Origin of the sequence: Streptomyces sp. NBC_01296 (genome assembly GCF_035984415.1) — a bacterium.
In the GTDB taxonomy this organism is placed as follows: domain Bacteria; phylum Actinomycetota; class Actinomycetes; order Streptomycetales; family Streptomycetaceae; genus Streptomyces.
The window spans coordinates 5803772-5859428 of the sequence record NZ_CP130720.1 but is presented as its reverse complement, the minus strand read 5'-3'; the positions used below and the strand labels follow the sequence as shown (position 1 = coordinate 5859428).

Here is a 55657-nt window from a genome sequence, read left to right as displayed (position 1 = left end):
GGTGGAGTACAACGCCATGCGCCCCGGCATCGTGCAGACCTTCTCGGCGCTGCTGGGCGAGAGCGTCACCGACGGGCATCCGGCGCGGGAGTTCTTCACCGAGCGCTACGCCCAGGTGCGCGCCGAGATGACGCAGGTGCTGCGCGCCGAGTTCGGCGACCGGCTGCCCTCGGGCCTCACCCCGGAGCAGGCGGCCCCGCTGCTGACCGCGGTCATGGACGGCCTCCAGTACCAGTGGCTGCTCGCCCCGGAATCGGTGGACATGCCGGCCGCCTTCCGCGCGTTCCTGACCCTGCTGCGGGGGCCGGAAGCGGGCTGACCGCAGACGGGACGTTGACGACACTCGCTAGGGGCGGCCCAGGAGCGGGTCGTGGACTGCGCAGGGCGGGCGCCGGGCCGGGGCGGGGACCCGGTAGTAGACCCGGTCGCGCAGGCGTCCCGTCCAGGGGTCCAGCTCCGAGCGCCGCTTGACCAGGAGATGGCGGCTGCTGCCCGCCCGCAGGTGGGTGCGGTAGGCGTCGAGCAGCGGGTCCGCGGGGCCGAGGAAATCCCGGATCTGATCCTCCACCAGGCAGAACGGGCAGTGCGGTCCGGGCAGGAGGTGGAACTGGCGGCCCTCGGGGCGGGCGTCGTCGGCGAAGGCGGTGAGGGCGAGCGAGCCGCTGAACATCACGCACACGCCCATCACCTGGGGGCCGGGGGCGTTCGCCGCCTGCCGGACCAGACCGTGGAAGGCTTCGGCGTCGACCCGCTGGATCCGGGCCGCCAGGGTCCGCATCGCCGCGAACAGGCTGTGGACGGCGGCCACCACGGAAACGAGGGCGACCGCGACCGCGCCCCGGGGCGGGCCGGTGGCCGCGAGCAGCCACAGCACGCCCGCGTTCAGGACGGCCATGAGGAGCACCGCCACCCGCAGTCCCGCCCCGCTCGTGCGGACCACGCGGTACGACACGACCAGGAAGGCGCCGGCGAGGACCGGGCGGATCCAGTCGGGCATCAGCCGATCCTCCGTCAACTCCGGTGAGCAATCGGGCCGTTACAGCATCGCCCCGGCCCCGCTCCCACGTCGACCCCCGGGTGGACGTGGGAGGGCCGGCCGGGCTGGCATCCTGGACCCGTGAAGATCGCCGCAGCCCAGCTCACCTGCATCCCTGCCGACATACCCGCCAACACGGAGCGGAGCGTCAGCCTCGCGGTGGCGGCCCGGGAGCAGGGCGCCGAGCTCGTCGTGTTCCCCGAGTTCACCCTCACCGGCTACGAGCTGGAGGCCATGGCCGCCGACCCCGGCCTGTGGATGGCGGACGCCGACGACCCCCGCCTGGATCCGCTGCGCTCCGCCGGCATCGCCGTCGCCGTCAATGTCGCGCTGCGCACCGACGGGCCGCTGCCCGCCATCGCGACCCTGGTCTACGGCGCGGACGGCCGGCATGTGACGACGTACGCCAAGCAGCACCTGTACGGGCACGAGCAGGGCGGCTTCGCGGCCGGCGGGAGCCAGGGCCGCTTCGAGCTCGGCGGGATCCGCTTCTCCCTCGGCGTCTGCTACGACAACCACTTCGCGCAGCTCACCGGCCGCGCGGCGGCGGACGGCTGCCGGGTGCACCTGGCGAGCTCCCTGTACGGGAGCGGCGAGGGGATCCGGGAGCGGGCCACCGTGTACCCCAAGATCGCCGAGGAGCACGGCCTGTACGTCGTCCTCGGCAACCACGTGGGGCCGGCGGGCCCGTGGACCGGCTGCGGCCGCGCCGCGGTCTGGGCCCCGGGCGGCGCGCTGCTGGCCGAGGCGGACGACCGTACGCCCGGCGTGGTGACCGCCGAGGTCGGCGCCTGACGGCCCGACGGACGGCGCCGCCACCCCGGGTCGACCGGGGTCAGCCGATCGCGGGCACCTTCGAGTGCCGTCCCGAGCGCGTGCCGTCGTTCCGCTCCGCGGGATCCTGCGCCGGATCCGGCTCGCGGTCCCGCACCAGCGCCGGCAGCACCAGGGCGAACGCCGCCGCCGTGTACACGCCGGTCCACAGCATCCAGCCGCCGGGCGGGGCCCAGTGCGCCGAGAACGGCACCCAGGAGCCGCTGGTGCCGACCGCGAAGCGCCGCAGCGTCCAGAAGAACGCCGCAGCGTTCGCCAGCGCGAGCCCGGCCGCGCCGAAGCCGACCAGCCTGCGCCACGGGAACCCCTGCTCGGGCGCCCGGCTCGCGCAGATCAGCACCGCCATCAGCGGCAGGCCCACGGCGAACGGCAGCAGGTAGCGGCCCTGCCAGACCATGCCGAGCTGCTCCGCCTGCGAGGCCTGGGCGACCACGGGCACCACCACGATCGCCACCAGCATGCCGATCAGCGCCACCGCCTCGCGCAGCCGGCCGTACGCCAGCCCCAGCGCGGTGAGCACCGCGATCACGCCGAGCCAGACCAGCCAGGTGAAGGCGGGTGCCGGGGTGTCCAGCCAGCCGAAGTAGCCGAGCATCTGGTGGACGTACGTCTCGGCGTTGCCGAAGGTCTGCCGGGCGGCTTCCCTGGCGGTGAGCGTCTTGGGCGTGTTGATCACCGAGTTGTCGGGGTGCGCCCCGGCCCAGAGCAGCGCACCGGCCGTGGCCGCGCCGAGCAGCGCCGTCCAGACCCACAGGGCCTTGCGGCGCAGCACCGAGCGCAGGACGCCGCGGTGCGCGAGCAGCAGGCCGAAGAAGACCGCACCGGCGAACCAGATCAGCCCGAGCGGGCGGATGTTGATCAGCACCAGCCCGCCGATGCCGACCCGGGCCAGCCGCCGGTTCAGCAGCCGTGCATCGGGGGACATCAGGATGGACAGCAGGGCGGTCCACACGAGGATGCCGGCGGCGATCTCACCGCCGCTGGGGTTGACCATGCCGGCCATGTACAGGCTCATCGGCGTGGCCGCGGTGAACACGCCGAGCAGCGCCACCGAGCGCCGGCGCCGCCACTCCGCGGCGGTGACGACGGCACTGGCCAGCAGGGCCGAGCAGAGCGCGGCCGACATCAGCCGCATCAGGTACAGCCCGTGCGGGCCCTTGACCAGCAGGCTCGGCCAGCCGGTCGCCAGGTAGTACGCCGGGTGGTAGCGGCCGGCCGCGGTGGTGACCTGGACGGTCTTCTCCGAGTGCCCGAACTCCGGGGCGCAGGAGGCGGGCGTCTCCTCGTGCCAGGCGTAGCACTCGTGCTGCTTGGGGAGCTGCTTGTACCACTCCGGGAGCTGCACCCCGGTCTCGGCGAACTTGCCCTCGATGCCCGCCACCATGTGCGGAACCATCACCTCGGGGCCGCCGATCTGGCCCCGGGCGACGGCGGCCGCACGGATGAAGTGGGCGTGCTCGTCGGGCGAGCCGCCGAGCGGGGTGGCTGCGGACCAGGAGGCCGCGAGCGTGAAGAACAGCGCGAAGGCGATGGCCCAGAGCCGCTTGGGGGTCCGGGCCGACCAGTCGGCCAGGCGCGTCAGTGCGGAGATCATCGCTTCCTTCTGATCATCGGACGTAGCTCAGCCAGCTCTGGTCGCCGTCCTTGGAGCACTCGCCCTTGGGCGCGAACTTCGGGCACTTCCCGTCCTGCTGCCGGATGGTGTGCGACACCCAGGGCAGGATCCGGTAGGTGCCGTCCTGGGCCGGCATGTAGCGGTCGGACATCGAGGAGGAGACCGTGCCGAGCAGCAGCAGGAGGGCGCAGAGGGTTCCGATCACGGCTCCCTCGCGGCCGGGGAACCCGGTACGGCCCGTGGCGGGCGCGGATGCGTCGGACTCCGGAGCGGATGCCCCGGACGCGGTGCGCCGCTCGGCCAGCTTCAACGAGACCAGGTGCGCCACCAGCGCGCACAGGATCAGACCGCAGTAGAGCAGCTGGTTGTTGGTGCGCGTGTACAGCTGGACCGTCTGCGTCTCGTACATGTGCGAGGCGATGTACATGCGCATCACCCACGCGCTGATGAACATCGCGGCGATGGTCACGACCAGCGGCTTGCGCAGGCCCAGCCAGATCGCGGCGCCCAGGCAGAGGAAGGTCACGAGGGCGAACAGCCCGACCCCGCCGAACTCCCCCGGCGGCGGCCAGTCGCCCACCTTGCCGGGCATGTCCGTACGCCACATCAGGTAGTAGGCCGGGTCGGTGAAGTTGTCGAAGCGGAAGTTGTAGTCCTTGGTGGTCTGCCCTTCCTTCAGCATGACCATCAGGTAGCGCCCGGCCACCACGAGGAAGGCCGCCAGGGTCGTGCCCATGAAGGCCGCGCCCTTGAGGCGTCCCGTCTTCCACGGGAAGTACAGCAGGGCGGCGAACAGCACGCCGGCCGCACTCCACAGGAACCAGCCCGAGTACGTGAGGAACAGCACGCCCAGCAGCACGCCGAACCCGGCGCCCTTGAGCAGCAGCGGCCGCCAGCCCTCCGTGCCGCTGCGGCGCAGCGCCACCACCATCGCCACCAGCACCGGGACCAGCAGCACGAGCACGGTCTGGCTGTACGGCTTGTACGAGTCGATCAGCGCGAACGCGGGCACAACGCCGAAGGCGAGCGCCCGGACCGGGCTCAGCAGCATCCGCCAGGCGAGGTAGACCAGCGGACCGAAGGCGGCGGCGCCGAGGATCTGCAGGTCCTTGAAGGCGTACGCGGTGTTGCCGCCGTGGAACCACTCGGCGTAGTAGCCGAGGGTGTAGAGCGGCATCGGCGGGTAGACCGGCGAGCCCGAGGGCTGCCCGTTCGCGACGGCGTGGGCCCATTCGACGATCCGGCCGCTGTCGCCGTTGAGGCCGAACATCGGCCACGGCGTGCCCAGCAGCGCGACGACGGCGCCCGCCGCGACGAAACCGCTGGCCAGGCCGGCGAGGGCGGCGGCGGCCAGGCGCGTGGCGAGGTCGAAGTGGCGCCCGCCGCGCAGCCGCATCGCCAGCACCACGGCGCCGATGAAGAGGAGTCCGATCAGCGCGAACCGCAGCTGGATCGCGGCCAGGCCGCTGACCTGCGCGATCCGGTTGAGCGGGTTCAGCTTCAGGCCGCGTGCCAGCAGCGGGAGGACCAGTGCCGCGGCGAACGCCACGGCGGCTTCCAGCAGCAGGAGCCCGCCGCGGGAGCGCAGTGCGCGCCGCGGGGCCGGGTCCGAGGATCCGGAGCTGCCGGGGGCGTGTGGGGCCGGTCCGCTCGGGGGGCTCGGCCGCACGGCCGCCGACCCCTCGGTACTGACTGTCACTGACGGTGTCCCTACTGCTGGTCGGTACTCGGCGCGACGGCCGGTCGTCGTTCTCGGCAAGCCACTGCCCGAGCTCCGGGCCCACAGGTCCGCGGAGCGGACGAGGGCGGCGGACTCAAGGACGGTGTGGGACAGCCTCGGCTCTTGCCGCCACGCATACTATCGGGCCGCCTCTGGCGGGCGGGGGTCCCGGGACGGCGGCCGTGACCGCCCGGGAACCGCCCGAGACCGCCCGAGACCGCCCGGGAACCGCCCCGGGACCGCCCACGGCCCGGCGCAGGAAGGCGCAGGTCAGTCGAGGACCCCGAATCCGGCGAGCAGGAAGAGCAGCACCCAGCCGCCCAACGACAGCCAGCCGAGCACCAGGCCGATCGTCGCGGGCCCGGCGCCCTCGTCGCCGCGCGCGCGGATCTGCGCCTTGGCGATGTGGCCGGTGATCACGGCGCCCAGGCCCGCGGCGCCGAGCGTCGGCAGGCTGAGCACGCCCAGCGCGAGCGAGGTGATCGCCATCCCGTTGACCGGGCGGGGCGGCAGGGGCATGGGCAGCGGCCCCGGCACCGGCCCGTAGGCGGGCGGCAGCACCGGCACCGCGGCACCGAACGGGGCCACCATCGGCCCGGCCGGCAGGTCCGCGACCAGCTGCGCGAGCTGCCCGTACGTCTGCGCCTTGTACGCCTCGTCGAAGCGCTGCCCGTACTCCTCGCGGGAGAGCCGGCCCTCCGCGTAGGCGGCCTTGAGCACGTCCACCGTCCGGTCGCGGTCGGTGTGCGAGGCGCGCATCGCGGACTGCGGGGTGGGCGCGGGCTGCCACGGCTGCCCGTACGACTGCTGCTGCGGGCGGACCGGGTACGGCTGCCCCCACGGCTGTTCTGCCATCCGGCCACCTCCGAAGCCCCTGCGCGCGGTGCGCGTCCGTCCAGGATGGAGGACGAACGGGCACCGGCGATAGTTGCGGTGCCCGCGGCCCGATGGCTGTGACGAGACCGATGCCCGTGCCGCGGGCGGCGGATGCGACGGCGGATGTGATGAGGTGGCGGGCATGACCGACTTCGAGACGATCACGGTTCCGGCCCACCTGTGCGGATATCCCGGGGTGGCCTTCGGCGGCTATGTGGCCGGGGTGCTGGCCACCCGGGCCGCCGCGAAGACCGTACGGGTGGACTTCCGCCGGCCGGTGCCCACGGACGCCCCGGTCCGGCTCGCCCCGACCGCCGAAGGCGGCGTGCAGCTGGTGGACGGCGAGCTCCTGCTGGCGGCGGCCACCCCCGCCGATCCGGCCGTCGAGGCCCCCGAGCCGCCGTCCTGGGAGCAGGCGCAGACGGCGGCCGACGCCTACCGGGCGGCTCCCCCGGACGGGATGGTCGACTGCTTCGGCTGCGGTCTGCACCGCACGCCCGCCACGGGCCTGCGCCTGCACTGCGGCCGGGTGCCCGGCAGCGCCCTGGTGGCCGCCGCCTGGACCCCCGGCCCCGAACTCGGCGGCGCGGACGGACTGCTGCCGCCCGAGCTGGTGTGGGGCGCGCTGGACTGCCCGGGCAACGCGGCCGGCCGGCTGCTCGACGACCGGCGGGCCGGTGCGGTCACGGCCGCCCTGACCGCGCGGCTGCTGCGGCCGGTCCCGGTCGGCGCGGGCCTCGTCTCGTACGCCTGGCTGCTCGGCAGCGAGGGCCGTAAATACCGCGTGGGCACGGCCCTGGCCACCGCCGCAGGCGATCTCTGCGCCGTCGGCGAGGCCCTGTGGGTGGAACCCCGCGTCACGACCTAGGTGTCTTGTCGGTCAGACCGGGCTCGCGGCGTCCGGCACGCAGGCGAGGACACGGTCGGCGCGATCACCCTGCTGAAGCGGTGGCCCCGCGGGACCGGCGATCCACGGGCGAGCGGTCTACGAGTACGCGGGCGGCGGCGGTCCGAAACCTCCGGCCGCACCCCCGGCCGGAGCCTGCGCGCCCCCGGAGGCGGCCGCGGCGGTGTCGGTCTTCGGGTCGGCGGCCGGGGCCTCGTCCTCCCCGGTCAGGTCCCGGACCATCAGCGTCGCCCCGGCCACCGCGCCCGGCATCAGGAACACCGCCACCAGCGGCACCAGGAACGCCAGCACCAGCGGGACGCCGAAGCCGAGCACCAGCATCCGCCGCGACCGCAGCAGGACGAGCCGGTCGGCGAGTTCGACCTCGCGCCGCTGCAGCGCGACGGCGGTGAGCTCCTCGGCGAGGAAGAACCCGGACACGCAGAACCCGATCGCCGGGATCACGGTCTGCCCGATCACCGGGATGAACCCGAGCGCGAAGAGCAGGACCCCGTACAGCAGCACCCGGACCAGCACCTTCAGGCTGTCCCGGGCCGAGATCCACAGCTCCCGCCAGAGCGGGAGCCCGGACTCCGGGGCGTCGCCGCCCTCGCTGCGGTCGACCTGCTCCGAGAGGGACTCGTAGAACGGCTGGCCGATCAGCAGGGTCACGGCGGTGAAGGTGATGACCGCGACGAAGAGCCCGAGGCAGAAGACCAGGCCGGTGAGGAAGCCCCGGAACAGCCCGAGCCACGGCGAGGACCAGCCGTCGGCGAAGGGGGTGGCCCAGGCGGTCAGGTCGTCGGCGCCGTAGCCGAGCCCGACCAGTGCGCCGGCGTACAGCACCAGCGAGACCAGCCCCGGCAGCAGGCCGAAGCCCAGCCAGCGGCCGTGTCGCAGTACCCATCTCTGTCCGGCCAGCAGATAGCCGAATCCCCCCGCAAGATCACGCATGGGTCCAGTTTAGGACCGGCCGCACACGGCGAAGGCCGCACCCCGGGGTCGGGGTGCGGCCTTCGCGGAGCGCGAGCCGGATCAGACGGCGAGCTCGACCGTGATGTTGCCGCGGGTCGCCTTGGAGTACGGGCAGACCTGGTGGGCCTTCTCGATCAGGTCCTTGGCGGTGGCGGCGTCCACGTTCGGGATCACGGCGGAGATCTTGACGATGATGCCGAAGCCCTCGTCGTTCTTGCCGATGCCGACCTCGGCGGTGACGGTGGAACCGGAGATGTCCGCGTTCTCGTTGCGGGCGACGACGCCGAGGGCGCCCTGGAAGCAGGCGCTGTAGCCGGCGGCGAACAGCTGCTCCGGGTTGGTGCCGGCGCCGCTGCCGCCCATCTCCTTCGGCGGGTTCACGACGACGTCGAGCTGGCCGTCGTTGGTCGCGACGCGGCCGTCACGGCCGTTCTCGGCGGTGGCGACAGCGGTGTAGAGAACGTCGGTCTGCTGGATGGACATGTAAAGAGATCCTCCTGGTAATCGCCGTGACTCGCGCCCACGATCACGACGGTGTGCAGTGAGCCTAACCGGTGAAAGAAACGATCATCTTTCCGGTGTTGTCGCCGCGCAGCATGCCGAGGAAGGCCTCGGCCGCGTTCTCCACGCCCTCGACCACGGTCTCGTCGGCCACGAGCTCGCCGGAGCGCAGCCAGCCGGCGACGTCCTGGACGAACTGCGGCTGGAGCCCCGCGTGGTCGCTGACCAGGATGCCCTGCAGGCGCAGCCGCTTGCCGATGACCAGGGCCAGGTTGCGCGGGCCGGGGGTGGGCTCGGTGGCGTTGTACTGGGCGATCGCCCCGCACAGGGTGGCCCGGCCGTACACGTTCAGGGAGGAGATGGCGGCCTCGAGGTGGTCTCCGCCGACGTTGTCGAAGTAGACGTCGATGCCCTCGGGGGCGGCCTCCCTCAGCTGCTCGCCGACGGGGCCGTTCTTGTAGTTGAAGGCGGAGTCGAAGCCGTACTTCTCCGTGAGGAGCGTCACCTTCTCGTCCGAGCCGGCCGAGCCGATCACTCGAGCGGCGCCCTTGATCTTCGCGAACTGGCCGACGAGGCTGCCGACCGCGCCGGCCGCGCCGGAGACGAAGACGGAGTCGCCCTCCTTGAAGGAGGCCACCTCGAAGAGGCCGGCGTAGGCGGTCAGGCCCGGCATGCCGAGCACGCCGAGGTAGGCGGAGAGCGGCGCGAGCGAGGCGTCGACCTTGGTGGCGTGCTGGGCGGGCACGTCGGCGTACTCGCGCCAGCCCAGGCCGTGCAGCACGTGGTCGCCGACCTCGAAGCCCTCGGCGGCGGAGGCCACGACCTCGCCGACCGCGCCGCCGTCCATCGGCTTGTCCAGCTGGAAGGGCGGGACGTAGGACTTCACGTCGTTCATCCGGCCGCGCATGTAGGGGTCCACGGACATGTGCAGGTTGCGCACCAGGATCCGGCCGGGGGCCGGAGCCGCGACCTCGACCTCGCGCAGGGCGAAGTCCTCGGCTACGGGCCAGCCCTGCGGGCGGCGGACGAGGTGCCACTCGCGGCTGACGGCGGGGATCTGAGACATGGGACGCTCCCGAATCGAGGAATCGACGAATACTTCAGTACCTGAAACAACCATGCGCCTGGATATTTCATGTTGTCAAGTAAATGGGTACTCTGGATCCATGCCCAGTCGTCGCGCAGATCCCCTGACCCTTGAGGTTGTCGAGCTCATCGGTACCGTCGTGGCCCGCTACCACGAGGAGTACGAGCACGCGGCAGCCAGCCACCAGCTCACCGGCGCCCAGGCCCGGGTGCTGAACCTGCTGTCCCTGGAGCCGATGCCGATGCGGCGGATCGCGCAGCAGCTGAAGTGCGAGCCCTCGAACATCACGGGCATCGTGGACCGGCTGGAATCGCGCGGCCTGGTCGAGCGCAGGCCGGACCCGGCCGACCGCCGGGTCAAGCTGGCCGCGCCGACGCAGGAGGGCCTGCAGACCGCGGACCGGCTGCGCGAGTCGCTGGACTTCGCGCGCGAACCGCTGGCCGGGCTGTCCACGGCCGAGCGGGCGGTCCTGCGGGACCTGCTCAAGCGGATGCTGGGCTGAGCGTCCGGTCGCTCAGCAGAAGACCCAGAGGAAGCAGCCCTTGGTCGGAGTGGGGCTCGGGCTCGGCGTCGGGGACGGCGGCTGCGCCGTCCCGGAAGCGCTCGGCGAGGGCTTCCCCGACTGACCGGGCTTTACGGACGGCCCGTGCCCGGTGACACCCTTCGTCGGCCCCGTCTTGCCCGATGCGGAGGCCGACGCCGACGGACCCGGCTCCGGCGTCCCCTCGGCAGACGCCCCGGGTCCGGCCGACTGCGTTCCGCCCGCGGCCGCCTTCGCGGCCCCCGAGGCCTTCACCGGCTTCAGCGCCGCAGGCGCGCCGGGAGTCCCTTTGCCGCTCGGCAGCGGAGCCGGGTCCTGCGGGCCGTTCCCGTCGGTGAGCACCACCTCGGCGGCCCGGTCGGTCTTCTGCCCCTCGGTGATGATCCGGGCCAGCGAGACCGTGCCGCCGATCGCCAGCACCAGGCCCAGCCCGACCGTCAGCATGGTCCGGCGGCGCCGGCGGTGCGTGGCGCGGCGGCGCGCACCGGCCCGGCCGCTGTGCGCTCCGGACAGCACGACGATCGAGTCCGCGAACGGGTCGGCGGGCTCCTCCGACCGTGCGGAGCCGTACGGGGCCGCGGGCACGGGAGGCCCACCGGCGGCGGCGGGCGGCAGGTACTCGGCAGGGGTTCCGCACCCGGCGCACGCCAGGGCGCCGTTGAGGTGCCTCCGGCAGGCGTGGCAGTAGTCCATGACGTCCGCACGCTACGTGGTCCCACGCAACATCCGTATCGCGGGTTCGTGGAGGTCCTGTGTGGAATCGTGGCCTCCATGACTGCGTCAGCGCCCTCGGGGCCCTTCGGTCCGGCCGCCTTCCAGCTGGTGCTGCTGCGCCGGATGGCGGACTTCCGGCCGGACCTCGCGGAGGAGGCGCGGCGGCGGCTGGGCGCCTCGCTCGCCGAGCAGCGGGAGGCGAACAAGCGCTGGCAGGCGATGGTCCGCTCGCCCCGCGCACGGGGGGCGCTGGCCCGCTACCGCTCGGTGCTCGGCCCGCCGGAGTCCACCGCCGCCCGCACCATCGGCGATCTGGAGTGCGAGGCCCTGCTGTGGCCGGTGCCGCTCTGGCCGGACCTGCGCTTCGAGGTGCTGGCCGCGCCGGACGGGGCGGTGTGGAACGAGTGGCTGGTCCGGGCCCCGGGCGCGCAGGGGCCCGTACTGGAGACGCCCGAGGACCTGCGGCCCTGGTCGGCCACGGTGGACGAGGTGGCGCGGGCCTTCGCCCCGGTGCGCCCGCTGGAGGGCACCGCGCCGACCCGCTGGCGGCTCGCCTTCACCGCGCAGGGCCGGCCGTGCGTGGCGGAGTTCACGTACGGCCTGCTCCAGCGGGTCGCCGTCGACGGCGTCGAGGTCTGAGCGGCGGGGTCCGGGCCGCGAGCCCTACGAGGCGAGGAAGGACCGGACGCCCGCCGAGGTGGCGTCGTCCCCGAGCAGGTCGTTGTGCCGGAGGCAGCCGACCGGCGTGTTGGTCGCCCCGGCGAGCGGGACGCTGTCGTCCGGGTTGATGACCTCGTCGCAGTTCGACCAGAAGGTCGCGTACTTCACCGCGCCCGGGGTCTCGTCCCCCGCGTTCAGGTTCTTCACGACGTACGAACCGGGCGTCATGTCCCGGCACGCCTGGTCCCACAGGGCGCAGGCCCACGCGGTGGAGGTGCCGTGGTTGGGTCCGGCCAGCGAGACCCAGTGGTCCACGGTCTCGGCGCCCCCGCCGAACTTCACGTACCAGCGGCCGACGAGCGAGCCGAAGGAGTGCGCCACGATGTCGACCCCGGCGGCGCCGGTCTGCCGGCGGACCTGGTCGACGTACGCGCCGAGCTGCCCGGCCAGCACCTCGTTGACGGACCGGTGCGTGTCGTAACCCCAGGAGAAGAGCTCCGAGTCGGTGTACCCGGCGGCGCGCAGGTCCTCGCGCAGGCCGCCCCAGACGCCCGGGTCGGCGTTGTAGCCGTGGACGAAGACCACCGGGTTGTGCGGCGGCACAGCGGCGGCGGCCTGTGCCGGGAGGGGCGCGAGGAGCGCCAGGCAGAGCGTCAGGAGCGCCAACAGTCTCTGGCGGGGCGTCAGCATGGGGACCCCTTTACCTTGTTACGCGCGAGTAGCGCGGACGGTGCGGGCATCGTGGTGCCTGTCGGTACAGAAATCCACCCCCGTGCAGCACCCCTCACCCCGTGCGCCACACCCGGCCGGAGCAGCCCAACGGGCGATATGCCCCATTCGCCCGAGAAGATATGAAGTGCAGCCGGCAACCGCCGGTCTTCTTGCGTCAGCGCTCTCGGGAGGATCTGCCGTGACCGTCAGTCTTGAGCAGTTGCGCCGCTGCCACGTCGCCGTCGACCTGGGAGCAGCCAGGACCCGTGTGTACGTCAAGGGCGCCGGCCTGGTCGTCGACGAGCCCAGCGTGGCCGCCGTGAACACCCGCACCGGTGCGCTCATCGCGGTCGGGTCCTTCGCCGAACGGATGACGGGCCGCACGCCCGACTACATCCGGGTCGTACGCCCCGTCTCCGGCGGCACCGTCGTCGACATCGAGATGGCCCAGCGGATGCTGCGCCACCTGCTCGGCGAGAAGCTGCGGCGCGCCCTGCGCCGCAAGCCCCGGCTGCGGGCCGCCGCCTGCACCCCGCACGACGCCGACCCGCTCGCCCAGCGGGCCGCCGTGGAGACGATGGTCGGGCTCGGGGCCCGGCGCGTCGAACTCGTCGACACCCTGATCGCGGCGGCCGTCGGCTGCGGCCTGCCCGTGGAGCAGCCGACCGCGACGATGATCATGGTGTGCGGGGCCGCCGCCACCCAGATCGCCGTCCTCTCCCTCGGCTCGATCGTCACCGCCCAGCGGATCCCCGTCGGCGGCGAGGCCATCGACCACGCCGTCGTCCAGCACCTGCGCCACGCGCACGAGCTGATGCTGCCGAGCCAGGCCGTCCGCCCGCTCCAGGTCGCCCTGCACGGCAACGGCATCACCGGCGGGGGCCCCACCTCCACCCTCATCCACGGCCGTGACGTGGCCACCGGACTGGCCCGCTCCGTCCACGTCGACACCGCCGCCGTACGGGACGCCATCCACACCCCGCTGACCGCCGTGCTCGACGGCATCGGCAAGGTGCTGCGCGACTGCCCGCCGGACCTGGTCGCCGACCTGACGGACCGGGGGATCATGATGGTGGGAGGCAGCGCCCTGCTGCCGGGCCTGGACCAGATGCTGCGCGATGCCACCGGCATGCCCGTCGCCATCGCGGAACGGCCGGACGTGTGCGCCGTGCTCGGTCTCGGCATGATGCTCGAAGGGAAGATCGCCCCGATGGTCCTCAACCCGCTGGCCGAATGACGAACGCGGCGCCCGGGCCGTCCGGGCCGGACGGTTCGGCCGCTCCGGACGGTTCGGCCGGTCCGGACGCTGTCGGGCAACAGACCCGGCTGCCCGTACTCCTGGAGGCGGTGCTCAGCGTCGGCTCCGAACTGGAGCGGCAGACCACCCTCCAGCACATCGTGGACTCGGCGACCGAGCTGTGCACGGCCCGGTACGGAGCGCTCGGGGTCGTCGACCCCGAGCGCCTGCGGCTGACCGAGCTCTACACGGCCGGGCTGAGCGAGGCGGAACGCGCCGCGATCCCCCACCTGCCCGACGGGCGTTCGGGCCTGATCGGCGCGCTGGTCACCGATCCGCGCCCGCTGATGCTGGAGGACCTGTCGAAGGACCCGCGCTCGGCGGGGTTCCCGCCGGGCCATCCCCCCATGCACAGCTTCCTGGGCGTCCCGATCCGGGTCCACAACGAGGTCTTCGGCAACCTCTACCTCACCGAGAAGGCGGGCGGCGGCCCCTTCACCGAGGAGGACCTCGCCCTCGTACGCGTCCTGGCCTCGCAGGCGGGGATAGCGATCGGCAACGCCCGCCTGTACGAGACCGCGCGCCGCCGGGAACGCTGGATCGAGGGCGCCGCCGCCGTCACCACGACCCTGCTGGCGGGCCGGCCGGCCATGGACGCGCTGATGTGCGTGGCGGAACGGGCCCGGCTGCTCGCGGACGCGGCGGCCGGAGTGGTCCTCCAGCCGACTCCCGAGGGCGGTATGGAGATCGTGGCCGCCTCCACGCACGGGGACCCCGGGGACCTGGTCGGGACGGCGATCGCCCCCGGTTCGCCGGTGCTGGAACAACTCCTCGGCGGGGAACCGGTCTTCATAGAGGACTCGGCCACCGACCCCCGGATGACCACGCACGTCCGTGAGCGCTTCGGCCCGAGCATGATGCTCCCGCTCCAGAGCGGCGGCCAGCTGATCGGCACCCTCGCGCTGCCGCGCGCCCGGGGCGGGCGCCCGTACGACGCCGTCGACCGGCTGCTGGCCTCGCAGTTCGCCTCCCAGGCCGCGCTGGCCCTCGTACTGGCGGACGCACAGCACGACCGCGAGCAGCTGGCGGTCTACGAGGACCGCGACCGGATCGCACGGGACCTGCACGATCTGGTGGTCCAGCGGCTGTTCGCGACGGAGATGATGCTGGAGAGCACGAAGAAGCGGTCGGCGGCCGCGCCGTCCGGGGACACGGTGGGCGACGAACTCGGCCGGGCGGTGGACGAACTCGACTCCACCATCCAGGAGGTCCGCACCGCGATCTTCGCCCTCCAGCAGCCGCCGACGGATGCCCCGACGACGTTCCGCGGCCGGGTCCTGCGCGAAACGGGCGGGGCGGCGGTCCTGCTGGGCTTCCAGCCGTCGGTCCGCTTCGCGGGCGCGGTGGACGCCCTGCTCCGCGAGCCGGCGGCCGGCGACCTCCTCTCGGCCCTGCGCGGCGCCCTGGCCGCGGCCCACCGCCGCTCGGAGGTCACCTCGATCCAGGTCGAGGTGGACGCCACCCCGACCCGGGCCCGCCTGAAGGTCACGGACGACGGCCGCACGGAGTCGGGCGCACGGGGGACGACCCTGCGCTGGGAGTCGGCGCTGTAGCGATGCCGGGCGGACCAGGGTCGGGCCCCCTAGATCCCTGCCGGCCGGTGGGCTGCCGCTGCCCGCAGGGCGATCCGGGTGCTGGACTGGGCCACCCCGGCCTCCCGCTTGAGCCGGCGCAGCAGCGCGTCGAGCGCGGCGGGATCGGCGGCCCGGGCCCGTACGAGGTAGTCGTACTCCCCCGTCACGTGCACCACTTCCGTGATCCCGGGAAGCGTGACGACCCGCTCCTCGAACTCGTCGTTGGAGGTGTCCTGCCGCAGGCTCAGATCGATGAAGACCACGAGCCCGCCCCGGGTGTCGGCGGCCGGATCCACGATGACGGTGAACCCGCGGATCACCCCGTCCCGCCGCATCCGGCGCACCCGGTCGGCGGTGGCGTTGGCACTGAGTCCGACGCGGACGCCGAGATCGCGGTACGAGATCCGCGCATCCTGCTGCAGGATGCCGAGGATTTCCCTGTCGAGGCGGTCCATACCGCGATTCTCGCAGTCAGGGCCGATATGCGCCGCTGCGCGGATGCCCCACCCCTCACCCTCCCGTTCCATGAGCGAATTCCTCTCCCCGGCCTTGTCGGGCGCGGTCGCGGGCCTGGGCGTGGCGATGCCGATGGGTGCGATGAGCGTGCTGCTGCTCCAGGAGGCGATGCGGAACCGCCGCACGGCGATGGCCGCGGCGGCGGGCATCGCCACGGTCGACCTCGCCTACGCGGCCCTGGCCACCGCACTGGGCCCCTGGGTGGCCTCCCACGTCACCCCGGTCGAGGCCTGGATCCGCCTGGCCTCGGCGGCGATCCTCCTCGCGATCGCGGCCCACGGCCTCCACCGCTCCGCGGCGTCAACCCCACCACCACGCGCGCCACTGCACCCGGGCCCCACCTCAGCCCCACCACCACCCACGCCCCGATCCCCGGGACACGGCCCCACCCCTTCGCCCCCGTCACCGCTTCAGGCCCCGGGCCTGGGGCGAAGCCCCCACCCTTCAGACCCGTCACCGCTCCAGGCGCCGGGCCTGGGGCACAGCCCCGAGGTTTCAGCCTCGCCGGCGTTTGAGGCGCGGGGGCTGGGGCGGAGCCCCGGTTTCGGGAAGGGGCGGGGTGGGGAACTGCCGCCCGCAAGGCCCGAACCCACCGACCGGCCTGGCCCTCTGCCCGCACCGGAACCCCTGGCCGGAGCCGTGGCAGGCCCGGGGACCAGCCCCTGGGCCGGGGCAGGGCCAGGGTCGACGTTCGGGCGGTTCGTCGGGCTCACCGCCGTCAATCCCACCACCGCCCTCTACTTCGCCGCCCTCACCACCGCCCAGGCCTCCACCCTCACCACCCCCACCACCGCCGCCGCCTTCCTCGTCGGCGTCGCCGCCGCCTCGCTCCTCTGGCAGCAGACCCTCGTCGTCCTCGGCGCCTTCGCCGGCCGCAAGGTCTCCCCCGCCGCCCGCGCCTGGACCTTCCGCCTCGGCTACGGCCTCGTCGCGGCCTACGCCCTGAAGATCGCCCTCCCCCTCCCCCACCTGACATGACCGCCCCCACCGGAGGTGCCCGGCCCCGCCCGCACGGGACCGGCCCGACAGGACCCGCCCCGCCCAGCGTGACCGGCCCCGCCCGCACGGGACCGGCTCCGCCCAACGGCACCAACCCCGCCCAACGTCACCCTCCCCGCCCGACAACCACCCCCTAGGGTGATTCCGTGACGACGACCCGACTCTCGGCCCGCGCAGCCATCGCCTCCGTGACCGACCCCGGCAGCTTCACCGAACTCCCCGCCCCCCACCGGGAGTCGGCCCCCAACGGCCCCCTCACCTGGGCCGGATACGACGACTCCCGCGCCCGCGCCGCCGCGCGGACCGGCGAAGAGGAGTCCGTCGTCACCGGCACCGCCCTCATCGGCGGCCGCCAAGCCGCCCTGATCTCCTTCGAGTTCGGCTTCCTCGGCGGTTCCCTCGGCGAACGCACCGGAGATCGGCTCGAAGCCGCCTACACCTACGCTCGCGCACACCGCCTCCCCCTCGTGTCCCTGATCGCCACCGGCGGCTCCCGCATGCAGGAGGGCATGCTCGCGCTGACCCAACTCCAGCGCGTGGCCCGCCAGTCCGTGCTCACCCGCGCCGCCGGACTCCCGCAGATCGCCGTCCTCCGCGATCCCACCACCGGCGGCGGCTGGGCCACCCTCGGCGCCGGGGCGGACGTCGTGCTCGCGCTCCCGGGTGCGCAGGTCGGCTTCGCGGGCTCCCGGGTCCGGCCGGCGGACGCGGACCCGGCGGCGTACACCGCCGAGGGCCAGTACGCCGCCGGGCACGTCGACGCCGTCGTCCCCGCCCCCGAGCTGCCCGCGACCCTGGCCGGCTGGCTCCGCCTCCTGGCCGCGCCCCGCCCCGCCGAGCCCGCCCAGCCGGCCGAGCCGCCGGCGGCGCTGTCGGACGTACCGCCCCCGGCCGGCGGCTGGGACGCCGTACTGCAGGCCCGCCACCCGGACCGGCCGCGCGCCGAGGCGTACCTGGACGCGTACTTCGCCCTCCGCCTCCCCCTCTGGGGGGACCGGGCGGGCGGCACGGACCCCGGGATGCTGTGCGGATTCGGGCTGCGGGAGGGGCGGGCCGTCGCGTACGCCGCCCAGTGCGGCACGGCGACCCGCCCGGCGGGCTACCGTACGGCGGCCCGCGTGATCCGCCTCGCGGACCGCCTCGGCATTCCCGTGCTCACCCTGGTGGACACCCCCGGCGCGGCCAACGACGCCGCGGCGGAACACGCGGGCGCCGGCGCGGCCATCGCGGACACCTTCGCGGCGGTCGCGGCGGCCGGGGTCCCGGTGACCACCCTCCTGATCGGCGAGGGGGGCTCGGGCGGCGCCCTTGCGCTCGCCGCGCCGGGGAACACCTGGGTCACCCCGGACAGCTACTTCTCGGTGATCGCCCCCGAACTGGCGGCGGCCATCCTCAAGCGCCCCCCGTCCGAGGCGCCGTCCACGGCGGACCAGCTCCGCATCCGCCCCCAGGACCTGGTCGCCCTCGGCGTCGCACGCGGCGTGGTCGGGCCCGCGGTCGGACCCGCCTGAGCTTCGGCGGATACAGCGTGGTGACGGCCCGCGGACTCACCCCGGAGGAACGCGTCGGACGGGTGCACGGAGACCGCGCTCGGCCCCCAGCACACGGCCCTTACGGGACCGAGTGGGACTCCATCGGCCAGCCCGGCCGGTGCGACGACCGGTCGTACGCGGTCGCCTACGGGAGCCGGACGGGCGAATTCGGCGGGCCCACGCCCGTTCACGTCCGCCCGGATCGTGCGAACCGTGCCGGACTGGTCCCCACGTACCGCCCGAAGTGCCGCGTCAGATGCGCCTGGTCGTAGAACCCTGCAGCCACGGCCGCCGCGGCCGGAGGCATCCCGGCCAGCAGCAGCCGCCGCGCCCGGGCCACCCGCCGCCCGGTCAGGTACGCGTGCGGCGGCAGCCCGTACGCCTTCCGGAAGCTGCGGATCAGGTGCGTGGGATGTACGTGTCCCAGCACCGCCGACGCCTCCTCCAGGGCGATCCCCTCGACCACCCGCGCGTCGAGCAGTTCGCGCAGCCGTACGGCGAGCCCCGCGCGCCGCGCCCCGCCCCGCGCCCCGCCCCGCGCGCCGCCGGAGGCGGCCCCCCGGCCCGCCAGCCGGATCCACAGCCGCTCCCGCACGAAAGCCAGCCGCGATTGCGCCTCGAAGCCCTCGGCCGGTGACCGCTGCGAGCCCAGCGCGAGGTGCAGCCCGTGTACGCGCTCCAGCAACGCCCGGTCGAACAGGAGCGGCGTGTCGACGGCGGCGCCGGCCAGTCGCTCCGGGAGGACGGAGGTGTCGAGGTAGAGCACCCGCTTGCGGAATCCGGCCTCGGTGACGGTCCGTCCGTCGTGCGCGACCCCGGGCGGCAGCAGGACCACCGCGTCCGAGACGCCGACGCCGTGCCGCTCCCGGTCGAGCGCGAAGTCGACGCGGCCGCCGTCCAGGATCATCAGCGCCCAGGTGTCGTGGATGTGGGCCGGGTACGCGTGGTCGGTGAACCGGGCGTGGAAGACCTCGGCGATGCCTGCCACCCCCGGCCGCCAGGCGGAGACGGTGCTGCGCGGACGGATCGCGGCCATGCCAGGAACGTACAAGACGGCCCCCGCCCCCTCCGGCAGCCTCTCCCCATGACCACGCACCCGATGCACCCCGTGAACATCGCGCGGAAGCTGTCCGCGTTCGACGAGCAGTGGGCCCCGCGCCGCATCGCCCGGATCAACGACTACGAGGTCAAGGCCGCCAAGCTCCAGGGCGAGTTCGTGTGGCACACCCACGAGGACACCGACGAGCTGTTCCTCGTCGTCAGCGGGACCCTCACGATCCGCCTCCGCGACGGAGACGTGGTCGTCGGCCCCGGCGAGCTGTACGTCGTCCCGCGCGGGGTCGAGCACTGCCCGGCGGCGGACGAAGAGGTCTCGATCCTGCTGTTCGAGCCGGTCGGCACGGCCAACACGGGCGATGCGGGCGGCGAGCGCACCCGGGAGCCGGTCGACGCCTGAGCCGTCCCGGGGCCTGAGGCGTCAGGCCCCACGCGTCAGGCGGCACGCATCGCGCCTCACCCATCACCCATCACCCATCACGCATCACGCCTGCGGCGACCTCGCGTCGTACCGGGCGAACCCGCGCCAGCGCAGGGCCAGCAGGACCAGCACCAGGACGCAGCCGAGCCCGCCGCCCGTGATCGCCATGGTCGGGGAGGTCCGGTCGGCGACGGTCCCGGCGAGGAAGTCCCCGAGCCGGGGCCCGCCCGCGACGACCACGATGAACACGCCCTGGAGGCGGCCGCGCATCTCGTCCGGGGTCGCGGCCTGCATCATCGTGGACCGGAACACCATGGAGATGGTGTCGGCGCAGCCGGCCAGGGCCAGGAAGAACAGCCCGAGCCACAGGTTCCGGGTGAGTCCGAAGACGGCGATGGCCAGCCCCCATGCGGCCACGGAGATCAGGATGGCCAGCCCGTGCCGGCGGATGCGGCCCAGCCAGCCGGAGAACAGCCCGCCCAGCAGCGCCCCGACGGCCGGCGCGGCCACCAGCAGGCCGACGGTCTTGGCGTCGCCGCCGTACCAGAGCACGGCGATGGCCGGGAACAGCGCCTTGGGCTGGGCCAGCACCATGGCGGCCATGTCGGAGAAGAAGGTCATCCGGATGTTCGGCCGCGTCCCGAGGAAGCGCAGCCCGTCCAGTACCGAGGCCCGCCCCCGCTTGCCGCCCTCCCGCTCGGGCAGCATCGCGGGCAGCCGCCACACCGCGTAGAGGGCGGCGCAGAACGTGACGGCGTCGATCAGGTACGCGGACTGGTAGCCCCACCAGCCGACGATGAGCCCGCCGAGCACCGGGCCGATCATCGTCCCCGAGGTCATCGTCACCGAGTTCAGCGCGTTGGCGGCGGGCAGCTGCTCGGCCGGCAGCAGCCGCGGGATCATCGCGGAGCGGGCGGGCCCGTTGAGGGCGCCGCAGACCGCCTGGAGCGCGACGACCGTGTACAGCAGCCAGACCCGGTGGTAGTCGAGCAGCGCGGCGCCGGCGAGCGCGATCGACAGGGCCGTCAGGCCGAGGGAGCTGTACAGGCCGAGCTTGCGCCGGTCCACGGTGTCGGCGATGGCGCCGCCGTAGAGCCCGAAGACGACGAGCGGGACGAGGGAGAAGAGTCCGACGAGCCCGACCGAGAAGCTGGACCGGGTGATGTCGTAGACCTGGAGCGAGATCGCGAGGGCGGTCATCGCCTGGCCCATCCAGGAGATGGTGCTGCCGACCCACAGCCGCCGGTAGTCCGCGGACGTGCGCAGCGGGGTCAGGTCCGCGAAGATCCGCGTCGCGCGTCGGGCGGGGGTGGGGGCGGGCGTGGGGGTGCTCGTACCGGTCACAGCGGATGATAACCGGCGGCCGTTCGGCGGCCCCAGGCATTAATCGGACGGGAGCCGGGCCCGGCTCCCGGCTGGACGGTCGGCACGCCGTCCCCACACCCCGTCCCCGCACCCCGGCCGCACCCCGGCCGGTCCACGCACGCGCACCAGTCGCCCCACCCGGATCCGCGGTCTCAGGCCGGGGCGGTCCTTGCCGGTAACTCGCCACCGTCGCAGGACATTTGACTGAATCGACGTGCGCTCCTCGCCTCGTGTTCAGCTCATGATGAAAAGACTCGTATGTCCAGGGAGGCGTAGTGATCGAACCTGGCAACAGCACCACGAGCACCGGCAGCGCGGACAACGGCGTCCACGCGACCCCTCTCACGGCCCCGCTGACCGTCGGTGTCGAGGAGGAGTTCCTCCTCGTCGACGCCCGCACCTTCCGGGTGGTCCCGGCCGCCCCGCTCGTCCTGGCCACCGCCGCGGGCCTGCCCCACGAAGTGCACCCCGAGGGCACCCGCTACCAGGTGGAGATCTCCACCCCGGTCGCCGATTCGGCGCCCGCACTGCGCGAGGAGCTCGCCACCCTGCGGCGTACCCTCGCCCGGGCCGCCCGCGCCCACGGCTGCCGGCTGCTGGCCGCGCCCTCGCCGGTCGTGGCCGTGGAAGGCCCCCTGCACCTGACCGACGACGAGCCGCGCCAGCGCGAGCAGCACCGCCGCTTCGGCGCGCTCACCGACACCCTCGTCAGCTGCGGCCGCCACATCCACGTCGGCACCTTCGACGTGGACACGGCAGTGGCGGTCTCGAACCGGGTCAGACCATGGCTGCCCACGCTGATCGCGCTGGCCGCCAACTCGCCGTTCTGGGGCGGCCGTGACACCGGTCACGCCAGCTGGCGGGCGATGGCCTGGTCGGGCTGGCCCTCGGCGGGCCTGCCCCCGCACTTCACGTCCACGGCCCACTTCCGGCGCTCGGTGCAGACCCTGCTCGGCTCCGGGGCGGCCCTGGACACGAAGATGGTCTATTGGGACCTCCGCCCGTCCGGGCACTGGCCGACGCTCGAGATCCGGGCGCCCGACATGTCCCCGGACATCGACACGGCGATCCTCCAGGCCGAGCTGGTCCGGGCCCTGGTGGCGACCCTCCTGCGGGACATCGCGGAGCAGCGGCCCGAACCGGTGCTGCGGGACGACGTACTGCACCTCGCGCGCTGGCGGGCGGCCCACGACGGGCTGGAGGGCTTCGGGCTCGACCCGTACACGGGGGCCGAACTCCCGGCGGCGGACCTGGCGGAGGCCCTGCTGGACCTGGTCGCCCCGGAACTGGCGGCGTCGGGCGAGCTCGACCACGCGGCCAAGACCCTGGGAGGCCTCTTGCGCGACGGCTCGGGCGCCCACCGCCAACGCGCGGCATTCGCCCGCCGGGGCGACCTGACGGACGTCCTCCGCCACCTGGCAGACGAAACGGAGAACTTCTAGCCCCGCGGCGGAATCCACCCCCGAAATACACCGAAGCCGCAGGCGGGAACCTCTCCGCCTGCGGCCGGGCCGACCGGCTGGGGATCCCTCCCGGGCTTCAGGGCCGCGAGGCGGCTGACAGCGGCGGACGGAGGTACGCGCCGGTGTACGCGGCGTTCGGCGACCCCAGGCCGGTGGTGTTGTCGAATCCCTTCGATGCCCGGAGGCGGGCCGCGCCTTCGCCGTCCCTTCCGGTGGTCGCGAGGTAGGTGGACACCGGGCCGGTCTCGTTGGACTGGTCCTCGTACCGGTTCGCGGTCCATGCCACGGGGCGGTCGGCGCCCAGAGGGGTGTCCGTGACGTCGGTGATCGCGCCCGACCCGTGCAGAAGGTACAGAGCCGGGTTCGCGAAGCCCAGAGGCCGCCCGTTACCCGCCTGCTGCACCAGGGCCTGCATCCCCGCGAACAGGGGGCAGGACAGGCTCGTACCGCCCGAGCGCCGTTCTCCGTAGCGCAGGTCCTTGCCGTCGGCCGTGGCGGCGGATTCACCGACGAGCATGCCGGTCAGTGGATCGGCCACCAGCGCGATGTCGGGAACGACGCGCATGCCACGCTTCCCGGTCGCCCCTCCGGGGAGTGCCTTGCTCAGCACTTCGGGCACGACGGGGGCCTGGTACCAGGGCTGTTCGTACATGATGCTGGTCCCGCCTCCCGTTCCCCCGGTCCAGTCCCGCGGGTAGTCACCCGGCGGTACGTCCCTCCAGGTCCTGCCGTCGGCTTTGGCGTCGGTGCGGTACTGGCCCCAGCTCGTCTCGTAGGCGTAAGCGCCGTCGGCGCCGACGGCAAGGGACGTGCCGCCCACGGCAGTGACCAACGGGTCCGAGGCCGGGTAGTCGACCTGGAGCCGCCGGGACCTGCTGGCGCGCCCGGGGCCGGTGGCAGGGTCCTCGTAGCCGGCATCACCGGACGCGACGTAGAAGCCGATCCCTTCGATGGCCCCCTGTTCGAAGACGCTGTGCGAGATGAGGCGTTCCTGCACCCCGTAGCCGTCCGTGGTCTCGCCCCACGAGCAGCTGACGATGTCCGCCAGATGCAGGTCGACCACCTTCAGCAGGGCTTCGTTGAATGCGCTCGGGGTGCAGTTGCGCGCACCGATGTACACGATGTCCGCCTCGGGCGCCATGCCGTGCACGGCTTGGACGTCCTTCGTCTGCTCCCCGTACCAGGTGTTCGCGGAGCAGGTATCCAGCTGGTCCCAGCTCTGGCTGTTGACTTCCCGGTACTGGCCCGGGCGCAGCGGTTCGCCGTGATCGCGCGAGTACCGCTCCAGGTCGGCCGCCATGGTGGGTGAGGCGTAGGCGTTGACGACGGCGACGGTGACACCCTTGCCCGTCAGCTCGGGCTTGTTGACGCCGTAGGCGTCCCGGAGCTGCTCGGGGGTGTAGCCGCACGGAGCCCAGGCCAGCTCACGGCCGTCGGCGCCGGTGAACCCGCTGGGGTTTTCCTTGCCCACGGCGCTGCAGGGTCCCGGCGCGTTGGGCTGAGGGCCCGGTGGCGGGAGTGCCGGGACGGACGGGGGAGCCGTGGTCAGCCGGTCGAGTCCGGTCACCGTCATGACGGCGGAGGCGAGCTCGCGCGGGATCGTGGGCGTCCGTGCGGGTGCGATACCGCTCCGGCCGTGATCGCCGTAGGTGTGGAAGGACACGGCGAGCGCGTTCTCCATCGTACCCACCGGCCCGGAGACGCTGATGTAGTGCGCTGTCGTCTCGGTGGTCTTCAGCCCGTTCTTCCCGGCCCAGGCGGTCACCAGCTGCGACTGCCCGGCGGAGGGGCCGAAGCGCTCTTGGAACTCCGCCGGTGTGAGGAAGTGACGGTAGAGGGGGTCCCCCGGCGTGGAGACCGACTGCGCATAGCGCGTGGCGGCCTTCGGATCGCGCCCCGCCAGCCAGATGCGCGCTTCGACCTTCCCCTCCTTGGCGGCCTCACCACGGTCGGAGTCGGACATCGCCCAGGCAGGCCGTGCGATCGGCACGGGCGTTCTCGCTTCTCCCGACCCGGCGAGTCCCCCTGGTCCCAGGACCACCGCGCCCGTGACCAGCGGCAGGGCGATCGCGCCGGCGAGGCTGGCCGGCTTCCACCATCGGTTACGCATGTCGGCCGGCCTCCAGAGGTTCGAGCTGCTTCTCGTCGGGGCGGGAGCCCCGCAGGAACATCGATGCGTAGGTGCCTCCGCGGAGGAGGAGCTCGTCGTGGCTCCCGCGCTCGGCGATCCTGCCGCCGTCGAGCACGACGATCTCGTCGGCGTCCCGGGTGGTGGAGAGGCGGTGCGCGATGGTGATCACCGTGCGCCCGGCGGCGAGGGTGTCCAGGGCCCGCTGAACGGACCGCTCGGTCTGGCTGTCCAGCGCACTGGTCGCTTCGTCCAGCACCAGGACGGGCGGATTGCGGAGCAGGGTCCTGGCTATGGCTATCCGCTGGCGCTCCCCGCCCGACATCCGCAGCCCTCGTTGGCCGACCACCGTGTCGTAGCCGTCGGGAAGTCCCTCGATCAGATGGTGGATCTGTGCGGCTTTCGCCGCGTCGACGAGCTCCTGGTCGGTGGCTTCCGGTTTGGCGAAGCGGAGGTTGTCGGCGATCGACGCGTGAAAGAGATAGGTCTCCTGGGACACGACTCCGATGCTCGAAGTGAGGGTGTGCGAACCGAGCTCCCGGAGGTCCACACCGTCGAGGGTGATACGGCCGCCGGTGACGTCGTACAACCGGGCGACGAGGTAACCGATGGTGGTCTTCCCGGCGCCCGTCTCACCGACGACGGCCAGGCTGCCGCCTGCCGGGACGGCTATGTCGATTCCGCTCAGCGTCGGTGCGTCGCCGTAGGAGAAGTCGACTGCCTCGAAACGGATGTTCCCCTGCACGTTTGTCAGTTGAACCGGATCTTCCGGTTCGGTGATCGTCTTGGGCAGGTCCAGATATTCGAAGATGCGCTCGAACAGGGCCAAGGACCCCTGGAAGGCCACGCCGACGCCCAGCAACGACAGGGTCGGGCCGAAGAGCCCCTGCTGCAGGGAGACGAATGCGATCAGGGTGCCGAGCGAAATGGCGGCGTGGCCATGAGCTGCGGTCATTCCGCTCGACCAGTAGATCAGGACCGGCATCAACGACATGATCGTCTGGATGACCGACTGGCGCCATCGGCCCGCCATGCTGGACTGCACCTGCAGGTCGCAGAGGGCTTGTGACTCGGCAATGAAATCCTCGGACAATTCCTTGGACCGGCCCATGGTGCGACTGAGCAGGATGCCGCTCACCGACAGGCGCTCTTCCACCATCGACGACATCGAGGCCATCTGTCGCTGCCGCCGGCGGACGAAGATGCGCCGGAGTTCACCCACCCGTCGGCTGATCAGGACGAACAGAGGGAGCACGGAAAAGGAGAGCAGGGCCAGGCGCCAGTCCATAATCAGGAGGGCGATGGCACTCGCGATGACGGTCGTCAGGCTGGAGACCAGCGAACTGACGGTCGAGGTCACCGTCGCCTGCATGGCGCCGATGTCGTTCGCGATTCGCGACTGCACCTCACCGGTCCGCGTCCTGGTGAAGAACGCAAGCGGGAGTTCCTGGAGGTGCGAGTAGATCTGTGACCGCAGATCGTGCATGACCCGCTGACCGACCGAGGTCGATATATATGACTCCAGGACGGATATCGCACTGCCCGTAATGGAGGCCAGCGACATTCCGAGCGCGAGCGCCGAAAGCAGCCCCGTACGCCCTTGAGGAAGGGCCGTATCGAAGAGCTCCCGCACCATCAACGGAACCGTCAGCGCGATGACGGACGCACCGGCGATGAGGGCGACAACAATGAAAAGCCGACCACGGTAGGGCCGAAAGAGGCGGACGATACGGCGCACCGGGGTCCGGGTAGGCTTTTCCAGGAGAAAATCCTGCCTCATGCGCCTACCTCGCCTGCCAGTTCATTTGCATACCACCAGATCAGCTTGTTGATGCCATAGATTCCGGGCGCCTCCTCTTCGAGGAGATGCATTTCGACCAGCCATTCAAGAGAATCGGAAATGTCATCCGCGCTCAGGCCTCCCGCAGGAAACAGCGCCGCCACCCGGTCGAATTCAAAATGCGCTGCATCCAGCCGGGCCAGACCAACGAAAACCTCGCCGACCGCCGGCGGGAGGCTTCGGTAGGACCAGGACAGGAGCGCCCGCACACTGGAATGCGGATCGCCGGGAGCATCGAAGGCGCTGAGGGGAGTTCTTCTGGACGAAAGCCGGGCGGCGAGGCCCGTCGGGCAGATGCACTGCTGGCGCCGGACGCGTTCGGCCATGAGACGGATGGCCAGCGGGCTCCGGTCGCAGAGGGCCAGCAACGCGTCGACCTCGTTCCGGCAGTGGGAACGCGCCGCTCCGGCCATCGACTCGAACAACTCAAGTGCCTCCCCGTCGGACAGGTAGCCGACCCGGTGACGGTGCACGCCATTGCGTACGACCAGTCCGGTCATGGCGTTCCTGCTGGTGATGAGGACACGGCAGTGCGGCGCGTCGGTCAGCAGCGGGCGCACCTGCTCCACCGTGGCGGCATTGTCGAGGACGATCAGTGAGCGGCGGTCGGCGAGCGAGGCGCGGAACATGGCCGAGCACTCTTCGAGGGTCAACGGAATCTGGTGATCCGGAACCCCGAGGGCCCGCAGGAGCCTGCGGAGCACGTGCTCGGGGCTCAGAGCCGGCCGCGCGTCGAATCCTCGTAAATCTGCGTACAGGACTTCGTCGGAGAAACTCGCTGCATTGTCGTGCGCCCAGCGCAGGGCAATCGCAGATTTACCCGCTCCGGGGCCGCCGGCCAATAGGGCGACAGTGGCCGCTCCATCGGAATCACAGAGGCGCGCGTCCAGCCAGGCCAGCACCTCACGGCGCCCCACGAAACCGGCCGGCCCGGGCGGCAGGTGGACGAGACCGGGCTGCGTGCCGCCGTGTCGCCTGTCAGGGCCGTGGAAGCGGTCGCGTGAATAGTAGCTTCGCGCCTGAGGTCGCATGTAGACCGATCCGATCAGTTCGGCGGTGGCGCCCTCACTGAGTCCCATGCCTTCGGCCACGAGCTTGAGCGACTGGCGGTACGGTCGGCGCGTCGAGCCGCGCTCGATATCACGAATCGCCCGGACGCTCAAACCAGAATTCTCCGCCAGCTGCTCCTGAGTCAGTCCCGATTCCACCCGCAGCCGTTTGATATCCATGCCTATATCCCCCATGAATATTCACGCTACACGGATACCCTCGACTGAATGGTCAATTTCAGGCAAAACTGCAGGTGGGCAGCCTGGAGCGTCCGGACGGGCCCGGGGCGACCGGCCCGTAGGGCCGGCCGCCTAGCTGATGCACACGGTCGACGGCAGGCGCCGGAAGGGCGTCAGAAGGTGAGGAGTCCCTCGCGGAGGAAAGTCTGCAGCAGGAGCATGCGGCCGGGCTGGTCCAGGCAGCCCGGCAGGTCGGCGGCACTGAACTCACCGCCCGGGTGCCCTGCGAGCCAGCGCACTTCGCGCTCGACCTGCCGCGGCAGGGCCACGGACTTGTTGTGGAACGCCACGGTCACCTGGGTGTCGGTGACAGCCGTGTGCGAGACGACTCCCGGCCGGCGTCGTACCGGCGTGGAAGGCGTCAGATCGCGGACACGCTCCAGGTCGAGCAGATGTCCGCCGAGAGAGGGCGAGTTGACCGACACGGCCTGCGTCACGGTCTCCTCGATCACCCGCTCCGCGGACAGCCCGTCCTGGAGGACTCCCACGAGCTGCCGCAAGCTCTCCACGGCAGCGCGCTGGAGGTCCTCGTCACGGGCGAAGCCGGCCGGAACGCCCTGCCGGAACCGGACGTCCTCGTCGAAGAGCTTCTCCATCGCGCTCTGCAGGACGTTCGCCCAGCGGAGCGAATGAACACCGATGGTCAGGTGGACGGACGCCTCGTCGTTCGACGTGGCCGCGTGCACCACACCACGGGGGAGGTAGAGGAAGTCCCCGCGCTTCAGGGTGAGTTCCTGCTCGGGCACCGCATCACCCCCGATCTCGTCCCCGAACTTCGGCCGTCCGGCCAACGGCAGCTCGTAGGGAGCGCCGTAGAGCCGCCACTGCTTGCTGCCGTGGACCTGCGCCACGAGGACGTCGTGGGTGTCGTAGTGGGGCTTGAAGCCCTGCGCCTTGCCCGCGGGTGTCAGGTAGACGTTGACCTGGAACCCCGCGCTGAGCTCGGCCCCAAGTGCGTGGGTCAGCCGCTGGAGCGGCGCCCATCGGTCGTCGAGGGAGTTCAGGACGATCGTGGATCCCCGCCGGTAGTGGTCGTAGATCGCTTCCAGCGTGTTGGCGCGGCCATGAGGTCCCCGCTGCGCCATCGCCTCGATCGGCGTCTCCTCGCCGTTCACCACGACGCGGATGGTCTCGAAGCCGGGACCGGCCATCATCAGGAGCTGGTCCACGTCGTCGAGCGTGAGCAGGTCGCTGTAGTAGTCCGGAGCATCCCGCTCGATGTGGAGGGGCTTCTGCTCCCAGTGATCGCAGAGGAACGCCTTGGGTTCCACCGGGTCGATCAGGCGGGACAGACCGAAGACGGCTTCCGGCGACTTTTCGTGACTGCTCATTTTCTTCCATCCTTCTTTTCGTCGCCCCGGGGTACCGCCCGGGCGTGGTGTTCCAGCAGCTTGCGAACGGTCACGTCGTAGGCGAGTCGTTCCAGGCGTTGTACGTCGAGTGCGAAAAGGCGGTTCATGTGCATGTGGACGACCGACCGGAAAACCCCCTCAGCGGCGGCCTCCGGAAGCGGGGCTCCGTCGGGCGTGGTCTGCCGGAGCCTGCGCAGTACGGCAAGGATTTCCCTGGAGGCGGTGTGCTCTGCGAGGAAGACGTCGAGCGATTTCCGCACGTCCCGGAAGTACGCTCCGTATCTGCTCCCCAGCCGTCCGCCCTTCTCCCGCGGGCTGACCCGACGGCGCAGGACGTCGACCAGCTGCTCTTCGCTCGGCGAATCGCCGTAGAAACCCCGGACCCAGTCAAGGAGAGCGGATGCGGCATGAAAGAGCCGAAGTTCCTCCGAGGGCGATGCCGCCAGCAGATCGCTGACCAGGTCGCTGTCGATGCCGAACAGTTCTTCGGCCAGGGCGATCCCTTGCAGGCCGCCGTATCGCGCGGTTTCCGGCACATAGCGGTCCGTACACGCTCTGCTGACGAGCCCCTGGTCCTGGAGCTCTCTGCCGAGCCCTTCCAGTTCCATGAAGACGGCCGCACGGTCTTCTCGACGCACAGGGCGTACGCGGATGCGGACGTGATGTCCGCCTTCGCCGTATCGGACGAAGAACCAGCTCGACGCTTGTCCCCGTGAGCGCAGACCGTCGACTCGGCTTCTTGCCCGCACGATGACCGAGTCCGCGGTGAAACTGCTGCAGTAGTACTTCCAGTAGACCCACTCGTCCCCTGGAACAGGAGCGGTGGACACCATACGTCCGTGTGTACTCGCCGGCCTCGGCCCATTCAATGGAATGCAGACCTCCGCCACATGGCGGCCGCGCGGGCTGCTGACGGCCGGGCTCTCCACTTGGGGCACCTCGCTGAATTCGAGGCGCCCCCGTCCGGCTGCCTTCTCGACGACGGCTTTCACGGCCCGCGGGGAGTCGAGGTTGACGGCCAGTACGCGGTCGCCCGTGCCGCAGCCGACCCATTGCCGGTCACCCAACCCCGGCAGCAGGTCACGTAGGACCGGTCTCGGGTCTCCCGCCGCGAGGAGGCGCCGGGCACCTTCGGTCCCCACGGTCCAGCGTTCCGGGCGGACGATGACCCGGCCGCAGGTCACACGTGGCAAGTGGGAGAGCGCGGACAGCCCACCCCAGCGCCACCCCACCGAGCGGACGCCGCTGAGATGGGCCAGGAGGCGAAACCGCGGGTCGTTTCCCCGGAAGTCCACGGAGTGCGTCGAGTTGAGCTCCAGGACCACCCGTCGGCCCGAAGCCCCCTCGCGCAGGGCGAAGCCGCTCTCGCCGAGGCTCAACCGTAGCGAGCCAAGGTCCAGCGTGCCGCCCTCCGCGCCCTTCAGGGCAAGCGTCCGGGCATGCACGGCAGGCCGGTGGAGAACGTTCCCGATCCGTCCCCCCGGGGTGTGCACCAGCTCGGCGATGATCGGATCGTCATCGTCTTGGCCCGCGGCGGCGAGCCACCGGTGCAGGGCCTGCTCACGTTCCGGTCGCGACACGGCAAACCTGGCCAGCGACGCCAGGGGCGCGCGCTCCTGCCCGCTGAGCAGGACGGCGTCGAAGGCGTTCTCGTGGTTGTCCAGCAGCGCCGCCTGAACCGACCTGGCCACCCCGCGCTCTGCTGCCGCGTGTGCCGCCATGTCGTACGGCCGGCCCGTCTCGCGCCAGTGATCGTAGGCACGCAGGGCCGCCTCAGGCACACGCCTCTCGCCGGTGGAGGTCCTCGGCCCGACGACTCCGGCCCTGCTCGCCAGCGCCGAACCTGCAGAAAAGGTCGTCTCCATGAGGCCGGAACGGAAGTCCAGCACCTCTCCCAGAGGGACCTCACCGCCCTCGTAACGCCGTTGGAATGCCGTCCGGAAATCAGCGAGAGGATCCTGCTCGGGAAAGAGGATCTGGAGGCTGCGCAGGGTCCGGTCGAGCGACTCGACCAGTTCGCCCTCGACATTCCCCTGAGTCGTCGTGAGGTCCAGATCGATATGGAACCTGGCCTTTTCGGGTATCTCCGCCATGCCGGGAATTCCGCACGCTTCCCATGCGGCATTCAGGTGACCGGTGGACGCCTGCCCGGTCGGCCGCAGACCGCAGACCGCCGAAACTAGACGCTCCAGAGAATCCGCCGCTTCCGATGCGCCGCGGCTGCGGAGAACACGCAGTGCGAGCTCGTGCGGTTCGTGGCCGGGTTCGAGCAGCCGAGGACTTCTCCATCCCGTGGCAGAGGTGACCACGGCCTCAAGCGCCGCCATGTCGATCCGTACGAAAACCTGGTGGGCTGCGCGGTCCGCGAGCGACAGCGAGCGACTCTCGGCGGTGTGCACGAACGCGGTTCCGGCCAGCAGGCCGAACGGCGTGGCACGACTCGCCATCCTGGTCGCGTACCGTTCCACCGCCGCGCTCACGTTGCGGCCCGAACCGGTGGTAAGCGCGGTACCGGCCGCCAGGCCGATCGCCTGTTCGATGAATTCATCAGCCAGGCGATCGGCCCCGAAAGCCGGCCCTGAAATCTCGTCGACGCTCAGGCTGGCTGCCCGGAGGAGTGCGACGGTTGACTTCATGGCCTCGGCTTCCTGTTCTTGCTGGTCAATACGCGGCGAACGGGACGGATTTACCAGTCCCGGTCGTCCACGCCGTCCTCGTTCCAGTGGGCGAGGGAGAAGTCCTTGCCACCCCGGTCGGCATCGTTCGGCGTCACAACACCGGTCGGGTAAGCGATTTCGATGCTCGAAGCATCGAGCGAGTACTCATCAGCCATGAGTGCTCCCCCTTCTGAATGGCGGCCGCAAGCGAATCCCACGGCCCTTTTCGATCTTGATTCTGTTCTCCGGGCCACCACGTCGCCAGGCACTCCGACAGGCAGACTCTCCGGCAAGGTCACCGGTGGGGAGCGGCGATGCTGCCGGAGCCCACAGGCAGTGCCGAACTCTGCCGGCGGCACGGCACGGCCAGCCCTCAGTGGCAGCCGCGGCTGCGGTCGTGGGGAGCCACCGGTTGGCCGGGACGGCGGCGGATCGCCACCGGCGCCGTCATGCGATCGCCTGGCGCTGCCGGAGGTCGCGGGTGACGAAGGCGGCCCGCCGGCCGACGGTGCGCGCGCACCTGGCCGCGGTCAGCCGCGCGCTGTCGGCTCCAAGTGACGATCACCGCAGTGGTCACCCCTGCGGGCATCGCCCAGCGGGTTCTCTTTGTCTCCGGCGATCCGCGCCCGGGGCGCAATAGCTTCGGTCCCGAGGCCGCGTACATCCGGGAGGCTCTCGCCGGAAGCTACGTCCAGGTGACGGAGATGGCGTCTGTTGGGCTTGCCGAGATCTGTCCCGCCCTGGATGTCCACGCCCCGGCCGCCGTGCACATCGCGGCGCACAGCTCCTTCGGCGGGATTCACCTCACGCAGGATGGCGGGAACCTCTGCATCGCCCATGAAGCCTTCTGCGCGCAGATCGCACGAGTCCGCTTCCCGCCCCGTCTCGCTGTGCTGAACTTCTGTGACTCCACCACGCTGGCCGCCGAGATCGCCCGGACGGCAAGAACAGTGATCAGCCGGCCTCACGCCTTGAGCGACCGACAGGCCCAGACATTCACACGGCAGCTCCATAGGTCGCTGGCCGCTCGGCGATCCGTAGGTGACAGCTGCAAGGATGCGGAAAGCCGCACCGGCCGGCCCTCAGCCAGATCTCCCGCCTCCTGTACTGCACGGCGAGGCGATGGCCCATGTCTTCTGATGTGACGCTGAGTGCGTGGTGCCCGCGACCGGCTCAGGTGCGGATGTCCCGCTGCTGCACGTCCTTGAGGACACTCGCCACGGCTGCGAAGTCGTTGTCCACGTGGAGCACAGTGTGGCCGTGGTGGACCGCGGTCGCGCACACCAACAGGTCGATCGGCCCGGCGGCGCGGTGCTGGCCGCGCTGGGTGAGCTTGTACTGGGCAGTGTCCACCCAGCGCCACGCGTTCTTCGGCACCGCGGACAGTGGACACAACGCGTCCAACTCCTCGGCCAGGTCATCCCTGTGGGGCGGGCTGGTGGCCGAGTACAGGAACTCGGTCCTCGTGGGCTCGCAGACACGGAACACCCCGGCGGCGATATGCCCCTCCCAGGGCTGCAGCGCCCCGGGAGTGCGGAACAGAAACCACAGCGCAGAAGTGTCGAGCAGGTACGAGATCACTCGAAGGCCGCCCGCCGCGCCTGCTTGGCAGCGTCGTATGCGGCAGCGGCCTGCTCGAACTCGCCCCGCGCCCCACGGGCAGCCAGCTTCTCCGCGGCCTCCAGCCGCCGCACCCGGTTCACGTAGTCCCTCAAGGCCGCGTTGACCGTCTCCTTCTTCGTCGTGACGCCCATCAACCGCATGGCCTCAGCCAGCGCCTCGTCATCGAGATCAATCTGGGTCACCGACACAGTAACCACCTCCCTGATGGCAATGTATGCATCCACGATACATCGCCAACATTCGCTGCGGCAGGGAACGAGGAATCCCCGCCGCCGATGAGGACGGAGGCCTGGTTGGTTCCAGACGTGCGACGGGCCATCAGTGGCGCGTTCGAGATAGAGGTCAATCAGGCGAAGATCATCCCGGCCCACCCGACCACAGGGTCCAACTCGGGCATCTGACGGCTAAGCCACCCCGCTCGCAGTGGGCCTGATCCTGCAGTTGAGACTTGCCTCAACCGGACGGCACTTCAGGCCATTTGGGCTGCGTCCGCTATGACGGACATCAACGTCCACAGGACGTCCTGTCGATCATGAAGCCTTGATCGACAGGAGCCGTCAGGATCCCCGGAGCTTCCGGTCCTGCCAGCCAAGACGCTGGTCAGAACGTTTCTGCACATCTAGCGTGTGGTGGGGCGGGTGGGACTCGAACCCACGGCCGACGGATTATGAGTCCGCTGCTCTAACCGGCTGAGCTACCGCCCCTTCACGGCGTGGCGCGTACATGTGTGCGCGCCGTCTGCCGCAGCATAGCCGCTCATACGATCTCCTGCCTCGGATGCCTCGCATGATCGGCTTCGCCTGCTGAGGGAGACCGTTCTGAGGGCTGCCCGGTTCCAGGACCAGGGCAAAAAGAAAGAGGACCCGCACGAGGTCCTCTTCTTTCACGCTCCCCCGACTGGACTCGAACCAGTAACCTGCCGGTTAACAGCCGGCTGCTCTGCCAATTGAGCTACAGGGGACTGCGCTCCCCCGACTGGACTCGAACCAGTAACCTGCCGGTTAACAGCCGGCTGCTCTGCCAATTGAGCTACAGGGGATTGCTGCAGTGCGCCGAACAGCCCACCTCCGGCCTTGCCGGGGGGCGAGCGCCCGTTGCGAGTCATAGATTAGCGCAAGCAGGGGGGTGCTCCGCCAATCGGTATCGCCAGCCGGCCGGGCACCACACGACGAAGGGTGGCAGGCATGCGGTACAAGGTCACGTTCGTGGTCGGACTGGCCCTCGGGTACGTGCTCGGAACGCGCGCAGGGCGCGAGCGCTACGAGCAGATGAAGAAGTCCGCGCGGGAGATCGCGCAGAACCCGGCGGTGCGCAACGCCGCCGAGTCCGCCGGTCAGACGGGCCGCACGTACGCCGGGAAGGCCTTCGCCGCCGTGAGCGACAAGGTCGGCAGCGCGGTCCCCGCCTCCCTGGCCGGGCGGGTACGGGGTCTGCGCGACCGGTCCGGCGGCGGCTCCGAGGACGACTGGGGCACCAGCAACACCTGAGCCGGAAGGTTCCCCCCGGAGCCGACCGGGATCCGGCGCCTCCGGGCGGCGGATCCCGGCCCGGCGTGCGGCAGAATTCTCCGCATGGGGATAGTCGCCGGGCTGGACAGTTCTTCCGCCTTCACTCGCATCGTCGTCTGTGACACCGACACGGGTGCCGTGCTGCGCCAGGGGTACGCACCCCATCCACAGCCCGCGGGTGATCCCGAGAGCGTCCACCCCCACGAGACCGACCCGCAGGCCTGGCTGCTCTCCCTCGGCGAGGCCGCCGGCGGCGGGCTCCTCGAAGGGGTCCAGGCCATAGGGGTCTCCGCGCAGCAGCACGGACTGCTGGCCCTGGACCAGCAGGGCGCCCTCGTACGTCCGGCCCTGGTCGGCAACGACAAGCGCGGCCAGGTCGCCGCCGCCGACCTGATCGAGGCGCTCGGCGGCCGGCACGCCTGGGCCGAGGCCGTCGGATCCGTCCCGCACTCCGCGCAGCCGGTGGCGAAGCTGGCCTGGCTGGCCCGCGCCGAGCCGGAGGCGGCCCGGCGGGTGGCCGTGCTGATGTCCGCGCACGACTGGCTGGTCTGGCAGCTGCTGGGCCGGCCCGCCCGGCGGACCACCGACCGGGGTGGCGCCTCGGGCACCGGGTACTGGTCGGCGGCCACCGGTTCGTACCGCCCCGACCTGGTCGAGCTGGCGCTCGGGCACATGGCGCTGCTGCCCGAGGTGCTCGGGCCGGCCGAGGCCGCCGGGATGACCCCGGAGGGGCTGCTGATATCCGCCGGCACCGGGGAGACCATGGCCGCCGCGCTCGGGCTGGGCCTCGGCCCCGGCGACGCGGTGGTCTCGCTGGGCGCCTCCGGTTCGGTGATGGCCGTGCACCGCGAGGCACTGTCGGAGCCGGGCGGGCTGATCACCTCGCTGGCCGACGCCGGCGGCATGCACCTGCCGGTGGTGAACACCTCCAATGCCGTACGGGCGCTGCGCGGCACCGCCGAGCTGCTGGGCACCGATCTCGAGGGGCTGTCCGCGCTCGCGATGAAGTCGACGCCGGGCGCGCACGGCCTCGTACTCCTGCCGTACCTGGAGGGTGAGCGCACGCCCAACCTGCCGCACAGCGCCGGGACCCTGTCCGGGCTGCGGCGCGACTCGATGAAGCCGGAGCACCTGGCCCGGGCCGCGTTCGAGGGCATGCTGTGCGGGCTGGTCGACGCGCTCGACGTGCTGCGTCGGCGCGGGGTGGAGATCCGCCGGGTGTTCCTGCTGGGCGCGGCGGCCGAGCTGCCCGCCGTACAGGCCGCAGCTCCCGGGCTGTTCGGCACGCAGATCGTCGTTCCGGCGCCGGCCGACTACGCGGCGCTCGGCGCGGCGCGCCAGGCGGCCTGGGCGCTCGGGGTGCAGCAGGGCACGCTGGCCCCGCACACCCCGCCGGTGTGGCCGGGCCCGGCGGCTCAGGTCTTCGAGCCGGGCGAGGAGTACCCGGCCTGGCAGGCGGTGCGCCAGCAGTACATCGCGACGCGGGAGCAGATCCACCCCGGGGCGTTCCAGGGGTAGGGCCCGTCCTCCCCTCGGGCGCTGGACCTACTGCCGTCGCAGTAGGACCCGCGGGCGGTCTACTCCTTTTGACCGGCCTTTGCGAAAACCGGTGGGGATCGGAGCCGGGGTGGCCGAAGATGGGGTGAACCCCACGAACTGCCGACCGGAGCCTGCGCGTGCTCATACGACTTCTGCGGACCCATCTGAGTCCGTACCGGAAACCGATCGCCCTCCTGGTCCTGCTGCAACTGCTGCAGACCAGTGCGAGCCTCTACCTCCCCACCCTGAACGCCGACATCATCGACAACGGTGTCGTCAGCGGGGACACCGGCTACATCCTGCGCTCCGGCGCCCTGATGCTCGGCGTCTCCCTCGTCCAGCTCGGGTGCAACGTCGGCGCCGTCTACTTCGGCGCCCGTACCGCGGCCGCCGTCGGCCGCGACATCCGTGCGTCCGTCTTCGACCGGGTGCAGAGCTTCTCCGCGCGGGAGCTCGGACAGTTCGGCGCGCCCTCGCTGATCACCCGTACGACGAACGACGTGCAGCAGATCCAGATGCTGGTGCTGATGACCTTCACGCTGATGGTCTCCGCGCCGATCATGTGCATCGGCGGCATCGCCATGGCGCTCTCGCTCGACGTGAAGCTGTCGGGCGTCCTGCTGGCCGTGGTCCCCGTCCTCGGCCTGTCGGTCGGCGCGATCGTCTTCAGGACGCGGCCGCTGTTCCGGAAGATGCAGGTCCGCCTGGACACCGTGAACCGGGTGCTGCGCGAGCAGATCACCGGCAACCGCGTCATCCGCGCGTTCGTCCGCGACGACTACGAGAAGGATCGGTTCCGCGAGGCCAACGCGGACCTGACCGGGGTCTCCCTCGCGGCCGGCAAGCTGCTCGCCCTGATGTTCCCGACCGTGATCGTCGTCGTGAACATCTCCAGCGTCGCCGTCATCTGGTTCGGCGCGATGCGCATCGACAGCGGCGGCATGGAGATCGGCCAGCTGACGGCCTTCCTCGCCTACCTGATGCAGATCGTCATGTCCGTGATGATGGCCACCTTCATGTTCATGATGGTGCCGCGCGCCGAGGTCTGCGCCGAGCGTGTCCAGGAGGTCCTGGACACCGAGTCCAGCGTGGTCCCGCCCGTCGACCCGGTGCGGGGGCTCCTCACCCGCGGGCAACTGGAGCTGCGCGGCGCCGACTTCCGCTACCCGGGCGCCGAGGCCCCGGTGCTGCGCGGGGTGGACCTGGTGGCCCGCCCCGGCGAGACCACGGCGGTGATCGGCTCCACCGGCAGCGGCAAGTCCACGCTGCTGGGCCTGGTGCCGCGGCTGTTCGACGCGACCGGCGGCCACGTGCTGGTCGACGGGGAGGACGTACGCCGCATCGAGCCGGAGCTGCTGGCCAAGACGGTCGGCATGGTCCCGCAGAAGCCGTACCTCTTCTCCGGAACCGTCGCCTCCAACCTGCGGTACGGGCGTCCCGACGCCACCGACGAGGAGCTGTGGCACGCGCTCGAGGTGGCGCAGGCCAGGGACTTCGTGGCCGAGCTGGAGGGCGGTCTGGACGCGCCCGTCACCCAGGGCGGAACGAACGTCTCCGGAGGCCAGCGCCAGCGCCTGGCCATCGCCCGCACGCTGGTGCAGAGCCCGGAGATCTACCTCTTCGACGACTCCTTCTCGGCCCTGGACTACGCGACGGACGCGGCGCTGCGCGCGGCGCTCGCCCGTGAGACCGAGGACGCGACGGTGGTCATCGTCGCGCAGCGGGTCTCCACGATCCGCGACGCCGACCGGATCATCGTGCTGGACGAGGGCCAGGTCGTCGGCGAGGGGCGCCACCACGAGCTGATGGCCGACAACGAGACCTACCGGGAGATCGTGCTCTCCCAGCTGACGGAGGCGGAGGCCGCATGAGCGGGCCCGGAGGACGGATGATGATGGGGCCGGCCGAGCGGTCCCTGGATTTCAAGAGCTCGGGCAAACGGCTGCTGCGCCAGATCGCGCACGACCGGACCAAGCTGTGGGGCATGGTCGTCGCCGTCGTCGGCAGCGTCGGCTGCTCGGTCATCGGCCCGAAGATCCTCGGCGAGGCCACCGACCTGGTGTTCGCGGGGATCGTCGGCCGGCAGATGCCGGCCGGGATCACCAAGCAACAGGCGCTGGACGGGCTGCGCGCCAAGGGCGAGGGCGGCATGGCGGACATGCTGTCCGGCACCGACTTCACCCCCGGCGAGGGCATCGACTTCGGTGCCGTCGGGGTCGTGGCGATCTGGGCGCTGGTGGTCTTCACCCTCGCCGGCCTGCTGATGCTGGTCGCGACGCGGCTGTCGAACCACATCATGAACGGCACCGTGTACCGGATGCGCGAGGAGCTGCAGGGGAAGCTGTCGCGGCTGCCGCTGTCGTACTTCGACCGGCAAAAGCGCGGTGAGGTGCTCAGCCGGGCCACCAACGACATCGACAACATCGGGCAGACGCTGCAGCAGACGATGGGTCAGCTGCTCAACTCGCTGCTGACGATCGTCGGCGTGCTGGCGATGATGCTCTGGATCTCTCCGCTGCTGGCGCTGGTCGCCCTGCTGACCATTCCCGTCTCGGTCTTCGTCGCGGCGAAGATCGGCAAGAAGTCGCAGCCGCAGTTCGTGGCGCAGTGGAAGTCCACGGGCGCGCTCAACGCGCACATCGAGGAGATGTACTCGGGCCACGCGCTGGTCAAGGTCTTCGGCCGGCAGAAGGAGTCCGCGGCGCTCTTCGCCGAGCAGAACGAGGCGCTGTACCGGGCCTCGTTCAAGGCGCAGCTGGTCAGCGGGATCATGCAGCCGGTGATGTTCTTCATCTCGAACATCAACTACGTGCTGGTGGCGGTCGTCGGCGGTCTGCGGGTGGCCTCGGGCACCCTGTCGATCGGTGACGTGCAGGCCTTCATCCAGTACTCGCGCCAGTTCTCGATGCCGCTGACGCAGGTCGCGTCGATGGCGAACCTGGTGCAGTCCGGTGTCGCCTCGGCGGAGCGGGTGTACGAGCTGCTCGACGCGCAGGAGCAGGAGCCGGACACCGCGGTGCCGGAGCGGCCGGAGCAGCTTCGGGGCCAGGTCACGCTCGACAAGGTGGCCTTCCGGTACGAGCCGGACAAGCCGCTGATCGAGAACCTGTCGCTGACCGTCGAGCCCGGCCACACGGTCGCGATCGTCGGCCCGACGGGCGCCGGCAAGACCACGCTGGTCAACCTGCTGATGCGGTTCTACGAGGTCACGGGCGGCGAGATCGCCCTCGACGGGGTGGACATCGCGAAGATGACCCGCGAGGAACTGCGCAGCGGGATCGGCATGGTGCTCCAGGACACGTGGCTGTTCGGCGGCACCATCGCGGAGAACATCGCCTACGGTGCTTCGCGCGAGGTCACGCGCGCCGAGATCGAGGAGGCGGCGCGGGCCGCCCACGCGGACCGGTTCGTCCGCACCCTGCCGGACGGCTACGACACCGTGCTGGACGACGAGGGCGCGGGCGTCAGCGCGGGCGAGAAGCAGCTGATCACCATCGCCCGGGCGTTCCTGTCGGACCCGGTGATCCTGGTGCTCGACGAGGCGACGAGCTCGGTGGACACCCGTACCGAGGTGCTGATCCAGAAGGCGATGGCCCGCCTCGCGCACGGCCGTACGTCCTTCGTGATCGCGCACCGGCTGTCCACGATCCGCGATGCGGACGTGATCCTGGTGATGGAGAACGGCTCGATCGTGGAGCAGGGCACGCACGAGGAGCTGCTGGCGGCGGACGGCGCGTACGCGCGGCTGTACGCGGCGCAGTTCGCGCAGGCGGTGGCCGAGGTCGATTAGACGGCCAGGCGTCGGCCGGTCCGGCTGCGGTGTGTTGGCCAGGGGTGCCCTCTCGTCAGGGGGGCACCCCTTCTCCGTACCGCTCTCAGTCCAGGTAGCCGCGGAGCTGGTCGGCGAAGGCGTGGTCGCGCAGCTTGTTGAGCGTCTTGGACTCGATCTGCCGGATCCGCTCGCGCGTCACGCCGAAGATCCGCCCGATCTCCTCCAGGGTGCGGGGCCGGCCGTCGGCCAGGCCGTAGCGCAGCTGCACGACCTTGCGCTCGCGCTCGCCGAGGGTCGACAGCACGGCTTCCAGGTGCTCGCGGAGCAGGAAGAACGCGGCGGACTCCATGGGCGAGGCCGCGTCCCCGTCCTCGATCAGATCGCCGAGGGCGACATCGTCCTCCTCGCCGACCGGAGCGTGCAGCGAGACCGGCTCCTGGGCGAGGCGCAGCACCTCCAGGACCCGCTCGGGGGTCAGCTCGAGGTGGACGGCGACCTCTTCGGCGGTGGGCTCGTACCCGCGTTCCTGGAGCATGCGGCGCTGTACGCGCACGACGCGGTTGATCAGCTCCACGACGTGCACGGGCACGCGGATGGTGCGGGCCTGGTCGGCGAGGGCCCGCGACATGGCCTGCCGGATCCACCAGGTGGCGTAGGTGGAGAACTTGTACCCGCGGGCGTAGTCGAACTTCTCAACGGCCCGAATGAGCCCGAGGTTCCCCTCCTGCACGAGGTCGAGCATGGTGAGCCCGCGGCCCACGTAGCGCTTCGCGACGGAGACGACGAGCCGCAGGTTCGACTCGATCAGGCGCCTCTTGGCCATCCGCCCCATGACGACGAGCTTGTCGAGGTCGAGGGCGAGCCGCAGGTCGAGGTCGGGGGTGTTGCCCAGTTTCTCCTCGGCGAAGAGTCCGGCTTCGACGCGGCGCGCGAGCTCGACCTCCTCGGCGGCGGAGAGCAGCGGGATCCTGCCTATCTCGCGCAGGTACTGGCGGAACAGGTCGGCGGAAGGGCCCGCTCCGCCGGTGTCGGCGCGCCGGCGCGGCTCGGGCACCTGCTCGATCAGCTCCAGTACCTCGGGCTCTTCGGGCTCCTCGTCCACGGCGTCGGCCTCGGGCTCTTCACCCGCAGTGGCCTCGGTGTCATGGACGGGCGGGCTCACGTTGACGGTCAGGATCTGGGTCTGCACGGGGGCGACCTCCAGGGCTCCGAGGACGGGGGCACCGCACCTCAGTGTGGGGTACGACACATCACTGCCACGAGGGGCGTGCGAGCACTTTCTGAGTCCGGTGCGTGACCGGATGGTTACCCCCCGCCGGGAATCCCGATGCGGATCGGACGCATGTCCGAGAAGATCGATGCCGTGTCTGAGTACGAAACCCATGTGACGGTGCGCTGCCCGGACCCGGAGGAGCTGGCGCGGCTCGAAGCGTGGGCCCGGGGGCGGGGGTTGAAGGTCACGCACATCCTGCTGGCGCGCGGCCGGATGGTGTCGCAGCCGATGCTGACGCTGCGGGACCGCACGGGCCACGAGGCCCTGGTGCCCCGGCTGCGGGCGGCGGGCTTCGATCCGGTGCGCGTGAAGGTGGAGACGGTCCCGTGGACCACGGACCGGCCGGGCCCCGGCGGCGGCTACTTCGAGCACCACCTGAAGCTGCTGCTGCCGGCCGGGTTCGACCGGTGCGCCCTGGAGGCCCTGGTGACCCCGCACGGGGCGCACCTGTCGTGGAACGCGCGCCGCTGCCTGCCCGAAGGGCGCCACGAGCGCTTCGTGACCCAGCGGTGGCGGGGCACGGCGGCGGGGGCGGGGGCGGCCTGCGACGCGCTGGCCGCCGCGCTCGGCTCGGTGGGGTACGAAATCCGCTCGGAGGAGCGGGAGTTCGTGCTGTACGACAGCAACCTGTCGGTGGACGACGGCTGGATCGACGAAGGGGCGACGGCATGACCGGGACGAGCGCGCAGGACGCGGCGAGGGACGACTGGAGGCGACGCCAGTACGACCTGCCGCGCACTTCCACGGCCGGCCTGGACACGGCGGGCTCCGAGTCCCGGGTCTTCGACCCCGCGCTCAAGCACTTCGCGGACGGCTACCGGATCACGGACTCGGCCGTGGACGGCGCGCTGCGGCCCGCCTGGCGGGCCGCCCGCCGCAGCGCGCTCGACGTGGTGGCGCGGGGCGTCGCCCGGTCGGGCTGGGCGGACTCACTGGTCCTGCGCGGCAGCATGCTCATGGCCGGGTGGTTCGGAGCGGCGGCGCGGGAGCCGCACGACCTGGACTTCGTGGTGGTCCCCCGGGACTGGGCGATCGAGGAGCCGCGCACGGGGCAGCTGTTGGCGGCCGTCGCTCAGTCGGCGGAGCGGTCCGCCGCCGAACAGGGCGGGCTGGTGATGCCGGCCGCCGGGGCGGTCTCCGAGGACATCTGGACGTACGAGCGCGTCCCCGGGCGGCGCCTGGTCCTGCCCTGGTCGGCCCCGGGCCTGCCGGGGGGCCAGGTCCAGCTGGACTTCGTCTTCAACGAGCGCCTCCCGGCGGAGCCGGAGCCGGCCGACGTCGCGGGCGTGCGCCTGCGGGCGGCCACGCCGGAGCTGTCGCTGGCCTGGAAGCTGGTCTGGCTGGCCACGGACATGTACCCGCAGGGCAAGGACCTGTACGACGCGGTCCTGCTCGCCGAGCGCTGCACGGCCCCGTACGAGCTGATCCACACGGTCTTCCGGGAGTCGGGCGAGTACACCCCCCTGACCCTGGAGGCTTTCTCCGAGGTCAAGTGGGCCGACTGGGACGCCTTCCGCGCCGACTACCCGGGGATCTCCGGCTCCGCCGCGTCCCATGCCGAGCGGCTGCTGACCGCGCTGGGGCCGACCTTCGACCGATGGAGGTGACCAGCGGTCAGGCGGGCTCCACGCGGACCGCGCAGACCTTGAACTCCGGCATCCGGGACACCGGGTCCAGGGCCGGGTTGGTCAGGGAGTTGGCGCGGCCCTCGCCCGGCCAGTGGAACGGCATGAAGACCGTGTCCGCGCGGATGGAGTCCGTGATGCGGGCCGGGGCCACGGCGCGGCCGCGGCGGGAGACGACCGCGAGCGGGGCTCCCTCGACCACGCCGATACGGGACGCGAGGCGCGGGTGGAGTTCCACGAAGGGCCCGGGAGCGGCCGCGTTCAGCTCGTCCACGCGGCGGGTCTGGGCGCCCGACTGGTACTGGGCGACCACGCGGCCGGTGGTGAGCAGGACGGGGTACTCGGCGTCCGGGATCTCGGCCGCGTCGCGGTGGGAGACGGGGACGAAGCGGGCCCGGCCGTCGTCGGTGGCGAACCGGTCGAGGAAGAGGCGCGGGGTGCCGGCGTGGGAGTCGTCCGGGCAGGGCCAGAAGACGCCCTGTTCGGCCTCGATGCGGGCGTAGGAGATGCCCGAGTAGTCCGCCGGGCCGCCGGCCGAGGCGCGCCGCAGCTCGTCGAAGACCTCCTCGGGGGCGGTGGGGAAGCCCTTCTCGATGCCGAGGCGGGCGGCCAGCCCGTGCAGGACCTCCAGGTCGGTGCGCACTCCCGGCGGCGGGGTCAGGGCGCGGCGGCGCAGCAGGACGCGGCCCTCCAGGTTGGTGGTGGTGCCGGTCTCCTCCGCCCACTGGGTGACGGGGAGGACCACATCGGCGAGGGCCGCCGTCTCGGAGAGGACCACGTCCGCGACCGCCAGGAAGTCCAGGGAGCGGATCCGGTCCTCGATGTGGACGGCGTGGGGGGCCGAGACCACCGGGTTGGAGCCCATGAGGAGGAGGGCCTTCACCTCCGTGCCGAGGGCGTCGAGGAGTTCGTACGCACTGCGGCCGGGAGCGGGCAGGCTGTCGGGGTCGATGCCCCAGACCTCGGCTACGTGCGCCCGCGCCGCCGGGTCGGTGAGCTTGCGGTAGCCGGGGAGCTGGTCGGCCTTCTGGCCGTGTTCGCGGCCGCCCTGGCCGTTGCCCTGGCCGGTGAGGCAGCCGTACCCGGAGAGCGGGCGGCCTGCGCGGCCGGTGGCCAGGCACAGGTTGATCCACGCGCCGACGGTGTCGGTGCCCTTGGACTGCTGCTCGGGCCCGCGGGCGGTCAGGACCATCGCGGAGGACGGCGCGCAGAACAGGGCGACGGCCTCGCGGAGTTTCGGGACGGGCACGCCGGTGATCCGCTCCACCAGCTCCGGCCAGTGCGCCATCGCCGCGGCCCGGGCCTCCTCCCAGCCGGTGGTGCGCGCGGCGATGAACTCCTCGTCGGTGCGGCCTTCGGCGACGACGAGGTGCAGCAGGCCCAGTGCGAGGGCGAGGTCCGTGCCGGGGCGGGGGGCGAGGTGCAGGTCGGCCTGCTCGGCGGTGCGGGTCCGGCGCGGGTCGATGACGATCAGCGTGCCGCCGTTGGCCTTGAGCTCGGTGAGGTAGCGCAGGGCGGGCGGCATGGTCTCGGCCAGGTTCGAGCCGACGAGGACGACGCAGCCGGTCCGCGGGATGTCCTCCAGGGGGAAGGGGAGTCCGCGGTCGAGTCCGAAGGCCCGCTGGTGGGCGGCTGCGGCCGAGGACATGCAGAAGCGGCCGTTGTAGTCGATCTGCGAGGTCCGCAGGGCGACGCGGGCGAACTTGCCGAGCGCGTAGGCCTTCTCGTTGGTCAGCCCGCCGCCGCCGAACACGCCGACTGCGTCGGGCCCATGCGTACGGCCCGTGCGGGCGAGGCCCTCGGCGACGGTGGCGAGGGCCTCCTCCCAGGTGGCCGGCTCCAGCCGTCCGGCGTGGGTGCGGACGAGCGGCCCGGTCAGGCGCACCCGGGAGGAGAGCACGGCAGGGGCGGTGCGCCCCTTGCCGCACAGCGCACCCCGGTTCACGGGGAAATCCGCCCGCTCCTCCACCACGACGCTCGCGCCGCCCGGCTCAGGGCGGAGGGACATGCCGCACTGCAGCGCGCAGTACGGGCAGTGCGTGGCGGTGGCGGAGTCCGGGGTGTGCATACCGTCCAGCCTGCGGCGGCGGTGTTACGCGAGCCGCCGCTTCCGGTTACACCTCCCGTACAGGCGCCTCAGCGGGCCCGCGGACGCCCGGTGAGGCCCCGCCGGTCACCCGCGCGGGCCGCCGGCGCCCGGTCGACACCCACCGCCGCCTCCCACCCGCCTCCCGGCGGAGCCGGCGGCGGCCCGTGGGGGCCCGTGGGGGCCGGTGGGGGCCGGTGGGGGCCGGTGCTACCGGCCGGTGAGGGTCCGGACGGTCAGCCCGGCGGTCCAGCCGCCGTCCACCGCGAGTTCGGCGCCGGTCATGTACGCGGCGGCGTCGGACAGGAGGAAGGCGACCGCCGCGGCTATCTCCTCCGGGGCGCCCACGCGGCCCATCGGGGCGCCGGGGAAGTTGCCCTCGCCCGGCTGGATGCCGACCGGGGCGGTCATCGGGGTCAGCGTCATGCCCGGGTGCACCGAGTTGACGCGGATCCTCGCCTCGGCGAGCTCGACCGCGCCGATCTTCGACAGGCCGCGCACGCCCCACTTGGAGGCCCCGTACCCGGCGGTGAGCGCCAGGCCGGTGAGCCCGGCCGCGGACGAGATGTTGACGATGGAGCCGCCGTCGTTCGCCCGCAGCAGCGGTATTGCGGTCTTGATGCCGATGAAGGTGCCGACCAGGTTGATCTCGACGACCTGGCGGAAGTGTTCGACGCTCTCGTGCTCCAGAAGCTGCCCGGTGGCTATGCCGGCGTTGTTCACGAGCCCGTCGATCCGGCCGAACTCGGCCACCGCGTGGTCGAGGGCGGCCTGCCAGTCGGCCTCGCTCGTGACGTCGTGCCGCAGGAACCGCGCCGCGCCGCCCAGCTTCCCGGCCGTCTCCGCGCCCTCCGCCTCCAGCACGTCGGTGATCAGCACGCGGCCGCCGCCGTCCACGACGGCCTGCGCCGCCGCCGCGCCCAGCCCCCGGGCTCCCCCGGTGATGACGACGGCCTTGCCGCTCAGATCCACAACAGCCACGGTTCCACACCCCTGACAGCGAGACGGACACGCCCGTATATGACTAATCGGCATAGACAGCCGACGGCGCGTCAGTTTGCCAGAGCGCCCAGGGCCCGCGACACCCCCGGTTCCTTCGGCCCCATGAACCGCGGTTCCGGCTTGAAGGCCGCGTCCAGCGCCGCCTTGCCGGCCGCGAAGACCTCGCGCGTGCCGCCGTAGTACCAGGTCGAGTCGTGCTCGTCGTCGACCCCGACCCCGTACGCCTCCACGCCCGCCGCATCGCACAGCGCGACGGCCCGGCGTATGTGGAAGCCCTGGCTGATCAGCACGGCCCGCTTCACCCCGAAGATCTCCTTGGCCCGGACACAGGAGTCCCACGTGTCGAAGCCGGCGTAGTCGCTGACGATCCGGTCCCCCGGCACCCCGTGGGCGGTCAGGTACGTGCGCATCGCGTCGGGCTCGTCGTACTCGGTGCGGCTGTTGTCCCCGGTGACGAGCACGACCTTGGCCTTGCCGGTGCGGTACAGCTCGGCCGCCGCATCGAGCCGTCTGGCCAGATACGGGGTCGGCCGCCCGTTCCACAGCCCCGCCCCGAACACCATCGCCACCTCGGTGGCCGGCGCATCGGCCGTGCTCCGCAGCCGGTCCGCGGCCACCGCATGCGTCCATGCCGAGGGCAGCAGCGCCAGCACGAACGCGGCCGCCACCGCCTGGACGGCCCGCCGGCGCCCCGCCACCGTCCCCGTCCAACCCGGCATCAGCTTCAGCTTCATGGTCGATCCCCCCGTTGCGCCACACGTCGTTCGCACACATTGACGATCTACGACCGGCCCCCAGTTCCCCCTCCCCCGCCTTTCACTCGGACGAATGAGCGGGTGAGCACCCGGAAAACACCCGTCACCCCCGCGCAACGCCCACGCAACCTCCGGCCCGCAGGATCGGTTCATGACGGAGCTGGTGCACCCTCCCGAGTCCCTGTCCCTCCCCTTTCCCCCCGCCACGGCCACGGAGCTGCTGACCCGGATCACCACCCAACTCGGCATGCAGCTCAGCGGACTGCGCCCATGGCACACCGCGGGGGGCCGGTCCGACGGAGTCCGCCCATGCAGCCCACCCTCGTCGCCGTCGCCCACGGCAGCCGCGACCCCCGCGCTCTCCCCACCGTCCTGGCCCTCCTCGACCGGATCCGCGAGCTCCGCCCCCGACTCGACGTCCGGCTCGGACACGTCGAGCTGAACCGGCCGCTGCTCGGCGAGACCCTCGCGGACGCCACCGGCGCGGCCGTGCTCGTCCCGCTGCTCCTCGGCCGCGGCCACCACGTCAAGCGGGACCTGCCCGCGGCGGCCGCCCGCGCCGCCCACCTGGACGCCCGCGTCGCCGCCCCGCTCGGCCCGCATCCCCTGCTGGTCGAGGCTCTGTACGAGCGCCTCCTCGAGGCGGGCTGGGCCCCCGGCGCGAGTACGGCCGTCGTACTCGCCGCCGCCGGCTCCCGGGACCCGGACTCGGCGGCCGACACCCGCCGCACCGCCGCCCTGCTCTCCGAACGCCTCGGCGGCGCGGCCGTCGTACCGGCCTACGCGTCCGCCGCGGCCCCCACCGTCCCCGACGCCCTCCGCGCCCTCGCCGCCCGCGGCCACCACCGGGTCGCGGTGGCCTCGTACTTCACCGCCCCCGGCCGCTTCGCCGCGCAGAGCGCCGCCGCCGCGCCCGGCCCGGCGGCCGCCCCGCTCGGCGACCACCCGGCCCTGGCCCGTCTCGTACTCCAGCGCTACGACGAGGCGCTGGCCCGGCAGCAGAGCTCCCCGGCCGCCCCGGGCGCCCTGAAACTGGCCACCGCGTAAAGACCGCGTTGGCGCGGATTGCTCAGATTGGTCGCATTGTCGGTGCTTCCGGTTACCGTCTGAGCATGGAAGGCATGGAAGGCACCGCCAGCGCACCCGTCCGTCACCTCGACCCGAACGGCCCTTACGACGCTTCCGACACCGAGCGCTGGGCCGCCGAGCCCGACAAAAGGCCCGGCCGGACCGCCTTCCAGCGCGACCGGGCCCGTGTCCTGCACTCCGCCGCGCTGCGCCGCCTCGCCGGGAAGACCCAGGTGGTCACCCCCGGCAGCCGCTCGTACGACTGGGACGCCAGCCCCCGCACCCGGCTGACGCACTCCCTCGAGTGCGCCCAGGTCGGCCGCGAGCTCGGCGCGGCCCTCGGCTGCGATCCCGACCTCGTCGAGGCCGCCTGCCTCTCGCACGACATGGGCCACCCGCCCTTCGGGCACAACGGCGAGGAGGCGCTGAACGAGTTCGCCAAGGACTGCGGCGGCTTCGAGGGCAACGCCCAGTCGCTGCGCCTGCTGACCCGCCTGGAGCCGAAGCGGTTCGTGCCCGACCCGGCCACCGGCGAGCTCGTCAGCGTCGGGCTCAACCTCACCCGGGCCTGCCTGGACGCCGCCACGAAGTACCCGTGGGCCCGCGGCGGCCACCCCACCGACCCCGACTCGGTCAAGTTCGGCGCGTACGACGACGACCTGCCGGTCTTCGAGTGGCTGCGGCGCGGCGCGCCCGCGGACCGCAAGTGCTTCGAGGCCCAGGTGATGGACTGGTCGGACGACGTCGCGTACTCCGTCCACGACTTCGAGGACGGGCTGCACGCCGGGCACCTCGACCCCAACCTCCTCTTCGCCGAACCCGAGCGCACCGCCATCTGGCGGGTCGCGATCGGCCGGTACGTGCCGGCCGACACCGAGCCGGAGGAGCTGCGGGGCGCCCTCGACCGGCTGATGGAGCAGGAGTGGTGGCCGCACGGGTACGACGGTTCCGCCGTCGCCCAGGCCCGCCTCAAGGACGCCACCAGCCAGCTGATCGGCCGGTTCTGCCTGGCCGCCGAGGGCGCCACCCGCGAGGCGTACGGCTCCGGCCGGCTGACCCGGTACGCGGCCGAGCTGGTCGTCCCGCGCGAGGCGCGCAACGAGTGCGCGGTCCTCAAGGCCGTCGCCGACCTGTACGTGATGCAGCGCGACGAGCAGGAGCGGCTGCGCGCCGACCAGCGCATCGTCCTGGCCGAACTCGCCGAGGCGCTCAGCGCCCGCGCACCCGAGGGACTGGACCCGCAGTTCCGGGCGATCTTCGACACCGCGCCCGACGACAAGGCCCGCAAACGCGCGGTCATCGACCAGATCGCGGCGCTCACGGACGCCTCTGCGCGCTCCCTGCACGCCCGGCTCACGCGGCGCACGCGCCGGTCCGAAGGGTGAGCCGATCGGGCCACTCCCCCTTCACGCGGCAGGCTCAGTGCGGGACGCTCGCATGTGGTCGCATGTGGCGGAGAGGTTATGAGGAGGCATCAGGTGGTCGACGCACACCGGACATTCGTCATCGTCGGCGCAGGGCTCGCCGGAGCTAAGGCGGCCGAAACGCTGAGGTCCGAGGGGTTCACGGGGCGGGTGATCCTGATCGGCGACGAGCGCGACCATCCCTACGAACGGCCCCCGCTGTCCAAGGGGTACCTCCAGGGCAAGGAGGAGCGCGACAGCGTCTTCGTCCACGAGCCGTCCTGGTACGCCCGGTCCGACATCGAGCTGCACCTCGGCCAGCCCGCGGTCCACCTGGACCGGGAGGCCAGGAAGGTGGTCCTCGGCGACGGCACGGCGCTGCACTACGACAAGCTGCTGCTGGCCACCGGGGCCGAACCGCGCCGCCTCGACATCCCGGGCACGGGACTCGCCGGGGTGCACCACCTGCGCCGGCTCGCCCACGCCGAGCGGCTGAAGGGCGTCCTGGCCACCCTGGGCCGGGACAACGGCCATCTGCTGATCGCGGGGGCCGGCTGGATCGGCCTGGAGGTCGCCGCCGCGGCCCGCGGGTACGGGGCCGAGGTCACGGTGGTCGAGCCGCTGGCCACCCCGCTGCACGCGGTGCTCGGCCCGGAGGTCGGCCGGCTCTTCGGGGACCTGCACGCCGAGCACGGGGTCCGCTTCCACTTCGGTGCGCGGCTCACCGAGATCGTCGGGCACGACGGCATGGTGCTCGCGGCCCGGACCGACGACGGGGAGGAGCATCCGGCGCACGCCGTGCTCGCGGCGATCGGGGCCGCGCCGCGGACCGCGCTCGCCGAGACCTCCGGGCTGGCCCTGGTCGACCGGCAGCACGGCGGCGGCATCGCCGTGGACGCCTCGCTGCGGACCAGCGATCCGCACGTGTTCGCCGCCGGGGACGTGGCCGCCGCGCACCATCCGCTGCTCGGGACCCGGCTGCGGGTGGAGCACTGGGCGAACGCGCTCAACGGCGGCCCCGCCGCGGCGCGGGCGATGCTGGGGCAGGAGGTGTCGTACGACCGGGTGCCGTACTTCTTCTCCGACCAGTACGACGTGGGCCTCGAGTACTCCGGGTACGCCCCGGTGGGCGGCTACGACCAGGTGCTGATCCGCGGCGACGTGGCCAAACGGGAGTTCATCGCGTTCTGGCTGTCGGAGGGGCGGGTGCTGGCCGGAATGAACGTGAATGTGTGGGATGTCACCGAGCACATCCAGGCCCTGATCCGGTCGAAGGCGCAGGTCAACCGCGAGGCACTGGCGGACCCGTCGATTCCGCTTGACTCCCTGCTGCCGGCCGAGGGGGCCTGACGGGTTTGTCGGCGCCCGGCCGTAGACTTCACGGGTGGCAGGACGGATCAACGACGACGACGTGAAGGCGGTACGGGACGCGGTCCCGATCGACGCCGTGGTCTCCGACTACCTCCAACTGCGCAACGCGGGCGGCGGCAACCTCAAGGGCCTCTGCCCCTTCCACGACGAGAAGTCCCCGTCCTTCCAGGTCAGCCCCAGCAAGGGTCTCTACCACTGCTTCGGCTGCCAGGCGGGCGGGGACACCCTCGACTTCATCATGAAGATCGACCACCTGTCGTTCTCGGAGGCGGTCGAGCGCCTCGCGGGGCAGGCCGGCATCACCCTGCGGTACGAGGAGGGCGGCTACACCGCCGGCACCAGCGGCCGCGGCGAGCGCATCCGGCTCGTCGAGGCGCACAAGGCGGCCGCCCAGTTCTACGTCGAGCAGCTGGGCAGCGCCGAGGCGGAGATCGGCCGCAGGTTCCTCGCGGAGCGCGGCTTCGACCAGGCCGCCGCCGAGCACTTCAGCGTCGGGTACAGCCCGGCCGGCTGGGACCACCTGACCCGCTTCCTGCGCGGCAAGGGCTTCAGCGACAAGGAGCTGATCACCTCCGGCCTGGCCCAGGACAGCCGCAGCGGCAAGCCCATCGACCGCTTCCGCGGCCGGCTGATGTGGCCGATCCGCGACATCAGCGGCGAGGTGGTCGGCTTCGGCGCGCGCAAGCTGCGCGACGACGACAACGGGCCGAAGTACCTGAACACCCCCGAGACGGCGATCTACAAGAAGTCCCAGGTGCTGTACGGCATCGACCTGGCGAAGAAGGAGATCGCGAAGACCTCGCGGGCCGTGGTGGTCGAGGGCTACACGGACGTGATGGCCTGCCACATGGCCGGGGTCACGACCGCGATCGCGACCTGCGGCACCGCCTTCGGCGGCGACCACATCAAGATCCTGCGCCGCCTGCTGATGGACAACGCGACGGCCGAGGTGATCTTCACCTTCGACGGGGACGCGGCGGGCCAGAAGGCCGCGCTGCGCGCCTTCGAGGACGACCAGAAGTTCGCCGCCGAAACCTCCATCACCATCGCCCCCGGCGGCATGGACCCGTGCGACCTGCGCCTGGCGCAGGGGGACGCCGCGGTGTCCGGCCTGGTGGAGGCGCGGACCCCGCTGTTCGAGTTCGCGCTGCGGCACATCGTGGCCCGGCACAACCTGGAGAACCCGGCGGGCCGGGCGGCCGCGCTGGACGAGGCGGCCCCGGTCGTCGCCAACATCAAGAACATCGCGATCCAGCACGAGTCGGCGGTCCAGCTCGCGGGGATGCTCGGCATCCGGGACGAGCAGTTCGTCGTCAAGCGGGTCGCGCAGCTGGCGCGCTGGGCGCGCGATCGGGGCAACCAGCCCGGCGGGCAGCAGCAGGGCCGCGGCCGGTCCTCGCAGTCGTCGCACGAGGCTGCGCCCTCCGCCCCGGCGGCGGGCGGACCGGCGCTGAACCTGCGCAGCCCGGCGCACCGCACCGAGCGCGAGCTGCTCAAGCTGGCGCTGCAGCGGCCGGCCCTGGTCTCGCCGGCCTTCGACGCGTACGGGACGGACGAGTTCACCGCCCCGCCGTACGCGGCGGTCCGCGAGGCCATCCAGGCCGCGGGCGGCGCCTCGCTGGGCACCGACGACTACCTGGCCCGGGTCCGCGACGCCGCGCCGAACGACACGGTCCGCGCGCTCGTCACCGAGCTGGCGGTCGAGGCCATCCACGCCAAGACGGTGGACGAGGTGTACGCGGGGGTCCAGCTGGTCCAGGTCCGGCTGCGCGCGGTCGACCGCCGGGTGCACGAGATCCAGGGCACGATGTCGCGCCTGGGCCCCCAGGCCCCGCCGGAGCAACTGGCGGCGGTCCAGGAGGAGCTCTGGGTGCTCCAGCAGTACGGCCAGCGCCTGCGCAACCGCGGCGCCGAGGGTCTGTAGAGGCTAGCGCCGCCCGAACCAGTCGCCGCCCGGTATCTCGGTGCCGGACTCGCGCAGCCGGCGGGCCAGCAGCGGGGCCGCCAGGTAGACCCACGCGGGGATCCGGATGCCGTCCGGGCGGACCGCGTCCCGGCGGACCCGGTCGTACACGTTCAGCGGCCGGTCGGGACCGTGGTACTCCTCCAGCCGGTCCAGTTCGGCCAGCAGCCTCCCGTACGCGCCGGGCGCCGGGGTGACCAGCTCGCCGACGATCTCCGATCCCGGGTGCTGGACGGCGTACGGGTAGCCGGGACCGTCGTAGAGGAGCGCGTCCGGGAGCCGCGCGGGCTCCTCGGCGGCCGTGCGGCCCCGCAGGAACAGGGCGTGGTTGACCTCCCCCGGGCGCAGGGTGCCGTAGACGAAGAAGGGGAGCTCGGCGGTCATCCGGCCGTCACCTCCTCCGCGACCCACGCCAGGTAGTCCGCGCTGCCCCGCACCACCGGGGTGGCGATGATCTCCGGCGTGTCGTACGGGTGCCCGGCGGTCAGCCGCGCTTCCAGGGCCGGGTAGGCGGCCGTGGTGGTCTTGAACAGCACCTGCCATTCCTGGGAGGTCTCCAGCGCGTCCTTCCAGTGGTGGACGGAGGTCACCGGCCCGGAGATCTGCGCGCAGGCGGCCAGCCGCGCCTCCACCGCACCGCGGGCGACCGCCGCGGCCGCCTCCGCCGAGTCCACCGTGGTCAGGACGGTGAGCACCCCGAGCTCCGGATCCAACGGCGTCGGTGGCGGCGACGGCGACGGCCGATCGGCTGATGTCACGGGAGCCCTCCCTCGGTTACGGCGGACAGCGCGCGGTCCGGGACCTTGGCCCCGAGTCTGCCTGCGCCCTTCCACCGTACGCACCGCTGTTGCACAACCTCTCGGTGGCCGTGACCGTCGCCGTCTACCGTCGGTTTGCCCTCCGGGACCCCCTTTGGCTCGAACCCCTTTGGCCCCTCATGAAGAGACCCACCCGACAGCTCACCGCCGTCCTCCTGTGCGCCTGCACCTACGCACTCGCCGTCGGCGGCTGCGCCGCACCCGGAGGGCTCGGCGCCGGTGAGCCGCGCCGCCCGTCTCCGCCCAGCCGCTGACGGGGCTGCACCCGCGGCCGAGCTGCTGCCGGCGGGGCGGCCGACGGAGCTGGTCCGGGACCGCGTCGCGGCGCTGCGGACGCTGACCGAGGACCTGCTGGAGGTCGCGCGGCTGGACGCGCGCCGGGAGGAGGCGCAGTTGGGGGTGCACGTGCTGGGTCCGCTGGTCGCGGCGATCACCCGGCGGGCGGGGGTGGCGGCGGAGGTGGTCGGGGCGGACTGCCCGGCCCCGGTCCGTACGGACGTCCGCCGCCAGGAGCGGCCAGGCGCAGGTGATCGGCGCGCAGGTGACCCTGTCCCGGCCCCGACGGGCGCGGCGGCGACGGTGACGCTTCCTGCGGGATGAGTCCCACCCGGGCCCGGGCCTCGTGCGCACCCCCGCCCGGGCCCGGCCTCACCCGGACGGGGTGGGTCACCTGAACGGCCGAAGCAAGGGGCCGTGACCTGCGGCAAGGGTCGCCCGCCGAGCAAATCTGACGGAACTTCAGCAGGCGGGTCGCGGTCCGGCCGGGTTTCCTCGGGAACACGACCCCGCGTCTCCAGGAGTCTCCATGCGCCGACGCACCGCCCACGTGCTCACCGCCACCGCGCTGACCGCCGCCGCGTTCACGGGCCCGGTCGCGGGCGCGGTGGCCGCCGCGGAACTCGGCACGGCGGGCTTCGCGCCCGGCGACTTCGCGAAGCTGGAGGTGTGGCCGAAATCCGCCCTCCCCGGGGCGAGCGTCACCGTGAACACCACCGCGTGCGGCCCGGGCAGCCATGCCGACGGCGATGCCACCACCGTCGGCGGGGGCCGCTTCAAGCTGATGCCCGGCACCCACAAAGAGGTGGTCATCGGGCAGTTCCAGATCGCCCGCGGCACCCGCCCGGGCACCTACAACATCGGCGCGACCTGCGCCGACGGCAAGTTCGCCACCGGCGACCTGGTCGTCACCGAACGCGGCCCGCAGGGCCACGTCCACACCGGGGTGGGTGGCGGGACGACCACCACCGTCAACCCCACCAAGATCACGGCGGGAGCGGCCGTGCTGGCCGCGGCCGCCGTCGGCGGTACCTGGCTCCTGCGTCGCCGGGCGAGCGGCACGCGGAGCTGACGGGCGCCCACCGCGGCTGCGGCCGCGGTCCGACCGGTACCGTCCCCCGTCGCCCGCCCCGCGAGGTCCCCCCGTTCGCGGGGCCGGGCGACGGCCTGCCACACGGAACACGGACCCGGAACACAGCCAGGGGGCACCCATGGGCAGAGGCCAGGCCGGCCGCGGCGGGCTCGTCGCGCTCACCGCCTGTGTCGGCATCTGGCTCGTCGGCAGCGGATCCGGCCAGTCCGTCGGGCCCCCGCTGCCCTCCCCCGCAGAGGCGCTGAGCGGCCGGGCGAGCTACCCCGGCAGCATCGACCCGCTCCCCGGATCCCCGCCGACCCGGATCCGGATCCCGTCGATCCGGGTCGACGCCCCGCTGACCGGGCTGGGCCTGGGGCGCGACGGCAGCATCGAGGTGCCCCCGCCCGCGCGCCGCGACCTGGCGGGCTGGTACCGGGACGGCACCACCCCCGGCGCCGTCGGCACCGCCGTCGTCGTCGGGCACGTCGACCACGCCGACGGCCCGGCGGTCTTCTACCACCTGGGTGCACTGCACCGCGGAGCCGCGATCGAGGTGCCGCGCGAGGACGGACGCACGGCCGTGTTCACCGTCCACGCGGTCGAGGTCTACGACGCCGAGCACTTTCCCGACACCCGTGTGTACGGGCCCTCGCCGCGGGCCGAGCTCCGGGTGATCACCTGCGGCGGGGGCTTCTCGCCGCGTACCGGCTACCGGGGCAACGTGGTCGTCTTCGCCCACCTGACCGGCACGTACTAGCAGGCAGCGGCGAGCGGGGACCGGTCGGACCGGTCAGCCCCACTGCTCCAGACCGAGCTTGATCACCAGCGCGCCCACCACGGTCAGCAGCACGCCGC

At 72.2% G+C, this 55657-nt stretch carries 52 protein-coding genes and 3 tRNA genes (2 of these 55 cut by a window edge); 25 read left to right on the top strand and 30 right to left on the bottom strand.

Annotation, left to right across the window (positions count from 1 at the left end; translation table 11 throughout):
- A protein-coding gene (locus OG299_RS26630) for a TetR/AcrR family transcriptional regulator (RefSeq protein ID WP_327362850.1) crosses the window boundary here: on the top strand, positions 1 to 319 show its 3' portion. It extends 260 nt beyond the left edge of the window; the window shows 319 of its 579 coding nt (coding positions 261-579); its start codon lies beyond the left edge, outside the window; the stop codon is at positions 317 to 319.
- Positions 320 to 346: 27 nt separating this feature from the next.
- Here the strand turns inward: OG299_RS26630 and OG299_RS26625 are convergent, their stop codons facing one another.
- A complete protein-coding gene (locus tag OG299_RS26625) occupies positions 347 to 997 on the bottom strand; it encodes a hypothetical protein (protein WP_266629528.1) in 651 nt (216 codons plus the stop codon).
- A gap of 120 nt (positions 998 to 1117) precedes the next feature.
- Between OG299_RS26625 and OG299_RS26620 the strand changes: the two genes are divergently transcribed.
- Positions 1118 to 1831: a carbon-nitrogen hydrolase family protein gene (locus OG299_RS26620; RefSeq protein WP_266629526.1), complete on the top strand. Its 714-nt coding sequence runs from the start codon at positions 1118 to 1120 to the stop codon at positions 1829 to 1831.
- Between the two features lie 40 nt (positions 1832 to 1871).
- Here OG299_RS26620 and OG299_RS26615 read toward each other — a convergent pair whose 3' ends face one another.
- The 3 genes from OG299_RS26615 to OG299_RS26605 form a co-directional block, all read right to left on the bottom strand.
- Positions 1872 to 3464, bottom strand: a complete 1593-nt coding sequence (locus tag OG299_RS26615; protein WP_266629525.1) for a DUF2142 domain-containing protein — start codon at positions 3462 to 3464, stop codon at positions 1872 to 1874.
- 13 nt (positions 3465 to 3477) lie between these two features.
- A complete protein-coding gene (locus OG299_RS26610) occupies positions 3478 to 5184 on the bottom strand; it encodes a hypothetical protein (RefSeq protein ID WP_266629523.1) in 1707 nt (568 codons plus the stop codon).
- A gap of 291 nt (positions 5185 to 5475) precedes the next feature.
- Positions 5476 to 6060: a DUF1707 and DUF4190 domain-containing protein gene (locus tag OG299_RS26605; RefSeq protein WP_266629521.1), complete on the bottom strand. Its 585-nt coding sequence runs from the start codon at positions 6058 to 6060 to the stop codon at positions 5476 to 5478.
- Between the two features lie 163 nt (positions 6061 to 6223).
- On the opposite strand from OG299_RS26605, the gene OG299_RS26600 reads away from it, so the two are divergent.
- Complete coding sequence (locus tag OG299_RS26600) at positions 6224 to 6949, top strand: hotdog fold domain-containing protein (protein ID WP_327362849.1); 726 nt, start codon at positions 6224 to 6226, stop codon at positions 6947 to 6949.
- 117 nt (positions 6950 to 7066) lie between these two features.
- On the opposite strand, the gene OG299_RS26595 is transcribed toward OG299_RS26600, so the two are convergent.
- From OG299_RS26595 to OG299_RS26585, 3 genes are all read right to left on the bottom strand, one after another.
- Positions 7067 to 7921 carry an EI24 domain-containing protein gene (locus OG299_RS26595; RefSeq protein ID WP_266629517.1) on the bottom strand — a complete coding sequence of 285 codons (855 nt, stop codon included), beginning with the start codon at positions 7919 to 7921 and terminating at the stop codon, positions 7067 to 7069.
- Positions 7922 to 8002: 81 nt separating this feature from the next.
- Positions 8003 to 8425 (bottom strand): organic hydroperoxide resistance protein, encoded by a 423-nt coding sequence (locus OG299_RS26590; protein WP_266629515.1) that lies wholly within the window; start codon positions 8423 to 8425, stop codon positions 8003 to 8005.
- Positions 8426 to 8489: 64 nt separating this feature from the next.
- Positions 8490 to 9509, bottom strand: coding sequence for an NADP-dependent oxidoreductase (locus tag OG299_RS26585; protein WP_327362848.1), 1020 nt, complete (start codon positions 9507 to 9509; stop codon positions 8490 to 8492).
- Positions 9510 to 9609: 100 nt separating this feature from the next.
- Between OG299_RS26585 and OG299_RS26580 the strand changes: the two genes are divergently transcribed.
- Positions 9610 to 10032: a MarR family winged helix-turn-helix transcriptional regulator gene (locus OG299_RS26580; protein ID WP_266629511.1), complete on the top strand. Its 423-nt coding sequence runs from the start codon at positions 9610 to 9612 to the stop codon at positions 10030 to 10032.
- A gap of 12 nt (positions 10033 to 10044) precedes the next feature.
- Here the strand turns inward: OG299_RS26580 and OG299_RS26575 are convergent, their stop codons facing one another.
- The gene (locus tag OG299_RS26575; protein WP_327362847.1) at positions 10045 to 10764 is read right to left on the bottom strand and encodes an SCO2400 family protein; all 720 of its coding nucleotides are present in this window, start codon (positions 10762 to 10764) and stop codon (positions 10045 to 10047) included.
- Positions 10765 to 10842: 78 nt separating this feature from the next.
- Between OG299_RS26575 and OG299_RS26570 the strand changes: the two genes are divergently transcribed.
- Positions 10843 to 11424: a hypothetical protein gene (locus tag OG299_RS26570; RefSeq protein ID WP_266629508.1), complete on the top strand. Its 582-nt coding sequence runs from the start codon at positions 10843 to 10845 to the stop codon at positions 11422 to 11424.
- A gap of 24 nt (positions 11425 to 11448) precedes the next feature.
- On the opposite strand, the gene OG299_RS26565 is transcribed toward OG299_RS26570, so the two are convergent.
- Positions 11449 to 12135: an esterase/lipase family protein gene (locus OG299_RS26565; RefSeq protein WP_327362846.1), complete on the bottom strand. Its 687-nt coding sequence runs from the start codon at positions 12133 to 12135 to the stop codon at positions 11449 to 11451.
- A gap of 220 nt (positions 12136 to 12355) precedes the next feature.
- Between OG299_RS26565 and OG299_RS26560 the strand changes: the two genes are divergently transcribed.
- A complete protein-coding gene (locus OG299_RS26560) occupies positions 12356 to 13393 on the top strand; it encodes a rod shape-determining protein (protein ID WP_266629506.1) in 1038 nt (345 codons plus the stop codon).
- On the top strand, positions 13390 to 15006 hold the full coding sequence (locus OG299_RS26555; RefSeq protein WP_327362845.1) for a sensor histidine kinase: 1617 nt from the start codon (positions 13390 to 13392) through the stop codon (positions 15004 to 15006). Before OG299_RS26560 ends, OG299_RS26555 begins: the two co-directional genes overlap by 4 nt.
- 29 nt (positions 15007 to 15035) lie before the next feature.
- Here the strand turns inward: OG299_RS26555 and OG299_RS26550 are convergent, their stop codons facing one another.
- On the bottom strand, positions 15036 to 15482 hold the full coding sequence (locus OG299_RS26550) for an Lrp/AsnC family transcriptional regulator (RefSeq protein ID WP_266629502.1): 447 nt from the start codon (positions 15480 to 15482) through the stop codon (positions 15036 to 15038).
- Between the two features lie 70 nt (positions 15483 to 15552).
- Here OG299_RS26550 and OG299_RS26545 point away from each other — a divergent pair, with 70 nt between their 5' ends.
- Both OG299_RS26545 and OG299_RS26540 read left to right on the top strand, forming a co-directional pair.
- On the top strand, positions 15553 to 16521 hold the full coding sequence (locus OG299_RS26545) for a hypothetical protein (protein WP_327362844.1): 969 nt from the start codon (positions 15553 to 15555) through the stop codon (positions 16519 to 16521).
- 167 nt (positions 16522 to 16688) lie between these two features.
- Entirely contained in the window at positions 16689 to 18053 is a 1365-nt protein-coding gene (locus OG299_RS26540) for a carboxyl transferase domain-containing protein (RefSeq protein WP_327362843.1), read from the top strand.
- Positions 18054 to 18261: 208 nt separating this feature from the next.
- Here OG299_RS26540 and OG299_RS26535 read toward each other — a convergent pair whose 3' ends face one another.
- The gene (locus OG299_RS26535; RefSeq protein WP_327362842.1) at positions 18262 to 19110 is read right to left on the bottom strand and encodes a helix-turn-helix domain-containing protein; all 849 of its coding nucleotides are present in this window, start codon (positions 19108 to 19110) and stop codon (positions 18262 to 18264) included.
- 48 nt (positions 19111 to 19158) lie between these two features.
- Between OG299_RS26535 and OG299_RS26530 the strand changes: the two genes are divergently transcribed.
- Positions 19159 to 19530 (top strand): cupin domain-containing protein, encoded by a 372-nt coding sequence (locus OG299_RS26530; RefSeq protein ID WP_266629494.1) that lies wholly within the window; start codon positions 19159 to 19161, stop codon positions 19528 to 19530.
- An 84-nt stretch (positions 19531 to 19614) separates the two neighbouring features.
- Here OG299_RS26530 and OG299_RS26525 read toward each other — a convergent pair whose 3' ends face one another.
- A complete protein-coding gene (locus OG299_RS26525; RefSeq protein WP_327362841.1) occupies positions 19615 to 20895 on the bottom strand; it encodes an MFS transporter in 1281 nt (426 codons plus the stop codon).
- A 296-nt stretch (positions 20896 to 21191) separates the two neighbouring features.
- On the opposite strand from OG299_RS26525, the gene OG299_RS26520 reads away from it, so the two are divergent.
- Positions 21192 to 22358, top strand: a complete 1167-nt coding sequence (locus OG299_RS26520; protein ID WP_327362840.1) for a carboxylate-amine ligase — start codon at positions 21192 to 21194, stop codon at positions 22356 to 22358.
- Positions 22359 to 22455: 97 nt separating this feature from the next.
- Here OG299_RS26520 and OG299_RS26515 read toward each other — a convergent pair whose 3' ends face one another.
- The 6 genes from OG299_RS26515 to OG299_RS26490 all read right to left on the bottom strand — a co-directional run bounded on the left by OG299_RS26515 (position 22456) and on the right by OG299_RS26490 (position 31821).
- On the bottom strand, positions 22456 to 24489 hold the full coding sequence (locus OG299_RS26515) for a S53 family peptidase (protein WP_327362839.1): 2034 nt from the start codon (positions 24487 to 24489) through the stop codon (positions 22456 to 22458).
- On the bottom strand, positions 24482 to 26287 hold the full coding sequence (locus OG299_RS26510) for an ABC transporter ATP-binding protein (RefSeq protein WP_327362838.1): 1806 nt from the start codon (positions 26285 to 26287) through the stop codon (positions 24482 to 24484). The genes OG299_RS26515 and OG299_RS26510 overlap by 8 nt, the downstream gene beginning before the upstream one ends.
- Positions 26284 to 27576, bottom strand: coding sequence for a helix-turn-helix domain-containing protein (locus OG299_RS26505; RefSeq protein ID WP_327362837.1), 1293 nt, complete (start codon positions 27574 to 27576; stop codon positions 26284 to 26286). The genes OG299_RS26510 and OG299_RS26505 overlap by 4 nt, the downstream gene beginning before the upstream one ends.
- A gap of 173 nt (positions 27577 to 27749) precedes the next feature.
- Complete coding sequence (locus OG299_RS26500; protein WP_327362836.1) at positions 27750 to 28967, bottom strand: cupin domain-containing protein; 1218 nt, start codon at positions 28965 to 28967, stop codon at positions 27750 to 27752.
- Complete coding sequence (locus OG299_RS26495) at positions 28964 to 31624, bottom strand: lantibiotic dehydratase (RefSeq protein WP_327362835.1); 2661 nt, start codon at positions 31622 to 31624, stop codon at positions 28964 to 28966. The genes OG299_RS26500 and OG299_RS26495 overlap by 4 nt, the downstream gene beginning before the upstream one ends.
- Before the next feature lie 50 nt (positions 31625 to 31674).
- The gene (locus tag OG299_RS26490; RefSeq protein ID WP_327362834.1) at positions 31675 to 31821 is read right to left on the bottom strand and encodes a hypothetical protein; all 147 of its coding nucleotides are present in this window, start codon (positions 31819 to 31821) and stop codon (positions 31675 to 31677) included.
- A gap of 378 nt (positions 31822 to 32199) precedes the next feature.
- Between OG299_RS26490 and OG299_RS26485 the strand changes: the two genes are divergently transcribed.
- Positions 32200 to 32790: a CHAT domain-containing protein gene (locus OG299_RS26485; protein ID WP_327362833.1), complete on the top strand. Its 591-nt coding sequence runs from the start codon at positions 32200 to 32202 to the stop codon at positions 32788 to 32790.
- Positions 32791 to 32818: 28 nt separating this feature from the next.
- Here OG299_RS26485 and OG299_RS26480 read toward each other — a convergent pair whose 3' ends face one another.
- The 5 genes from OG299_RS26480 to OG299_RS26460 form a co-directional block, all read right to left on the bottom strand.
- Positions 32819 to 33226 (bottom strand): PIN domain nuclease, encoded by a 408-nt coding sequence (locus OG299_RS26480; protein ID WP_327362832.1) that lies wholly within the window; start codon positions 33224 to 33226, stop codon positions 32819 to 32821.
- Complete coding sequence (locus OG299_RS26475; protein WP_327362831.1) at positions 33223 to 33456, bottom strand: type II toxin-antitoxin system VapB family antitoxin; 234 nt, start codon at positions 33454 to 33456, stop codon at positions 33223 to 33225. Before OG299_RS26475 ends, OG299_RS26480 begins: the two co-directional genes overlap by 4 nt.
- 439 nt (positions 33457 to 33895) lie before the next feature.
- Positions 33896 to 33972: transfer RNA gene (locus OG299_RS26470), tRNA-Ile, on the bottom strand.
- A gap of 184 nt (positions 33973 to 34156) precedes the next feature.
- A tRNA-Asn gene (locus OG299_RS26465) sits at positions 34157 to 34229 on the bottom strand.
- Positions 34230 to 34234: 5 nt separating this feature from the next.
- A tRNA-Asn gene (locus tag OG299_RS26460) sits at positions 34235 to 34307 on the bottom strand.
- Positions 34308 to 34452: 145 nt separating this feature from the next.
- On the opposite strand from OG299_RS26460, the gene OG299_RS26455 reads away from it, so the two are divergent.
- The 4 genes from OG299_RS26455 to OG299_RS26440 all read left to right on the top strand — a co-directional run bounded on the left by OG299_RS26455 (position 34453) and on the right by OG299_RS26440 (position 40105).
- Entirely contained in the window at positions 34453 to 34755 is a 303-nt protein-coding gene (locus OG299_RS26455) for a YtxH domain-containing protein (RefSeq protein ID WP_266629474.1), read from the top strand.
- Between the two features lie 84 nt (positions 34756 to 34839).
- Positions 34840 to 36294 carry an FGGY family carbohydrate kinase gene (locus OG299_RS26450; protein ID WP_266629472.1) on the top strand — a complete coding sequence of 485 codons (1455 nt, stop codon included), beginning with the start codon at positions 34840 to 34842 and terminating at the stop codon, positions 36292 to 36294.
- Between the two features lie 158 nt (positions 36295 to 36452).
- On the top strand, positions 36453 to 38186 hold the full coding sequence (locus tag OG299_RS26445) for an ABC transporter ATP-binding protein (protein WP_327362830.1): 1734 nt from the start codon (positions 36453 to 36455) through the stop codon (positions 38184 to 38186).
- Positions 38183 to 40105, top strand: a complete 1923-nt coding sequence (locus tag OG299_RS26440; protein WP_266629468.1) for an ABC transporter ATP-binding protein — start codon at positions 38183 to 38185, stop codon at positions 40103 to 40105. Before OG299_RS26445 ends, OG299_RS26440 begins: the two co-directional genes overlap by 4 nt.
- Before the next feature lie 85 nt (positions 40106 to 40190).
- On the opposite strand, the gene OG299_RS26435 is transcribed toward OG299_RS26440, so the two are convergent.
- Positions 40191 to 41336 carry an RNA polymerase sigma factor gene (locus OG299_RS26435; protein WP_405703059.1) on the bottom strand — a complete coding sequence of 382 codons (1146 nt, stop codon included), beginning with the start codon at positions 41334 to 41336 and terminating at the stop codon, positions 40191 to 40193.
- A 93-nt stretch (positions 41337 to 41429) separates the two neighbouring features.
- On the opposite strand from OG299_RS26435, the gene OG299_RS26430 reads away from it, so the two are divergent.
- Both OG299_RS26430 and OG299_RS26425 read left to right on the top strand, forming a co-directional pair.
- Positions 41430 to 42032 carry a hypothetical protein gene (locus OG299_RS26430; RefSeq protein ID WP_442817534.1) on the top strand — a complete coding sequence of 201 codons (603 nt, stop codon included), beginning with the start codon at positions 41430 to 41432 and terminating at the stop codon, positions 42030 to 42032.
- Complete coding sequence (locus tag OG299_RS26425; RefSeq protein WP_266629464.1) at positions 42029 to 42967, top strand: nucleotidyl transferase AbiEii/AbiGii toxin family protein; 939 nt, start codon at positions 42029 to 42031, stop codon at positions 42965 to 42967. The genes OG299_RS26430 and OG299_RS26425 overlap by 4 nt, the downstream gene beginning before the upstream one ends.
- 7 nt (positions 42968 to 42974) lie before the next feature.
- Here OG299_RS26425 and OG299_RS26420 read toward each other — a convergent pair whose 3' ends face one another.
- The 3 genes from OG299_RS26420 to OG299_RS26410 all read right to left on the bottom strand — a co-directional run bounded on the left by OG299_RS26420 (position 42975) and on the right by OG299_RS26410 (position 46807).
- Entirely contained in the window at positions 42975 to 45053 is a 2079-nt protein-coding gene (locus OG299_RS26420) for a molybdopterin oxidoreductase family protein (RefSeq protein ID WP_327362827.1), read from the bottom strand.
- Positions 45054 to 45281: 228 nt separating this feature from the next.
- Positions 45282 to 46106, bottom strand: coding sequence for a glucose 1-dehydrogenase (locus OG299_RS26415; protein WP_327362826.1), 825 nt, complete (start codon positions 46104 to 46106; stop codon positions 45282 to 45284).
- A gap of 17 nt (positions 46107 to 46123) precedes the next feature.
- The gene (locus tag OG299_RS26410; protein WP_327362825.1) at positions 46124 to 46807 is read right to left on the bottom strand and encodes a SanA/YdcF family protein; all 684 of its coding nucleotides are present in this window, start codon (positions 46805 to 46807) and stop codon (positions 46124 to 46126) included.
- 330 nt (positions 46808 to 47137) lie between these two features.
- Here OG299_RS26410 and OG299_RS26405 point away from each other — a divergent pair, with 330 nt between their 5' ends.
- The 4 genes from OG299_RS26405 (at position 47138) to dnaG (ending at position 52594) form a co-directional block, all read left to right on the top strand.
- A complete protein-coding gene (locus OG299_RS26405) occupies positions 47138 to 47875 on the top strand; it encodes a sirohydrochlorin chelatase (RefSeq protein ID WP_327362824.1) in 738 nt (245 codons plus the stop codon).
- Between the two features lie 65 nt (positions 47876 to 47940).
- Complete coding sequence (locus tag OG299_RS26400; RefSeq protein WP_327362823.1) at positions 47941 to 49281, top strand: deoxyguanosinetriphosphate triphosphohydrolase; 1341 nt, start codon at positions 47941 to 47943, stop codon at positions 49279 to 49281.
- A 93-nt stretch (positions 49282 to 49374) separates the two neighbouring features.
- Positions 49375 to 50649 carry an NAD(P)/FAD-dependent oxidoreductase gene (locus OG299_RS26395; protein ID WP_327362822.1) on the top strand — a complete coding sequence of 425 codons (1275 nt, stop codon included), beginning with the start codon at positions 49375 to 49377 and terminating at the stop codon, positions 50647 to 50649.
- A gap of 34 nt (positions 50650 to 50683) precedes the next feature.
- Positions 50684 to 52594: a DNA primase gene (gene dnaG / locus OG299_RS26390; protein WP_327362821.1), complete on the top strand. Its 1911-nt coding sequence runs from the start codon at positions 50684 to 50686 to the stop codon at positions 52592 to 52594.
- A gap of 3 nt (positions 52595 to 52597) precedes the next feature.
- Here dnaG and OG299_RS26385 read toward each other — a convergent pair whose 3' ends face one another.
- On the bottom strand, positions 52598 to 53017 hold the full coding sequence (locus tag OG299_RS26385; RefSeq protein ID WP_266629453.1) for a gamma-glutamylcyclotransferase family protein: 420 nt from the start codon (positions 53015 to 53017) through the stop codon (positions 52598 to 52600).
- Entirely contained in the window at positions 53014 to 53391 is a 378-nt protein-coding gene (cutA, locus tag OG299_RS26380; protein WP_442817533.1) for a divalent-cation tolerance protein CutA, read from the bottom strand. The genes OG299_RS26385 and cutA overlap by 4 nt, the downstream gene beginning before the upstream one ends.
- A gap of 279 nt (positions 53392 to 53670) precedes the next feature.
- On the opposite strand from cutA, the gene OG299_RS42795 reads away from it, so the two are divergent.
- The 3 genes from OG299_RS42795 (at position 53671) to OG299_RS26365 (ending at position 55559) form a co-directional block, all read left to right on the top strand.
- Positions 53671 to 54051, top strand: coding sequence for a hypothetical protein (locus tag OG299_RS42795; RefSeq protein ID WP_442817532.1), 381 nt, complete (start codon positions 53671 to 53673; stop codon positions 54049 to 54051).
- Positions 54052 to 54256: 205 nt separating this feature from the next.
- Positions 54257 to 54799 (top strand): GVDTG sorting domain-containing protein, encoded by a 543-nt coding sequence (locus OG299_RS26370; RefSeq protein ID WP_266629449.1) that lies wholly within the window; start codon positions 54257 to 54259, stop codon positions 54797 to 54799.
- Between the two features lie 139 nt (positions 54800 to 54938).
- Positions 54939 to 55559: a class F sortase gene (locus OG299_RS26365; protein WP_327362820.1), complete on the top strand. Its 621-nt coding sequence runs from the start codon at positions 54939 to 54941 to the stop codon at positions 55557 to 55559.
- A 33-nt stretch (positions 55560 to 55592) separates the two neighbouring features.
- Here OG299_RS26365 and OG299_RS26360 read toward each other — a convergent pair whose 3' ends face one another.
- Positions 55593 to 55657, bottom strand: partial view of a sulfite exporter TauE/SafE family protein gene (locus tag OG299_RS26360; protein WP_266629445.1) — the final stretch only. The gene runs 712 nt beyond the window's last position; 65 of the gene's 777 nt are visible here — the last part of the coding sequence; the start codon falls outside the window, past its right edge — the gene reads right to left on this strand; its stop codon occupies positions 55593 to 55595.

Bases quoted from the DNA above. Each gene is read 5' to 3' on its own strand.
- OG299_RS26625 (WP_266629528.1), bottom strand. From the start codon at position 997: ATGCCCGACTGGATCCGCCCGGTCCTCGCCGGCGCCTTCCTGGTCGTG.
- OG299_RS26615 (WP_266629525.1), bottom strand. From the start codon at position 3,464: ATGATCTCCGCACTGACGCGCCTGGCCGACTGGTCGGCCCGGACCCCC.
- OG299_RS26605 (WP_266629521.1), bottom strand. From the start codon at position 6,060: ATGGCAGAACAGCCGTGGGGGCAGCCGTACCCGGTCCGCCCGCAGCAG.
- OG299_RS26600 (WP_327362849.1), top strand. From the start codon at position 6,224: ATGACCGACTTCGAGACGATCACGGTTCCGGCCCACCTGTGCGGATAT.
- OG299_RS26595 (WP_266629517.1), bottom strand. From the start codon at position 7,921: ATGCGTGATCTTGCGGGGGGATTCGGCTATCTGCTGGCCGGACAGAGA.
- OG299_RS26590 (WP_266629515.1), bottom strand. From the start codon at position 8,425: ATGTCCATCCAGCAGACCGACGTTCTCTACACCGCTGTCGCCACCGCC.
- OG299_RS26585 (WP_327362848.1), bottom strand. From the start codon at position 9,509: ATGTCTCAGATCCCCGCCGTCAGCCGCGAGTGGCACCTCGTCCGCCGC.
- OG299_RS26580 (WP_266629511.1), top strand. From the start codon at position 9,610: ATGCCCAGTCGTCGCGCAGATCCCCTGACCCTTGAGGTTGTCGAGCTC.
- OG299_RS26575 (WP_327362847.1), bottom strand. From the start codon at position 10,764: ATGGACTACTGCCACGCCTGCCGGAGGCACCTCAACGGCGCCCTGGCG.
- OG299_RS26570 (WP_266629508.1), top strand. From the start codon at position 10,843: ATGACTGCGTCAGCGCCCTCGGGGCCCTTCGGTCCGGCCGCCTTCCAG.
- OG299_RS26565 (WP_327362846.1), bottom strand. From the start codon at position 12,135: ATGCTGACGCCCCGCCAGAGACTGTTGGCGCTCCTGACGCTCTGCCTG.
- OG299_RS26555 (WP_327362845.1), top strand. From the start codon at position 13,390: ATGACGAACGCGGCGCCCGGGCCGTCCGGGCCGGACGGTTCGGCCGCT.
- OG299_RS26550 (WP_266629502.1), bottom strand. From the start codon at position 15,482: ATGGACCGCCTCGACAGGGAAATCCTCGGCATCCTGCAGCAGGATGCG.
- OG299_RS26545 (WP_327362844.1), top strand. From the start codon at position 15,553: ATGAGCGAATTCCTCTCCCCGGCCTTGTCGGGCGCGGTCGCGGGCCTG.
- OG299_RS26535 (WP_327362842.1), bottom strand. From the start codon at position 19,110: ATGGCCGCGATCCGTCCGCGCAGCACCGTCTCCGCCTGGCGGCCGGGG.
- OG299_RS26530 (WP_266629494.1), top strand. From the start codon at position 19,159: ATGACCACGCACCCGATGCACCCCGTGAACATCGCGCGGAAGCTGTCC.
- OG299_RS26515 (WP_327362839.1), bottom strand. From the start codon at position 24,489: ATGCGTAACCGATGGTGGAAGCCGGCCAGCCTCGCCGGCGCGATCGCC.
- OG299_RS26510 (WP_327362838.1), bottom strand. From the start codon at position 26,287: ATGAGGCAGGATTTTCTCCTGGAAAAGCCTACCCGGACCCCGGTGCGC.
- OG299_RS26505 (WP_327362837.1), bottom strand. From the start codon at position 27,576: ATGGATATCAAACGGCTGCGGGTGGAATCGGGACTGACTCAGGAGCAG.
- OG299_RS26500 (WP_327362836.1), bottom strand. From the start codon at position 28,967: ATGAGCAGTCACGAAAAGTCGCCGGAAGCCGTCTTCGGTCTGTCCCGC.
- OG299_RS26495 (WP_327362835.1), bottom strand. From the start codon at position 31,624: ATGAAGTCAACCGTCGCACTCCTCCGGGCAGCCAGCCTGAGCGTCGAC.
- OG299_RS26490 (WP_327362834.1), bottom strand. From the start codon at position 31,821: ATGGCTGATGAGTACTCGCTCGATGCTTCGAGCATCGAAATCGCTTAC.
- OG299_RS26455 (WP_266629474.1), top strand. From the start codon at position 34,453: ATGCGGTACAAGGTCACGTTCGTGGTCGGACTGGCCCTCGGGTACGTG.
- OG299_RS26450 (WP_266629472.1), top strand. From the start codon at position 34,840: ATGGGGATAGTCGCCGGGCTGGACAGTTCTTCCGCCTTCACTCGCATC.
- OG299_RS26440 (WP_266629468.1), top strand. From the start codon at position 38,183: ATGAGCGGGCCCGGAGGACGGATGATGATGGGGCCGGCCGAGCGGTCC.
- OG299_RS26430 (WP_442817534.1), top strand. From the start codon at position 41,430: ATGTCCGAGAAGATCGATGCCGTGTCTGAGTACGAAACCCATGTGACG.
- OG299_RS26425 (WP_266629464.1), top strand. From the start codon at position 42,029: ATGACCGGGACGAGCGCGCAGGACGCGGCGAGGGACGACTGGAGGCGA.
- OG299_RS26420 (WP_327362827.1), bottom strand. From the start codon at position 45,053: ATGCACACCCCGGACTCCGCCACCGCCACGCACTGCCCGTACTGCGCG.
- OG299_RS26415 (WP_327362826.1), bottom strand. From the start codon at position 46,106: ATGCCGATTAGTCATATACGGGCGTGTCCGTCTCGCTGTCAGGGGTGT.
- OG299_RS26410 (WP_327362825.1), bottom strand. From the start codon at position 46,807: ATGAAGCTGAAGCTGATGCCGGGTTGGACGGGGACGGTGGCGGGGCGC.
- OG299_RS26405 (WP_327362824.1), top strand. From the start codon at position 47,138: ATGCAGCCCACCCTCGTCGCCGTCGCCCACGGCAGCCGCGACCCCCGC.
- OG299_RS26400 (WP_327362823.1), top strand. From the start codon at position 47,941: ATGGAAGGCATGGAAGGCACCGCCAGCGCACCCGTCCGTCACCTCGAC.
- OG299_RS26385 (WP_266629453.1), bottom strand. From the start codon at position 53,017: ATGACCGCCGAGCTCCCCTTCTTCGTCTACGGCACCCTGCGCCCGGGG.
- OG299_RS26370 (WP_266629449.1), top strand. From the start codon at position 54,257: ATGCGCCGACGCACCGCCCACGTGCTCACCGCCACCGCGCTGACCGCC.
- OG299_RS26365 (WP_327362820.1), top strand. From the start codon at position 54,939: ATGGGCAGAGGCCAGGCCGGCCGCGGCGGGCTCGTCGCGCTCACCGCC.